Below are 57,671 nucleotides of genomic sequence, written 5' to 3' on the forward strand. Positions count from 1 at the left end.
CGTATGGGTGTGATCCGTTAAGGCAAGGATAGCCGCCATCGCTCCAGGCACTGAGCCCAACATCGCTTCTTGTTTTGTCCACCCGACCTTGCGATGAAACCAAAAAAAACTAAATGAAAACTGCACGGCTAAACAAACCACCAGCATCAATAACAGTAGCAATAAGTTATCTGCATCCTTCAGCGACACTTGATTAAACATCAGACCTACAGAGGTTCCGAGCGTCACTTGAACAAAAGTAATAGTGTGTTTAGGAGTGGGAAATGAGAAACCAAAACGATGGAAAATAATAATGGCGATAATCGGACCGAACATCAACGCTAAGGGAATACCGATATAAGTGAGTGAGCCTCCAACAATGGCACAAAGAATGATCCCAACACTCATTTTTATCAGCTTTATCATCGGACAGTAACCATTGATATAATTAATAATGAGATTAAGTTATATCACAATCATTCAAGCTCATGAGGCTAAGAATGCTGAAATGAGCGTCATGCCTGTTTTTCGTGAAGGTTTAACCGATAATCCTACGAAGTGCATAAAATCCCCCTATAGACAGGAGGATATTAGGCGAATTTGAGAGGGGGAAATGTCTATGGTTTTTCAATCTTCAGCTTATCCGCAGTAGCTTGATTAATAATCGCTTTTGCCATCCATTGGGCAATTTCAGTTACCTGGTCATTATCCAATTTCCAGATATCTTTTAATACCAAGAAAATTTCCGATCCGTAGATCACGGAAAATGCTTTAATCACTTTATCAATCACTTCATCCGGAAACTCAGATTTCATCGGTGATGTCACCATCGCCAAAATATCTTTACGATTCCCACGCTCTAATCGTTTCTCTGCGGGTTCCGGTGAAGGTGATGAACGCCCTAGCGCCCACTGTTGAAGTGATGTTTGTAACGCCGCACGCAAAACGCCTTCGTGAGCAAACATACGCGGGAACGCATAGCGTAACAGCTCATCGATCCGCTCTTCTGTTTTCTCGCTGTGCGGTTTCCACGTCAAAATAGGGCCGAGGCTAACATTCACCGTCGCGGCAATCAGGTCACTTTGCGTTGGAAAATAACGATACGCCGTCGCACGCGAAACGCCCGCTTCCATCGCTAACTCAGATACTGACGGCATTGCCCCTTTTTCAAATAGATCAACTGCCGTTGACACGAGTAAGTTATAGGTACGTTTGCGCGTTCCTTTATAGTCTGGCATAAGATGGCTCAGTGGCATGTCTTTATCCTTAAAATCGCCTTTCTATGAGTGTAGACAATATCTTTCACAGTACATATTCGCCGATAAGTGTTCTCACTCATCTTGCAGGTATACAATGTGATCGCTTTCGAAATTACGCTATAAATACAGTACGGTAAATCATTATATTTAAATATTCAGGGACAAAAACCATTACTCAGATTTCACTATTTCATGATAACCACTCTATTTATAATGTTTTATCAACAAGATACAAACCATCTTCTCAATATCCAATTAGATAACGATAAATAATGAGACTACAGTCTCATTATTGACTTATCATAAATGATACTATAGTCTCATTGAGATGAAAAATTCAACATACCCTACACATATTAAGTAACCTAATAACGTTACATAAAAAACAAAGGATTTTTCTATGCCAAAGCATCAGGGTTTTATTTATGTTGCAAGTACCCTAGACACCAAAAGCGCTGAACTTTTTTATGTCAGTGACTTAATTAAAAATGCAGGGCTTGCTGTACGTACCGTTGACTTGAGTACTCAGCCATCATTATTAGAAAAAAATGCTGATGTCACCGCCGAAATGGTTGCCAGTTTCCACCCTCAAGGCGCTGGTGCCATTTTCTGCGGGGATCGCGGAAAAGCGATAGAAGCGATGGCACAAGCCTTCAGCCTCTATCTTGCTGCACAAACTGACGTCGCCGCAATACTTGGGCTAGGCGGCTCAGGGGGGACGGCACTGATTACACCAGCAATGCAAATTTTACCTGTCGGTGTGCCAAAACTCATGGTCTCCACCATGGCCTCGGGAGATATTTCCGGGTATATCGGCGCAAGTGATATCTCCATGATGTACTCCGTCACGGATGTTTCTGGACTCAATGTTATTTCACGTAAAGTCCTGAAAAATGCGGCCAACCAAATTGCCGGCGCCGTTTGGTTTGATAACGGTGAAGCCGATACCGCTGAAAATAAACCTGCTATTGCCTTAACCATGTTTGGTGTCACTACCCCTTGCGTCCAGCAATTGACGGCAAAATTAGAACACGACCATGACTGCCTGGTATTCCATGCAACGGGAAGTGGCGGCAAAGCCATGGAAAAATTGATTGATAGCCGCTTATTAGATTCTGTTTTGGATATCACCACCACTGAAGTGTGCGACTACCTGTTTGGTGGCGTATTGGCTTGCGATGAAGACCGCTTTGGTGCCATCGCGCGAACTCAAACACCTTGCGTATTATCTTGCGGTGCGTTGGATATGGTGAACTTTGGTCGCCCTTCCACCGTGCCAGAACAGTATAAAGATAGACAGTTTTATCACCATAATGCCCAAGTCACACTGATGAGAACCACCGTAGAAGAGAACCGTCAGATGGGACATTGGATTGCAGAAAAGCTGAATGCTTGTGAAGGCGAAATTCGCTTTATTATCCCAACAGCCGGTTTTTCCGCATTAGATATCGACGGAGCGCCATTTTGGGATCCGCAGGCAGATCAAGCCTTTATCGACGCATTAACACAGCACTTAGTCACGACAGAAAAACGACAATTAATATTAAGCCCGCATCACATTAATTCACCTGAATTCTGTGAGCAGGTAATTGAATTACACCAGAAAATAGTAAACAAGTAGAGGTTCATCAATGAAACATAACCGCGAAGACTTACTGAAAAATTTCAGAGAGATGATTGCTCGTGGAGAACCCATCATTGGCGGTGGCGCAGGTACTGGTCTGTCCGCTAAATGTGAAGAAGCCGGTGGCATCGACTTAATCGTTATTTATAATTCAGGTCGTTACCGTATGGCAGGACGCGGCTCTCTCGCCGGCCTGCTGGCTTATGGTAATGCCAACGAAATCGTGATGGATATGGCGAAAGAAGTTCTCCCAGTCGTGAAGCACACCCCTGTGCTTGCTGGAGTTAACGGTACAGACCCATTCTGTCAGTTCGATAAATTCCTTGATGATATCAAGGCGACTGGCTTTGCTGGGGTACAAAACTTCCCAACCGTCGGGCTGATTGACGGTAACTTCCGTGCCAATTTAGAAGAAACAGGCATGGGTTACGGTTTAGAAGTCGATATGATCCGCATGGCGCATGAAAAAGGGTTATTAACCACGCCATACGTCTTTAGCCGTGAAGATGCCATTGCAATGGCACAGGCAGGTGCGGATATTATTGTGCCACACATGGGTCTAACCACTGGTGGTAACATCGGTGCGGAAACCGCTGTCACACTGGCGGATTGCGTTGAACTTATCAATGATTGGGCGAAAGCCGCAAAATCTGTGCGTGATGATGTGATTATTCTGTGCCACGGTGGTCCTATCGCCACGCCGGAAGATGCAGAATATATTTTAGCGCACTGCCCTGATTGCCATGGCTTCTACGGTGCAAGTTCTATGGAACGCTTACCGACAGAAGTGGCATTGAAAGAGACCACACAGCAATTTAAATCAATAACTCGCTAATTTTCATTCTGTATTTTTTGTTTTACTTTATTTTTGCCAACACCAGGACGCCTACTTCGGTAGGCGTTTTTCTTTCTATCTACTATTCAACTTATTCGTTATCCACATCGGTCATTTGGTCTTTTTGCGTAAACTCAGTAGCCCAAATAATGCAGGCAAAACAACAGGTAACGAAAAATAGAGCACGCCAAACGCAAACGCCACATGCGGCTTTTCAGGGAACTCCCCGCCCGTACCAATAGAATCTAAATAATGAATGGATTCAAGATACTCTGGAGTAAGCCCACCATACGGCACCATCCACGATAATAACAGCGCAGTAAAGATACTGAACATAAAGTTCATTGCCATTAAGGCGGAATACCCCATGTTTTCTTGGCGTTCTTGGTCGGTTCGACTGGTTAATCCAAACAGCATCCGGTTGACCACCGTCGCACTGTAGAGATATAAAATGACGGGAGAATCTCCCAGCACTGACATATTAATGGCTAGCGCAAAAAGACCATAAACCAAGGCAAATCCTAAAATTACAAAGAAATTCTTAAATACCGACATAAATACGCCGGAGTGCACCAGAATAAACTCGAATATAAGGATCAGCGTGAGGTTATAAATAATCTCGACACTGTAATTTTCAGGAAAAAACCAAACTGAAATAATAAAACCCACATAGAATATTGAAAATCCATAATTTATCATTTTCGAAAAAGCACGAATGACACTAAATGAATTGTGGGTCTCTTTGACGCTTTTTACCCCTTTATTTTTAGGGAAAAAGCTTGCCGCTGAGGATTGGCGCCCTTTATTTTTATTCGTAACCGGTTTCTTTTCCTTTGGTGTTTCCATTCCATTTCTCCGCTGACACTCTTATATGCTTATGTCGTACCAATCCTAAATAATGGCGTTATTCTGAAGGGGAATAAAATAAAAAGCGAGGAGAGAAAATGGTACGCGGTCACAATGCTATTTATTATGCTGCGCACCATTAATCAGTGATTAAAGCGATTTAAAAATTAAACCAGCTTAGCGATTAAGCTATCTAAATCACCTTGCAGGAAATTCACTGGTGGGATTTCAATGACGGTATAAGCTCCCGCTGGCTGTTTCATGGTTGCACGTGCGGCAGATACCATAAACTGCGATGTTAATGCAGGGTTATTGATGCGCATTGAATATTCGAACAACTGATTGTGCGTCGCACCGGAAACCCCTTTATGGGTCATTTGGACTCCGTGCCCCACATCTTTTAATGCATCAATGCTATCTACTTGGCGAATATGGGTTTCATCGGAAGAGAAATAACTATCTTGCTTGATCCCACGCACCACATCATCAAAACTTGCACCCGCTTCCAGCTCAACATACACCATACGGCGATGGACACCAGTGCCTAGAGGAATAGTGACTGAAAGCGCATCTTTCACGCCATCAACCGCTTTCGCAGCTACACTGTGCCCCATGCTCATGCCTGGTCCAAAGTTCGTGTAAGTCACCCCTTTTGGTGCCATTGCCAGCATCAAGGTACGCATGATGGAGTCAGAACCCGGATCCCAGCCTGCCGATACAATTGACACACTGTTATGTTTCTTCGCGACGCTATCAAGCTGGTGTTTTAATGCCACGATATCCGAATGCACATCGAAGCTATCTACAGTATTAATCCCTAGGCTTAATATTTTCTCTGCTAAAGTTCCGATAGCGCGTGTAGGGGAACAAAGTAACGCAACATCCACACCATCTAATTTTTCGATGTCATCAACCACTTTATATCCGGCTAATTCCGCTGGAATATCTTGGGTATTACGGCGTACAATTCCGACTAATTCGAAATCATCAGCGGCTTGAACAGCTTCTAGTGCATAACGACCTATATTGCCGTAACCCACTATTGCTGTTTTAATTTTTGTCATTGTGACTCCTCGGTCATTCTGATGTCATATTTCAAATACAAGACACATATCAATAACAAATTTATATAGATTAAACAAAGCCTAATTATCTAAAAAGTTCCGACTTTTATTACTAGGTTACTTTATCAATTAGAGGTAGAATCCGAGCAAATCTCGTTCTTTTCTCTAATTTCAACGAATACAAAGGTTCTTAATGCATCAGCCCGATGTCACTGAGAGGTCACTCTATTCCCTCAGTTGGCCAATCTTTATTGATATTTTCCTCCATTTGGCCACCTTATTAATTAATACCTACATGGTGAGCCATGTATCGACTGCCTACCTCGCTGCAATGGGGGTCGGGAACCAAGTCTTTGACCTATTTATTACTATCTTTAACTTTATTAGCGTAGGGTGTAGCGTCGTTATCGCTCAATATTTGGGTGCAGGTCGCCGTGATAAAGCTAGCCAAGCTATTCATATTTCCATCGCCTTTAACTTTATATTAGGTTTCTCCAGCGCCTTAATTGCACTCTTTTTTGGCTACAAAATTCTGACTATTATGAATACCCCATCCCACTTAATGGATGATGGGTACGCGTATTTGCACATTTTGGGTATCTGTTTAATTCCAGAGGCGATCTCCATCATTCTCGCGGCTTGTTTACGCGTTTATGGTAAAGCTCAGCCGGCGATGTGGGTCACGTTGATTGCCAACATCATTACCGTGATTGGTAATATGATTGTGCTGTATGGCTTCTTTGGTTTACCACAATACGGTCTGGAAGGCGTTGCATGGTCAACGGTGGTTGGGCGCGTTGTAGCGGTCATTTTACTGTTCTGCCTACTGTTCTATGGTTTAAGGATCAAGTTTACCCCGATGATGCTGATCCGCTGGTCCAGCAAAATGCTCAGTAAAATCCTGCATATTGGTTTACCAGCAGCAGGCGAAAACTTGGTGTGGATCCTGCACTTTATGACCGCATCCGCCTTTATTGGCTTAATGGGTGAAACTGCCCTTGCAGCGCAAACCCTCTACTTCCAGCTTTCGCTCTTTATTATGCTGTTTGGAATTTCCATCAGTATTGGTAATGAGATTATGGTTGGGCATTTAGTGGGCGCTAAGCGTTTTGAAGATGCCTATCGCCGTGCGTTTAAAAGTTTGAAATGGGGCTTTTACGTCACTATCGGCGTGGTGTTTGTGTTCTGGTTATTCCGTGCGCCAATCCTCGATAGCTTAACAGACGATCAAAGCATCATTCAGTTATTACTGCCAATTTTCTTATTATCCGTGTTCTTAGAGCCGGGGCGTACTATCAACATCGTCATGGTAAACGCCCTTCGTGCCTCTGGTGATGCGAAGTTCCCATTATTGACCGCCGTGCTCTTTATGTGGGGGATCGCCATTCCATTGGGCTACTTCCTTGGCATAAAAATGGAGATGGGGTTAATCGGTATCTGGATTGGATTCTTTGTCGATGAGTGGGTTCGCGGGCTCACCAATGCGTGGCGCTGGCGTTCACGTAAATGGCAAAGCAAACGCCTGGATTTAGAAAGCTAAGCTTACGGTATCCTACCTATGAAAATAGGTAGGATTTTTGTGATCGGCATCATATTTGAAAATATTTACCCCTACTAAACCATATTAGAGATAAATTTTCTCTCTTATCCCCATTTATCCATAAACATTGTGAAGTTTTTCTCCGTCCTCTTCATTAAAATAATTCCATCACCACATGACTTTTAGGGATATAACCATGGCAACGCAAACTGAAGAACTTCTCTGGCAATATTTTATCAATGCCGTAAAACAAGACGTTAAACCTGCACTGGGCTGTACTGAACCCATTTCCCTTGCTTATGCAGCGGCAAAAGCAGCGTCTTATTTGTCATCGCCAGTGATCCGCGTTGCCGCATTTGTTTCCCCAAATCTCATGAAAAATGGTATGGGTGTCACCGTTCCGGGAACAGGAATGGTGGGATTACCGATTGCTGCGGCGCTAGGTGCTGTGGGTGGTGATGCTGATGCTGGGTTAGAAGTGTTAAAGTCAGCGTCACCAGAAGCGATTGCTCGCAGTAAAGCGATGCTCGCAGACGGTTCCATCACCGTTGATATTAAATCCCCTTGTGATGATGTTATCTATTCAGAAGCAACAGCCTACAGCGAAAATGATTCTGCCACGGTGATCATCGCTGGCTCTCACACTCATATTGTCAAAATTATCCACGGTGATCAGGTTCTATTCGATATTACTGAGAATAAAACAGAAACTCGGGATCCCGTTGATTGTGGTACCGATGTCAGCTTACCGAAAGTCACCGCTAAGGCGGTTTATGAGTTCGCAACTCAAGCACCATTAGACGATATTCGTTTTATTCTTGAAGCCGCACACTTAAATGATGCGTTATCTCAAGAAGGTTTGCGCAATAGCTATGGTCTGCATATTGGTAAAACGTTGCAGGCTCAACGTGACCGCGGTTTATTGTCCAAAGATTTATTATCCGAAATTATGATCCGCACAACGGCAGCCTCCGATGCACGTATGGGCGGTGCGGTATTACCCGCCATGAGTAATTCCGGTTCCGGTAACCAAGGTATTGCAGCCACCATGCCAGTTGTTGTCACCGCAGATTACCTGCAATCTACCGAAGAACAGTTAGCTCGCGCACTGATGCTCTCCCATTTAATGGCAATTTATATTCATAACCAACTGCCTGCGCTTTCTGCATTATGTGCGGCAACTACCGCTGCAATGGGTGCTGCCGCTGGGATTGCATGGTTATTAGAAGCTCGCTATGACGTGGTCGCAATGGCAATCTCAAGCATGATCGGCGACGTCAGTGGCATGATCTGTGATGGCGCATCAAACAGCTGTGCAATGAAAGTCTCCACCAGCGCAAGTGCGGCATACAAAGCCGTATTGATGGCGTTAGATAATAGCTGTGTAAGAGGCTCGGACGGAATTGTGTCGGATGATGTGGATCAATCGATTGCGAACTTGTGTTCGTTGGCGGCAGGTTCTATGCGGCATACAGACATTCAAATAATCGAAATAATGTCCTCCAAAGCTCGCTAATTCTTCGCTCTTCGAGCTGTCGCTGTGTTGGCTGCACTCGTTAAGGCTAGTCACATACTTATGTATGCTCCTAGCCCTTAACTCGATTACCGCCTTGCGACAACTCGAATATCTTTGAATTAGAATCTTCTGTTAGCTTCTTCTTTGTTTTTATTGAGTTTCTAGTGCGGCGAATTTTTCGCGGATTTCGGTTTCGGGGAGATCGATACCGATGAAAACGAGGACGCTGCTGCGCGTTTCATCTTCGCCCCAATCTCTGTCCCAATCGGCGCTATAAAGGCGCTGGACACCTTGGAATAATAGGCGCTTTGGCTCGTCGACGATGGATAAAATTCCCTTATAGCGTAATAAATTATCCGCAAAACCGAGTAGTAAATCTTCCATCACTTGGGAGACGGCCATCAGCTCAACCGGATAATCAAACTCCAGCACAATCGACCCCACCTCGTTTTGCTGCTTAGGGGCAAAACGGAACGTCGGTTGCTTAACATTGAGCTTTGAATCCAGCAAAAAGCCTTCAATATCTAACAGCAAATCTAAATTAATATCCCCATGAACCACTGGATAAATTGGTGCTCGGGCATTAATACGCTGCAAACGCTCAATCAGCGCATCGGTATTTGGCTCAATGTCGGTTTTGGTAAGAAGAATTCTGTCAGCATAGCCAATTTGCGCTTGAGCAATGGCGAAATCATTAAGTTGCTTATCGGCGTGAACCGCATCCACCAAGGTAATAATGCCATCCAATAAATAACGCTCGCACAGTACTTCATGGGAGAAAAATGTTTGTGTAATCGGACCTGGATCTGCCATTCCCGTGCACTCAATCACTAAACGCTCAAAATCGAGTTTGCCGCTGTCTAAACCGTCCAATAAATCCAACAACGCATTCTCTAACTCATTAGAACGGCTGCAACAAATACAACCATTACTTAAGGTGGTGATTTGTGTGGCACGATCGCCAATCAACGCATTATCGATAGGAACTTCGCCGAACTCATTTTCGATCACGGCAATTTTATGACCATGATCCGCGTTGAGAATGTGGCTCAATAGCGTGGTTTTTCCTGCACCCAAAAAGCCCGTTAAAATCGTTACATTGATTGGTTTCATTATTGCCCTCATCATGCCGTTCATTTATAAGAAAATTCGTTAACAACAGCGAAATCCGCCTTTACCACTGCCGCCGTAGCGAGCATCTTGTCGTTCACGGAAAAATTCTTTATAGGTCATCACAGGTTTATCGGGGTGATTATCTTTCATATGCTGCACATAGGTATCGTAATCGGGGATCCCCACCAGCATACGCGCCGCCTGCCCTAAATATTTACCGGTTTTACCCAAGTTTCCAAACATAGTCCTCTCCAAAGGCAAAATGCCCGACATTGTTTTTTCGTACAATGTCGGGCTTCCCTTACTGTTTCGAGTGAAACTCAACTCGACGCATTATTCTGCTCTTAGTGTGAAGATGACACTTTCACACCCTCTTTAGGAACAGGAACATAAGGGGTTTCTTTATCTGTACGATTTGGGTTTTTATGGGCTTTCATTCCCACACGAATACCGTAGAAGATAATACCGTAAACCACCACTAAGAACAGAATACTCAGACCCGCGTTAGTGTAGTTATTAATAATAATGTGATTCATATTAGTAATTTCTTGTGCCGTTAACTCAGCACCACCCGCGGCGATTTTCTCTTTGTAAGATTTCGCTAAGTATAAGAAACCTTCCAGTTGAGGATTATCACTGAATAATTTCAGTCCTAGTGCCCATGTAGTACAGATTAATAACCATACCGCTGGCAACACAGTCACTAAGATGTATTTACTGCGTTTCATCTTAATTAATACAACCGTACTCAGGACTAACGCTACCGCTGCCAGCATCTGGTTGGAGATACCGAACAGTGGCCACAAGCTCTTAACGCCGCCCAGTGGGTCAACAACGCCTTGATACAGTAAGTAACCCCACAAACCTACACATCCTGCTGTACCAATGATCCCTGCAAACAGAGAATCGGTTTTCTTCAGGAATGGTACGAAGTTACCCAGTAAATCTTGCAGCATAAAGCGACCAGAACGGGTACCCGCATCCAGAGCCGTTAAAATAAATAGAGCTTCAAACAGAATACCGAAGTGATACCAGAAGCCCATGTTGGCAGCTGGCATAATTTCGTGGAATACAAACGCAATACCGACAGCTAAGGTTGGCGCACCACCTGCACGGTTTAGAATCGAAGGCTCACCAATGTCTTTTGCTGTTTGCATGATTTGTTCTGGAGAAATGACAAAGCCCCATGAACTGACCGTTGCAGCCGCATGAACAGACACATCTTTCAGTTGCGCCATAATTGCAGCACCATCTGGACCACCCAGCTCATGCAGGTTAGGCATAGTAATACCTAATGCTGATGGTGGGGTGTTCATTGCAAAGTACAGACCAGGCTCGATGATAGAAGCTGCGACTAACGCCATGATAGCGACGAAAGATTCCATTAACATCGCACCGTAGCCGATGTAACGCGCGTCTTTTTCGTTCGCTAACAGTTTTGGCGTCGTACCTGAAGAAATTAAGGCGTGGAAACCGGATACCGCACCACACGCAATGGTGATGAACAAGAATGGGAACAGTGTACCTTTCCAAACTGGACCAGAACCATCAACAAACTGTGTCACCGCTGGCATTTTCAGCTCAGGGTTCAGGATAACAATACCTACAGCCAAACCAACGATAACCCCAATTTTCAGGAATGTCGCTAAGTAGTCGCGAGGCGCCAAAATCAACCATACTGGCAGTAACGCGGAAACAAACGCATAACCGACTAAGGCATAAGTAATCGTCGTATCTTTAAAGGTCAGTGCTGGACCCCAGTAAGGGTCATGAGCAATCACACCACCAAACCAAATAGAAGCGACTAACAGTGCAATACCGATAACGGCAATTTCACCCACACGCCCTGGTCGGATATAGCGCATATATATCCCCATAAAGAGCGCAATCGGCACAGTGGAGCAAACTGTGAACACACCCCATGGGCTTTCTGCCAGTGCCTTAACCACGATCAGCGCCAATACTGCGAGGATGATGATCATAATTAAGAAGCAGCCAAACAATGCTAGCGTACCTGGGATTGGACCCAATTCTTCTTTAACTATCTCACCAAGAGATGCACCGTTACGGCGTGAGGAGATAAACAGCACCATAAAGTCCTGTACCGCCCCCGCAAGGACAACCCCTGCCAATAGCCACAATGTTCCCGGTAAGTAACCCACCTGAGCCGCTAATACTGGCCCAACTAATGGGCCCGCCCCTGCGATAGCCGCAAAGTGGTGACCAAACAGAACGTTTTTATTGGTTGGAACATAGTTTAAGCCGTCATTATTAATGACCGCCGGTGTAGCACGCGTTTCGTCCAACTTCATCACTTTTTTAGCGATATATAAGCTGTAGTAACGATAAGCAATCAAGTACACCGCCACAGATGCGACGACGATCCACAATGCACTAATGTGCTCGCCGCGTCTTAGTGCGACAACCCCTAAACAGATTGCACCGATGATCCCGAGGATCATCCATGGAATGTGTTTTAAAATACCATTTTTGTTCATAGAACACCCTTCTGAGGTAGAACGAACATGCCATTAATACGTAATTACCGTTTATTAAACTGCGAAAACGTTGTTTTTAATCGTTTTCGATGAATAACAAATGATTTTTTAATAGGCAGTGGTTGAATGATTTTGAATGTAAAAAATTGAGTTCTGCCATAGTGGGTATGGTAAAAAATTACTATCAGGAAAAGCGAAAAGTTACCTTGAGTGGTGGCATACAGAATTAAGCGGTTAGTTTTTTGCGGTGAATGGTTTTCAAGAGTCACTAAACCCTCAAAAAATGTGATCTGAGTATCAAATATTTTTTATTTCAACAAGTTAAGTAACTTTTAAAATCATGTTTTGATTGTGACTTTTGTTAAATCCTTGAGATTAATACATGAATAAAACGCTAATTTTTCCTACTCAGTGGATTAACAATTTCTTGCCATTCACCCCCAACCCACCAGCTATGTTCTCCGTCAGTTTGTCGCTCACACTTCTTGCCTACCTTGGCTTTACCGTTTTCGAATGGATATGCACAATCATAAATCGGCTCAATCACAATCTCTCCGGTTTGGGCGTTGGCATAACCTATTTTTTCCCCCTGACAAATTCGGTATAGCCCGTCACTCGCAGGGTCGAGACCATTATCAAAATAGTAAAATTGATACACTTCATTACCCTGCTTATCTACGAGCCTGATACCACCTTTTTTGTATACGCTTCCTTTAAGGCAATACAGGAAAGGTGAAGAAGGTTCAAAGCAGCGGATTTTTTCGCTTTCATCTTCCGCCATTAACTGAAACTGTTCTTCAAGCGGCATGGCTGACGCCATCGCCGTCATAAACACAGAAATAGACAATCCCATCAGCAGGCTTTTTATTGGTATGGTTTTCATTAATATTGCTTTCATTCGTAAAGGCACCTCTTATTTTATTAGGCGTTCAGCATCCCTTAAAGCATTCCCAATGAGTATCAGATAATCACGCAATTTTTTTTATGCATCTTTTTCGTTCGCACTATTTTTCACTAAGAATAAACCAATTAATAAAGCATTAACTTATTAATGAAATTAAAAATAAGACTAAAAAGTTATGAGATTAATATTTTCCTTTTAAATAACAATAATTAGAGAAAATTAAAAAATAGTTACATAGGAAATTATTTTTGAAGTGAATCACACTAACAGAACATTATTTATACATTAATAACCTAAAGGCGTTATTGTTAAATAAATGATGATTGAATGTTAATTTCAACGGGGAAATAAAATGAGCACACAAAAATATGACTATATTATTGTCGGTGCAGGCTCCGCAGGTTGTGTTCTCGCCGCACGCCTGATCCAAGAAACCCAAGCTCGCGTGCTGCTTATTGAAGCTGGCGGTAGCGATAACCATATGTTTATCCGTATGCCTGCTGGCGTCGCTAAAATTATTGCCCAAAAAAGTTGGCCATATGAAACCGAACCTGAACCTCATGCCAACAACCGCAAAATGCAAATTGCTCAAGGTCGCGTACTGGGGGGCAGTAGTTCAGTCAATGGCATGATCTACATTCGCGGGCAAAAACAAGATTATGATAACTGGGCACAAAAGTACGGATGCGAAGGCTGGGGTTACCAAGACGTTCTACCGTGGTTTAAAAAAGCCGAGCGCAATGAAAGCTTAACCGGGGAATACCACGGCACGGAAGGACCTCTTCCCGTCAGTGAAAACCGTTATCGCCATCCACTTTCTATGGCATTCATTCAAGCGGCTCAAGAACATGGTTTACCATACGTTAATGACCTTAATGGAGAGAGCCAGCAAGGAACCAGTTTCTATCAAACCACAACTCACCACGGGGAAAGAGCCAGTACATCCAAAACCTATTTGAAATCAGTAGCAAATAGCGACCGTTTAACGCTCAAACTTAATACCCAAGTTAACCGCATTATTATTCGCGATGGGCAAGCGGTTGGCATAGCTTACCAAGGTAAAAATGGTCACGAAGTCGAGGCCTTGGCGCGTGAAGAAGTGTTGGTTTGCTCCGGCGCAATGGGATCAGCGAAGTTATTGATGCTCTCTGGTATCGGACCTGAAGAACACCTTTCCTCTTTAGGGATCAAAACCGTGGCTAATTTACCAGTGGGCAAAAACTTTCACGATCACTTGCATATGTCCATCAACGTCACCACCAAAGAGCCAATTAGCTTATTTGGTGCCGACCAAGGCTTTGCTGCTATCAAACATGGTTTTGAGTGGATGGCATTTCGCAGTGGGCTACTCGCTTCTAACGTTTTAGAAGGCGCCGCCTTTAAAGACAGTTGCAACCAAGGTCGCCCTGATGTGCAAATTCACTTTTTACCTATTTTAGATAGCTGGGATGATGTGCCGGGGGAGCCACTACCTGCCACTCACGGTTTTTCACTGAAAGTCGGTTACTTACAGCCTAAGTCTCGCGGGGAAATTTTACTGCGTAGCCAAAACCCGCAAGACCCGTTAAAAATTCACGCCAATTACTTGGCTGAACCAGAAGATATGGAAGGTTGTAAACGTGCGGTGAAATTCGGTTTAGAGGTATTAAGCCAACCATCCTTGCAAGCTGTCAGTAAAAATACATTGATGCCGCCAGCCCAAATTCAGCATGATGAGGGGCAATTAGAAGAGTTTGTGCGTAATTTCTGTAAAACAGTTTATCACCCCGTTGGCACCTGCCGTATGGGTACCGATACCGCAAATTCCGTCACTGATTTACGTCTTCGCGTTCATGGGATCAACAAACTACGAGTGGTGGATTGTTCGGTGATGCCAGAAATTCCAAGTGGCAATACCAATGCGCCAACCATCATGATTGCGGAGCGTGCAGCCGCGATGATTATTGAAGATAAACAATAATCCCCCTAAAAAGCCCCCCGCCAGAACCTAACAGGCGGGGGATAATCACTATCCTGTTACTTTTACTTGAGCCGCCGCTGTTTTTGCCATCTCTAGGGCTTGCTCAATCGAATCTCCGACCGCAAGCGCCACACCTAAACGGCGAGTTCCCGCAATTTCCGGTTTGCCAAATAAACGCAATTGAATATCAGAACCTAGAGCCTCGTGAATGCCCGAAAAAACCACATTCCGGCTATGCAGCTCAGGTAAAATCACGGCAGATGCACTCGCACCATACTGGCGAATAGTGCCAATCGGTAAGCCTAAGAAAGCGCGAACATGTAATGCGAACTCAGACAGGTTTTGAGAAATCAACGTCACCATACCTGTATCATGAGGGCGAGGAGAGACTTCGTTGAAAATGATCTCATCGCCACAGACAAACAGCTCCACGCCGAATAAGCCGTATCCACCTAAAGCGGTGACAATTTTCTTCGCTACGTCCTGTGCTTTTTGCAAAGCAGCATCACTCATCGCTTGCGGCTGCCAAGATTCGCGATAATCACCTTTTTCTTGGCGATGCCCCACTGGCGCACAGAAATGTACACCGTCTACCGCGCTAATGGTTAGTAATGTAATTTCAAAATCGAAATTCACCATTTTTTCAACAATCACACGCCCTTGACCTGTACGCCCGCCTTCTTGGGAATAACTCCACGCACTATCAAGCTGCTCCGCTGAGCGAATGATGCTCTGCCCTTTCCCCGATGAGCTCATAACTGGTTTTACAATGCAAGGAAAGCCAATTTCATGGGCTGCGGCTTCAAAATCCGCTTTTGTTTCCACGAAGCGGTATTCCGACGTCGGCAGTTGTAGCTCTTCGGCAGCTAAACGACGGATCCCTTCACGGTTCATGGTTAGGTAAACCGCATTGGCAGATGGCACGACTTTTTGACCTTGCTTTTCGAGTTCCACCAACGTTTTGGTGGCAATCGCTTCAATCTCAGGAACGATAAAATCCGGTTTCTCACTTTCAACAAGTTGGCGTAGTGCTTCACCATCCAACATATTGATGGTGTAGCTGCGATGAGCAACATGCATCGCAGGTGCATTGTCATAGCGATCCACCGCAATCACTTCAATACCCAAACGCTGGCACTCAATCGCCACTTCTTTACCTAACTCCCCCGAACCGAGAAGCATAACTTTTGTCGCGCTAGAACAAAGTGCAGTACCTAATTGGCTCATGATAATGACCTTATATCCCCAGAGATAAATGCAGCTACATAAAAGATAATGTCTAAAAAGATGGCAGGATTATATACGCAATCGTTTGCCTTGACTATGATAGAAGCATAACCCGTTAACAGTATTATCTGTAAAACGGGCTAACCCATTAAAATTAAAAGTTAAATTTTGGGAGATTCATCCCGCCCAGTCACATACGGTTGGTGACGGGCACCTTTGCCATAGCGTTTATGGAGTAGCGCTAATACACAAAACAGTAAGCCAATCCAAATCAAGGTAAAACTGACACCTTTGACCCAATCGAAAATTTCATTAAACAGGAAAACCGCTAACAAGAATTGAATTGTTGGCTCGATATATTGCGCTAAACCAATCACCGTTAATGTGGTACGTTTAATGGCTGCCGTGAAAAAGAGTAATGGAATGATAGTCACAGGCGCCGCCAACATGTACAGCATTTTGGTTTGCCAATCACCATTATCTACCGCACTCATTCCATGCGCGGATAACCACCATGTAATACCTACCGCCAAGGGTAATAACCAGAGCGCCTCTAAAAACAGCGAGGTGATAACATCAAAGCGAATAAATTTACGGATCAAACCATAAACTGCAAAAGCGCTCCCCATCACTAACGCTAAAACGGGCAATTCCCCATATTGAATGATTTGGTAGGCAACACCTGAAAAAATAAATACAACCGCCAGTTTTTCAGCGAAGACTAAACGCTCTCGCAAGAAAATCACACCAAGCAAGATTGAAAACAACGGGTTAATAAAATAACCCAAGCTCGCGGCCAGTACTTGCCCATGAGTTAACGCATAGGTGAAGGTTGTCCACGATACCGCCATAATCGAGGAGCTAAAAAAACATAACACAATTGAACGTTTATCCGCCCACACTTGCTTCCACAGGGATTTATTCTTGATAAGCAGCCGAATAAAAAATAAGAACGGAAGAGACCAAATCAATCGTTGCGCCAGTAACTCCATAGCTTGAGCATCAGGAAGTAACCGATAAAACAGCGGGGTTATCCCCCAAAGAATATAAGAAAAGATAGCTAATGCTACCCCAGAACGCAGCAACATAATTTATCCGTATGAAAGTGTGGTTGATTTTTCTTCTCTATAATACGCCAATAACGGAAAGATAATAGGTTGAAGTGCAAACTATCACTAAGGTTATCGACCAATTTATTCACACTAAACACTTTTATTAATGATACGAAAACCTATAGTGCAATACCTTTTAAGGAAATCATTACGTGTATTCACTCACTTTTTTAGAGTACTTTGCAATTTTACTGAGATAATTTTAATGACTTCACCACAAAACTTAAAAACAGATAAAAATTATCAAGGAGGATGATTAATTAAATTTCATAAAATTGCTAATAGTGCTTTTTATGACTACCATTTTGCGATATTATTACTTAGCTAAATAACATTATTTTCATGTTATCTAGAAAACATAATAATCGTAAGACAAGCTTAAAACTCTATCTTGTTACAAAACATTAAACAGATGTTACGTTTTGACACATACTTTAACCTTTGTTTCTTTTTTATATTAAAATTAGGCAAGTACTTTTTTTAATATCATTTACGTTCAGCAATAATCTATAAAAAAGAATAGTTGAAAATATATTACCATTTCTATCGGTGAATTATTCTCATTCTATTAAACTACGTTAATTTGAATGTCAAATCCGTTTAACAGGAGTTTGGTGATGAATAGCACCATTCATGTAATCGTTGAAAACGATAATGTCTTTAAGAATAAACTGAAATCAAAGATGGAATCTTTTGATTTTATATTTAAATTCTATAATGACGAAGAGGTATTTATTAGTACTTATACTTACCCTAAAGAAGAGAATGCAAAGGATTGTGTTTTATTATTCGTAGGCAATAACTCCAGTCATATTAATAAATTAAAAAACCTTACTCAATCTTTAGCCGTTGTCCCTGTTATCGTCATCGTAGAAGAACCTTCTGCTGCACTATGCAGAGACTGTTTCAAGGCTGGAGCCTTTGATTTCTACGCATTTCCATTTGATGACAGAGTGTTTCTAAGCGCTATTCAGGGAGCTAATGAACACTTCGATAAACAAAATGAAAATCATAAAAAATATATCTATTTAACCAATAAATTCGAACGTCTCTCAGCTAGAGAGCGTGAAATTATGGACATGATTTTAGACGGAAACACCAGCCGAGAAACGGCCGAAAAACTGTCATTATCACCAAGAACCGTAGAAGTGCATCGTTCAAATATTTATACAAAACTAGGAATAAAATCACTACCTCAATTAATCCAAGAGTATGAATATATTAATACTTATTCTGCAAACGCTTAATTCTCTTTATTCACCAGACACCCCTTCTGCCTAATGGTTTATCAAAAAGCCATTAGGCATTTTCCGTTCGCAAAATTACCCAGAAAAATATAATTAAATTTAGATTTTTATTTAGATAACTATTTAATTTAATCATTTAACTTAACTATTCACTTAACTATTCGGTTAACTATTTTTCACTATCAAACTTAGCATAATGATTATGCTTTCTATTCCCCTTTATTAATCTATCATCCTAAAATAACTATTTTTTAAGCAATAGTGGAAAATTAAATAAATTGCACTATCATTTTTATACAGAGAAACTGTTACTCTAGTTAGTAATGATAAAAATCGCATTTATGGCTAAATATAAAATTAATATATTTAGTTTAAAATAAAATATAAACCTATATATATCCCCACAACCATTTACTCTAACTGTGAGTACGCGAGTTCACTGAAATAAAAATCTATAACATCAAATTAAAACCAATTCCTAAAAAAAAGCGTACTGAGATCAACATACTTAACAACAAGATAGGTTGATAATCTTAGCTCTTTTTCATTTCTTCTCTTTCGTTTCGCTGCAAGGCGTGACTGAGCCCGCAATCAATATGCATTGATATGTTGGGCTTAGTGATTACCGTAAGGCTGTGTGATTTGAATGCTTCGAACGTTTTCAGCATTGCTGCAGAAAATCAGTAGAAGCTTTTTTTATTGGCAGGGCTGTTTTTATTGACCCGACTATTTTCATTAACCGGACTATAGCTTGTATTCGCGAATATCAATCTGATATTGCTTCAGCTTGCGCCACAGTGTAGTACGCCCCATGTTTAATGCTTGATGCATCTCCTGAATTTTTCCACCGTACGCCAGCGCGGCTTCGATGATTAGCGCTTTTTCCACTTCATGAATGTTCAAGTCGTGGAACAGATTATGTCCGTGTGTTTTCTCTGAAAGTTTTTGCCAGTAAAAGTGACACTTCAGCTTTTCACTAATTTCTCGCCCTAGGGTAAGAGTGAGAGCTAACAGTATATTACTGCTGGTTGACTCCCCACGTAACACCAACGTGGCTAACAAGCGCGTTTCATCATAAATAGGGGCGAAATAGTAAGTATGTCCTTGTGAGTTAATCGGCTGGTCATCTAGAGAAGTGACCTGTATTTGAGAGAATATCCAAGATGGCAACATGGCGCTGCTGTCTGATTTACGGTTAGACCATAAGGTTTGACCGTATTTATCCAACAACATTCCTTCAATATCGAAATCATGGATAGGTGATAAACCACTTGTGATGGCTTCACTTGCCAGTTGTATCAATAACTCCGGATCAATGGAGCATGATGATTTTTCTGTAAGCTGTGCGAGTTTGGGAATTGTAAAATCAATAGTCATAATCAGCCTTATTCTTCGATAAGTATTCACCCTGATTATGTCAAGTTATCAGTTAAGTTTTATATCCTAGATCAAGTTATGATTTGATAGATTTTGGCGGGATGATATAGATCAAGTATTTGAAATATAGAAAAAACCCAAAATAGTGGGTTATATCGAAAAAAGCCTGCAAACATGATTCGCAGGCTAAATTTCGAGCTAGATGATAGCCTATTTTTTATTCGCTAACAACGGAGCCCCACAGGTCATATTCATCAGCATGCTCAATCAGCACTTTAACGATATCCCCTGCTTTCACATCAAACTCGCCATTGAGGTACACCATACCATCAATTTCTGGCGCATCGGCCATACTGCGACCCACTGCACCTTCGTCATCAACTTCATCGATAATAACTAAAAGCTCACGACCTACTTTCTCTTGTAAGCGCTGAGTGGAGATCTCTTGCTGAAGCTGCATAAAGCGATGATAACGCTCTTCTTTAATCTCTTCAGGTACTTGGTCAGCCAGTTCATTCGCTTTTGCGCCTTCAACTGGACTGTATTTAAAGCAGCCAACTCTATCTAATCGCGCTTCTTGTAAGAAATCCAACAGCATTTGGAAATCTTCTTCTGTTTCACCAGGGAAACCAACAATAAACGTCGAACGTAATGTCAGCTCAGGGCAAATTTCACGCCAGCGCTTAATACGCTCTAACGTTCTTTCTACCGCTCCTGGGCGTTTCATCAGTTTTAAAATTTTCGGACTGGCGTGCTGTAATGGAATATCCAAGTAAGGTAACACTTTACCTTCTGCCATTAATGGGATCACATCATCAACATGTGGGTATGGGTAAACGTAATGCAGACGAACCCAAACACCCATAGAAGCTAGCTGCTCACATAATCCAACCATGCTGGTTTTCACCGGCTGACCATCCCAGAACCCCGTACGGTGTTTAACATCCACACCATAAGCAGACGTATCTTGAGAAATCACCAGTAACTCTTTAACGCCTGATTCCACTAAACGCTTAGCTTCATTTAATACATCACCAATAGCACGGCTATCTAAGTCACCACGCATTGAAGGGATGATGCAAAAAGTGCAACGGTGGTTACAACCTTCGGATATTTTTAAGTAAGCATAATGTTTTGGCGTTAATTTTACGCCTTGCTCTGGGACTAAACTAAAGAATGGATCATGCTCTGGTTTTGGCACATAGTGGTGAACGTGATTTAACACTTGTTCATAACTATGTGGACCCGTAATTTCTAATACCTTCGGGTGAACTTCACGGATTTGGTTCTCTTTTGCGCCCAGGCATCCTGTCACAATCACTTTACCATTTTCGTTCAACGCTTCGCCGATAGCTTCTAACGACTCTTGAACGGCACTATCAATAAAGCCACAAGTATTCACGATAACCAAATCGGCATCGTCATAGCTAGGAACGACTTGGTAACCATCAGTACGCAGCTCCGTTAAGATACGCTCTGAATCAACGAGATTTTTTGGACAGCCAAGCGAAACAAAGCCAATCTTTGGCACTGAATTCGTATTTTGCGACATAGCTCACTTCTTTATTGTGTTATAGATATTTTTTAAAAAATGGGCTGGATTTTACCTGAAGTATAGCGGGAATTGTATATTTTTTTAGCGATGAAAATGATATTTCGAGAGAAATCCCCGCGCCATTTCTAGCGCAGGGATTTCACTCAGAAAAACAGCAAAAATTAGCGGTTAATCGAGCGGGCGATACGGGAATAAGTGTGTCTAACACCGCGGATCACAATACTGTAATTCAAGATATTCTCCGGTAAGGCAATGCCGTTATAACCTGAGTCACCAATATGATGTAAATCTGTTCCTGCCATTTTGCACATTAACGCAATCTGGCGGATGGTTTGTAGGTCAGCCCCTTCTTGGGATGTGCCAATCGCGGTCATGGTCATCACTCGCTGAGAATGGCAATAACTCACCATTCTTTGCACAAATTCCGAGGATATACCCGGAACGGTACCCGGTGCTGGCAATAAAATAATATCCGCACCACTCTTAATAAAGGAATGAATATCCTCTTCGGTAATTAACTGCTCAGCAGACGCATTGAGGACTCCCGCCGCATGCATTTTTCCCGTAATAAGAACAATCTCTTCCCCCACCACCGCTTTGAGTTCTTTGAGGCTTTGGTTGATTTCTTGATTAGTGACACCATTGCCCGGATTCCCAGTCAGGACAATAATATCTGCCCCCATCTGCTTTAATTTCAGGGCATTTTTGACAGTGGCCAAGCGCCCTTCAGAAATTTTCCACTGTTTATCTTGATGGGGATTATTAAACCCTGCTGGCACTGGTTCCAAATTCACGCCAATCGCGCGTCCTGTTAAGTGCTTTAAGGTACGGATAATATCATCGGGTGCAATACCTTCTGGTAAACCTTGCATCACAGGATTATTCACATCAAAAACATTCAATAGCAAAATATCTGCGCCTTGGCTTGCTGCCAGTTCCGCATTAGTGACGTTCATCAAGACCGGCTGAATAGTCCCGATAGTTTCACTCACCAGTAATCGCCCTTCGCTGGCTTTAATCGCTTCCAGTAAGCTTTTCTTATTCATTTTCGCAATTTCAGAAGCGGAACAATCCAAATAACGTTTTTGCATCTCCAGTACCTCGACTTTATACCTAATAAATACCGTTCAACGTTTCGACTATAGCATGTGAAACCGACTACAGTGTCTGAAGCAAATCACCTTTCTAATACTTATTTTTTATCACTAAAAAAGAAAGCATTAACACTTTGATTAATATTAAATTTAAATATATTCATAGTAAGGATTGGATATAAGCCTAAAACATTCTGCTTGTTTTTGATTAATAGTAATGATTATCATTATGCTTCTAACTTCATTCAGGTAAGGATGTCACAATGAAATTCGCTTATCAGGCAGCCGTTTCGGGCTTAGCCTTATTCTCTCTATCCGCCTTTGCTCAAGAGTATCCTCTCGGTCACCCAGTAATTAAAAACGGCATGGAAATCCAAGGTGTTTATTTACAGCCTATCACCATGGACACCGAAGAAGGTCACCACAAGATGGCTCACCTGCCAGCGGATAAAGCCGACGTTCACTTAGAAGCCGACATCCACGCAGTAGAAGATAACCCGAACGGCTTTGCAGAAGGTGATTGGATGCCTTACTTAACCGTCGAATATACCGTCACCAAACTAGGCGATAAGCCACAGACTCAATCAGGCACCTTTATGCCGATGGTAGCAAGCGATGGCCCTCACTACGGTGAAAATATTAAACTGGACGGCAATGGTAAATATCGCGTTACCTACAAAATTTACCCACCTTCACACAATCAACAAGCCGCTTTCGGTCGTCACATTGATAAAGAAACTGGGGTTGCCCCTTGGTTTGAACCGTTTGAAGTCTCTTGGGACTTTGACTATGCCGGCATAGGTCGCAAAGGCAGTTACTAATTTTTCAATGATGCGCTGAGGGCTTTCGCGGGGGTAATATTCCGCGCAAGCCCTTTTTCGCTAGTAAGGAACTCTCAATTTTCAATAAGTTTGAGCCAACAATGAAAACATTACTCAGCTTTTTACTGGTTTTTATTTGCGCATTACTTCCGCAATCAGCCTTAAGCGCCGAAAAATATACCGTTGAATTAGAAATGAAAAATGGGGATTTAATCCCACGCGTTCTGGAAGTGCCAGCAAAAACCATTATTCGAATCAAAATTACCAATACTGGCACTGAACCCGCAGAGTTTGAAAGTTTGCAACTACGCAAAGAAAAAGTATTAGCCCCCGGCGCCAGTTCCGTAGTGGTTATTGCGCCTTTAAAACCAGGTAGTTACACATTTTTCGACGATTTCCATCTGTCACATCCAAAAGGCGAGATCATCGCTAAAGAGTAGGACTCAACATGGGACAAGTTCTCTTTGTAGTTTGGCGCGAAAGTTTTGAAGCGCTGTTAGTTATCGGCATCATTTATGCGTGGATCAAACGCCACCCTGACGCTCGCAATGGAATGAAATACCTGTGGGGCGGTGTTGGGCTGGGTATCGCCATGTCCATCTTACTCGCTCTACTGATTTATGGCGTATTCAATGTCCTTGATGACACAGGGCAATCTATTTTCATGATAGTCATGGAGATCCTCGCCTGTATCTTGATTGTTCAAATGGTCTATTGGATGAACAAAAGTGGCGGCTCGATGAAAAAAGAGCTGGAATCAGGTATCAATCGTAATGCGGAACACCATAGTTGGTGGGGCGCAACCTTGATTATCGCTATCGCGATCGCCCGTGAAGGCAGCGAAATTGTCGTTTTCCTTTCCAGTTTTATCATGTCGTTAACCGCTGAAAATGCTAACGAATTTATCTTTGAAGTTGCAGCGGGTGTCGTTATTGCGGGTATGACTCTATATGCCTTCTTATTAACTAACCGAATTATTTCATGGAAAATTTTCTTTAAAGTCACTGGCGTGATTTTACTGTTCCTTGCCCTCTCCTTGCTGCTTCGTGGCGTTGAAGAAATTTCAAACTTAATGATTGAGTTTGACTATCCAATTCCTGAATTTTTAATCTACCCAGCATGGGATACCAGCGCATTACTGGATGACTCTGGTGTGGTTGGCAACTTTATTTCATCATTCTTTGCATATCGTTCACAGCCAATTTGGCTCAGTGTTATCACCTTTGTTGTCTATTGGATTGTGATCCTCGCACTGTTTGTTTGGAGCAAAAAACATGCCGCTAAACGGAACTTACAAAATGCGTAAAATCACCCACTTAGCCATTAGCGTAATCGTTGCTTCACTCGTGGCATCTACCGCCTATGGAAAAGCCCTACGCTCCCCTGTGCAAACAGGGGACAACATCATTATTGCTAAGGGGGATATTCCCACCCCTGAAAAATATCAGCCTGCCATTCAAGAATACTTATCCTTCGTCAACAAGGAGTTAAGTGAAATGGTGGAGCAATTAGAAAAACTCAATCAAAGTGTGCAAAAAGGTCAATTAGCGCAGGCGAAAGCGGCCTATATTCAAGCCCACCAGCACTATGAAACCGTGCGTCCGATCATTGTTTTGTTTGGTAATACCGACCGAACCATCAACCCTCGTGCGGATTATTTTCTGGATAAAGAAAAAGACTACCGCTTCGTGGGATTTCACTTGGTTGAATACCTTTTATTTGCCAAGCAAGATCTCAAAGCAGCGCTGCCAGCGTCTGATGAGCTGTTATTAAAAGGGAAAGATTTACAAAAACGTGTCTTGACCGAAACCATTGAAATTCCGAAATTGGTGCAAGCCTCCGCAGATTTTATGGAGATGATCCTAGAAACAAAACTGTCGGGGCAAGAGAATATTTATAGTCTCTCTGACCTATCAGATATGGCGGCAAATGCCAAAGGTTCTCAAGCCATCATCGAGGTGATCAGTCCGTTTATTGAATCCAAGACTCTCGATCAGATAAAAGAAAATGATCAGAAAATTAATAAAATAGTGCAGTCATATCAATTAGCTAAAGGCCAATACAAGCCTTACAGCCAACTAAAACAACAAGACAAAATGGCGCTCTATTCCCTGTTAACGCAACAAGCCGAACTGCTTGCGACATTGCGCGCTCAGTTAGATGTTGATGTTTACTATAAATATTAAGGCATAAATTTATGCAAGCTAAACTAAAAAGCGAGTCACAACCTTTGGGGTTTTCTCAATCTAAAGTATCTCGCCGCCATGCGCTAAAAACCTTAGTCATGGGAGGCGCAATCCTCGCCGCCCCCGCCCTCAGTGCGAAAGCATCCATTGCGGATTGCGAACTAACTTATGATAAAAGCATCAATTATTTAGGTTCACACCAAGCGGGTGTGTTAACCCCAGAACAGAAAAATGCCTCGTTTATCGCTTTTCGAATCACGTCAACGACCCTTGATGAGCTGCAAGCGCTGTTCTCGGTATTAACTCAACGCATTGCTTTTTTGACCCAAGTACAAAAATCCACGCCAAATCAGAATGATAAAATGCCTCCCGCTGAGTCTGGGATTTTAGGCACGCTCATTCAGCCTAACGCCCTGAGTGTCACGGTTTCCTTGGGAGATAGCTTATTTGATTCACGCTTTGGATTAGAAAAGCTTAAACCGAGTCAATTGGTGGAAATGACCAGCTTCCCGAACGACCGTTTAGAAGACAAATGGTGTGGTGGTGATGTGGTGCTGCAAATTTGTGCCAATAGCCAAGAAAGCGTGATTTATGCGCTGCGCGATATTCTCCGCCACACTTCACCTTATTGGTTCCCGCTATGGAAAATCGATGGGTTCTTACCATCACGGGATATCGATAGACGCTCTACCCCAATTAATTTATTTGGCTTTAAAGATGGCACTGGTAATGCACCAGCCGACGACAGCAAATTAATGGATGAGCTGATTTGGGTGACTGAGGATAGCAAAGAGCCAGCATGGTGTGTCGGCGGTACCTACCAAGCGGTTCGCCTAATTCGTTTTAATCTCGAATTTTGGGATAGAACACCGCTGGAAGACCAAGAAAATGACTTTGGGCGCCATAAAGCAACAGGTGCCCCCATGGGGATGAAGCACGAAATGGATGACCCCGCGTTCGACAAAGATCCACATGGTGACCGCGTCTTATTTGACTCCCATATGCGCCGTGCCGAACCAAGAAACCCAACTCGCCACACCGCCAAGTTACGTCGCCGTAGTTACAGCTACTCTCTTGGCTTAACTGATAACGGCGCTCTGGATATGGGACTGATTTTCGTTTCATATCAAAAGAACTTAAAAACCGGCTTTATTGATACTCAAAAACGGTTAAATGGCGAGCCACTGGAGCGCTATATTAAGCCGTTTGGTGGGGGTTACTATTTCGTTTTACCCGGCATTCAATCAGAGCAAGACCAACTTGCTAAAGGGTTATTTGCCGCGCTGAAAGACACTAAATAGCACCATAAAAAAGCCCCGAATATTATTTCGGGGCTTCTAGCTCGTTCATTTACAGACTGATTTTATTATCTTCTTATTTTTTGCGATCCTTCGCGTCTTGCTCAACTTCCTGTTTCCATTCCTCTGATATTGGTGCAGCATTCTGTTTGGCTTCTACGGCTTTATTGACTGCTTTATATGCCTTATCGTAACCCGTGCCATCTTGAACATAACCTGTAGCATTCGAACTCTTAATACCGATATTATCCGCAGCCGTAATGGCATCAATATTGGCACCTAAGAAAATAAAGTCCCACTTATCTTCAACTTCTGCAGATTTAATCATAGATTTAATCTTAGCCTGACTATATTTGGTGCTACTGTTCTCTTCACCGTCAGTAATAATCACAAACAAAACATTATTGTTCTTGGTGATTTTTCTATTCTCACGCATTTTCACCATGGTATCGCCAATGGCATCTAATAATGCGGTGTTTCCACCGACAGAATAATCATCTAGCGTGAGGTTTTTCACTTTATCAATAGGTTCTCTGTTGTGTAATAAACTGGTTTTATTATTAAACAACACCGTGGTAATAAAGGTTTTACCCGCTTTATTTCTATTTTCTGTCAGCACGCTGTTATATCCACCAACAGTGTCAGATTCAAATCCTGACATTGAACCGCTTTTATCCAAGATAAACACCAAATCTAATACTTCAGAATCTTTAGCGGGTTCAACAATGGATTTAGCGCCAGAAACGCTAGAAAAAAAGAGTAGGAATGCAGCAGATATTGCAGTAAAAAATGAAGTCTTAAATAAATTCATCACTGAGCCTCTTTATAATATTATCCTGACGAAACTACCTTTAGTTTCCGTGTTTCAGCGGGATATCACATAAGATTACTCTGCTTAATTTATAAGCAAATTCTTAATTATAAAGACGCTCAGATAAACTTAATGGAATATACTTATCTTACCCACACACCATAATTTCTGAGTTTGTTAATTTCTTTAATAAACCCATTAAGTTTTATATATTCCTCAGCCACATTGCTGGAAGGACTTTCAGTATACGTTTCCACTAACTGAACAGTTAATTGATGATATTGTTTATTTAAGTCTTGATGAATATCGACTTTGTTCGCATTTTTCAGCGTTTCTGTTAACGCTATAATCTCATTCGCCACCGATTGAACCTGTGGATCACGAAAAGCCGCTTGAGGGACTTGATAACTTAAGTGCTGGCTAATTGAATTATTTTCTTCATTTTGCGGTGAATTAGGTACTAAATTTTGATCGTGTTCGTTCGCAAAATATTCAATTAACTCAGATTGATCAAAACATTTTGATTTAATATCTTCTTGCTTGTACTGCTTATTCTCTGCCCCCGGCAACGCTTTGCCAATTGGGTAAGTACAACGGAATAAATTGCCATCAATCACCACGGCATCACTGCTTTTGATAGGTAAGCTTAATTCATGCCCATAAATAGTGACATTTCGCGGCGCGGGTTGATACCCCTTTTTATCTTGCTCGGTATACACTTCCGAGAATGTGTAATACACCCCATGATTAGGGTTTAGGATCCCACCGGAATTATGTTCAAACACCATAAATTTGGTGACATTACCTGTATTATCTTCAAGTGTATGTTCACCGCTGTCTAATGATACTGATCCATACTGACCAGGCTCGACCAGATAATCTTTACCATCCACTTTAAAGGAAATCGTGTTTTCTGTTGGATTGCTATAATAGAACTTTCCTTTATTTCCCATAATATCGAGATCACCACAGGCAGTAATCAATAGCATTACTGTTGTGAGCAGGCTGACTTTCAATATAGCTTTCATGTATATCCTCAACATATTACACATCAAAAAAACAGACCAAAAAACAAACAGTCAAGGGTAGTAATCTTATTCATCCCAATAAAAATAGTTTTACGATTAGTGCTTAACACTTCTTACTTGTTGAAAATCAATCAATAATGACGAACTATAAAAAATAAGGTATAGAAAAGCGCTGTAAAATTAAGATTGATGAGTGGGCGTACGACGTAATGCTTTAAATAATAGCTGGAAAACAGATTCCATCGTCGGCGTTAGCGTTTGGTTATTACGCATTAAGGATATCGAACGTGTTAATGCAGGTTGTTGTAACTGTAAAACTTTTAGCTCAGGATCCCGCAAATGCACCGTATATAACTGAGGTAAAATACCAATCGCTAATTTCGACCTGACTAAACCATATAAGGTTTCAATATAATCGACTTGATAACGCGGATTAATATTAAAGCGATTACTTTCAATTGTAGCGCTCACTAATCGATTAATATTTCCTTTCGAAAACATGGCAATGTCACGGTTATTTAAGAACTTCCACGGTAGATGAAATGCATTATCTGAAATAAATTCATCACGGTGTATTACTGCAACAAATGGGTCATCTTGCAAAGGATATAAAGTTAACTCTTCAGGAACCGAGCTATCCAATACACCTACCCCAAAATCAATTTCGTTATTCACCAATTTATTCACTAATGCGTCATTGGTTTGGTCATAAAATTCCACATTCAGCTTAGGAAAATGTTGCTGTAATTGCTCAGGAATAATCGGGAATAATAACGAACTGACAGAAGGAACCAATCCAATGCGTAATGTGCCATCACCGCCCTCTTCGATAATTTTTTGAATATCGCTGAAGCCTCGGTGGGAGACACTTAAAATACGCTCTGCATGAGGTAAGATTGCGGCGCCTAGCTCCGTCAATGTTACTGACGCTGCCGTACGGTTAATCAACTTACCGCCAATTACGGTTTCAATCTGCCGTATCGCACTGCTCAATGCAGGCTGACTCACCGCTAAGCGATTTGCGGTTTCAGTAAAATGACGCAGATGTGCAAGAGTCACAAAATATTGCAACTGCTTTAGAGTTAATGCCGGAAGGCGCTGCCATGGCTCAGTCATTGTATTTCCTCGCAAATTGGATCGTCATTCTTATCATGATGCGCTTCATTATAACCTCTCTTTATGATTCGATAAATTTTATCATCTTGGCAAACGTTTGCCTTGCTCATAAAGTAGCGACATAAATCTTTGAGATGGTGTTTTATGAAGCTAACAAATCAAACTCGACGTCGTGCTGTACAAGCCGCAAAAGGTGAAGTACCTTTTGACCTTTTACTAACCAATGCCAATATTATTGATATGGTCACTGGGGAAATTCGACCTGCGGATATCGGTATCATTGAAGGGCTGATTGCCAGTGTACATCCAACAGGAAGTCGAACTGATAGCCATGAAACCCATAATTTATCAGGAAAATTTATTTCCCCAGGTTTTATTGATACCCACGTTCATTTAGAAAGCTCCCACCTTCCTCCTGCTCGTTATGCTGAAATTGTCCTCACACAAGGCACCACCGCCGTATTTTGGGATCCCCATGAACTTGCAAACGTATTGGGATTAGATGGCGTACGCTATGCCATTGATGCTAGCCGTAATTTGCCCCTTGATGTGATGGTTGCAGCCCCTTCTTCTGTGCCTTCAACACCAGGATTGGAAATGTCAGGTGCAGACTTCGCAGGACAAGAGATGTCCACGATGTTGAGCTGGCCGGAAGTACGTGGTGTGGCAGAAGTGATGGATATGTTCGGCGTGCTAAATGGCAGCGAACGCATGGAAGAGATCCTCGACGCCGGATTAAGCTCAGGAAAAATCATTGAAGGTCATGCCCGCGGATTAAAAGGTGCTGATTTACAAGCTTACCTCGCTGCTGGCGTTACCTCCGACCATGAACTCACTTCAGCAGAAGACGCCCTCGAAAAATTACGAGCGGGGCTAACACTGGAAATCCGTGGTTCTCATCCTTACTTGCTCCCTGAAATTGTGGCGGCATTGCAAACACTGCCGCATTTATCCTCACAAATCACGGTATGCACAGACGATGTTCCACCGGATATATTGATTGAAAAAGGCGGTGTAATTGCACTGCTGAATTTATTAATTGAGCACGGAATGAAAGCCACTGATGTGTTGCGTTTTGCGACACTCAATGGCGCAATTCGCTTACAGCGCAATGACTTAGGTTTAATAGCCGCAGGTCGTCGTGCCAACTTAGTGGTTCTTGATTCTCTCGATACCTTAAAAGCTCAGCAAGTTTATGTCGATGGCAAAAAAGTGGCAGAGAATGGGCAACTTGTTTCGCCGATTGCCACTGAAAATACGATTTTACCGCCACGCGATACCATGCACCTGACGCCAATCTCAGCCCAAGATTGCCAGCTTCAATTAGCTGACTTGCAAAATGGTACTGCGCGTTTACGTCATATTAGCGGCGCCCGCTTTACTCAGTGGGGAGAGGTCGATGTTCAAGTCGAAAATGGCATCGTACAACTGCCAGATGAATTTAGCTTGATCCGCGTGCAACATCGCCATGGACGCCATAACGCCAAACCACAAATTGCCTTACTAAAAGGATGGGGAGAATTACGCGGCGCCATTGCCACCAGCTACTCCCATGATTCCCATAACCTTGTAGTGCTCGGTCGTGATGCCAACGATATGGCAATGGCAGCTAACCTGCTGATTGAAAGCGGTGGCGGTATGGCGTTAGTTCAAGATGGTAAAATCCTTGCTCATGTGGCCATGCCTATAGCAGGTATGCTATCGGAATTACCTGCACCTGAGCTGGCAGAACAATTTCGCCAACTCAGAGAATTAAGCAGCCAAATTGCTGACTGGGAACCCCCATATCGTGTATTCAAAGCCATCGAAGGCACGTGTCTTGCCTGCAATGCTGGCCCACATTTAACCGATTTAGGACTGACTTGCGGTACCACTCGCCAGATAGTTGATGCCGTCTTAGAACGTGCTGAAAGTAATAGCGGTATTAAAAACACTCATCCAATAAAAAATAATGATAGGAGCGCCAATTAATGGCTAACGATTCTCTTCATCAGCCAACATCAGGGAGTTGGTTAGAAAGGCGTTTTGCGCTGCGTGAACGTGGCAGTTCAATCAGAACAGAATGTCTCGCCGGAGCCACTGGGTTCCTTGCAGCAGCCTATTTGCTGGTAGTTATTCCCGGACTGTTAGCCGCAGGCGGCATGGATAAAGGCGCAGCGACCACAGGCACTATTATCGTGTTTGTACTCGCTAGCCTATTAATGGCGTTCTACGCTAATTTGCCTTTTATTGTGGGTCCCGGTATTGGTGGCTCGGTATTAGTGGGGATCACCCTTGCAGGCAGTGAAGGAATTGATTGGCAAATCGGTTTAGGCATCGCCTGCTGGTCTGGAATTTTATTTTTCCTGCTCACCAAATTCGGTTTACGTGAGGTTGTGACTCGCTCCGTACCACAATCCATCAAATTAGGCTTAACAGCATCTATCGGTCTGTTTGTGGCAGTGTTGGGCTTTCGTAATGCAGGCTTAGTATTAGCCAATCCAAAAACCAACGCATTAATGCTGGGGGATTTTCTCTCTCCGGGTGCCTTAGTCGCTCTTGCGGGCTTCTTTGTGGCTATCGCATTGCAAGCTCGCCGCATTCCCGGTGGGATCTTATGGGCGATTTTGTTCGCCACCGTGTTAGGCATTCCGTTCGGCGTCACAAAGTTACCAGAAAGCTTTATTGGCATGCCGCATTCTATTGCGCCAGTTTTAGGTCAGGTGGATTTAATCGGCGCCTTAAATATCGCCTTCTTGCCTTTCTTATTTGTGTTCTTCGCCGCAGAGTTTTTCTCTACTATGGGAACCACATTAGCTGTCGGCGGTGAAGCCGGATTGCTGGATAAAGAAGGCAACATGCCAAATATCAACCGCCCGTTTATTGTCGACTCCATCGCCGCGGCGTTAGGTCCAATGGTCGGTATTCCAGCGGCAACCGCATTAATTGAATCTTCAGCAGCCGCTGAAGCAGGCGGTAAAACTGGCATGACAGCATTAGCGGCCGCATTCATGTTCCTGCTTATGCTACTGTTCACCCCAATCGCGTTAATGATCCCAGCACAAGCCACCGCGCCTGCGTTGATTTTAATTGGCTTAAATATGTTTAGCGGATTACGTAAGGTGGATTTAGCGAACTTTACCGATGGTCTGCCTGTATTAATGATGGTGATGATCACGTTAATCGCGAACAGTTTCGGTACAGGGATTGCAGGCGGGTTACTGTTTTATATCTTAATTAAAGCGGTGGCAGGCAAGTGGCGTGAAATTCCAATCAGCTTGTGGATCCTCGCGGTGCCATTAGTGTATTACTTCTCAACGTTAGTGAAGCACTAAGTCTGCTCCCCATTTTATTAAAATAGCCTCTATTTGAGGCTATTTTTCTATTTGCATCTTATTTAAATCTGCATATTAAATCAGTGGGGGAATTTGCGGCTGAATAGGCACTTCAATCACCGTTGGGCCTTGGCGCTTAAATGCCTCACGGCAAGCCGCTTTGACCTCATCTACCGTCGTGGCTTTTAACGCCGTGCAACCATAACCTTTACCCAGCGCCACAATATCTAAGTTTGGAATATCCAGCCCCGGAACTCCTGGCGTTTCTTCTAACACCGCGAAGGATTTTAAAATGGCGTACTCGCTATTTCGTGGGATCACAAACACAATCGGTAAATTATGTTGTGCCGCACTCCATAGCCCTTGAATCGAATATTGCATCGAGCCATCACCAATAATCGACATCACAGGGCGGTGTCGACCACTGTCTTTTTCCGCTAAAGCAATTCCCACGCTTGCGGGTAAGTTCCAACCTAATGATCCACTGGCAAAGGTATAGAACGAATCCGGTGCATCAATTGGCCATTCACGATGTAATTCGCCGAGGTTTGACGGCGATTCTTCCACCAAGATAGTCTCTTTCGGGGAGACTTCTCTCAGCGCTTTAAACAGCTGTGCTGCACTTAATACCGTTGAATTCCCCGTCACCTCTGGCGCGGCAGGGTGTGAAGCCATACCATGGGGCTGTTTTTCAACCTTATTTTTCGCTGCTGCTCTGGCTTTCACTAACGGAGTTAGCCCTTCAATCGCGAGTACCGCATCACTGAGTAAGCTATCACCAACCGGTGCTCTTCCTACCTCAATAGGGTCATCGGTAATGTGCAGTAAACGCATGCCATCTGGCAAATAACTCCCTGCTACATAAGGATAATAACGGAAAACAGGCGCCCCAATAATCAGCGCCAAATCATGTCCTTTTAGCTTGTCTGACAACGGGCCCATCGCGAAAGGCAATCCACCCGCATATAATGGATGCGTTTCAGGGAACGGCGGGCGTTCAGAGGCAGGCGCTGCCCAAACCGGAATATTCAATTTTTCAGCTAGCGTAATGCCAGCATCCCACCCTTCTCCTCGCGCAATGGCTGAACCATAAATCAGCACTGGATTTTTGGCAGAATTCAGCGCACTCGCAAATGCCTGTAAACGCACAGGGTCATAACCTATGCGCTGGGAAACTTCACGCACAACCGCCTCTTGGGCAACGGCAGGTTTGTCCCAATCATCAAGGGGGATTGATAAGAAAACGGGTCCCGCTGGTGGCTGAAGCGCCATGGCATATGCCCGCATAAAAGCAGCTGGGACATCTTCCGCACGCTCCGGCTGGTAACTCCATTTGACCCATGGTTTTGGTAGGGTTTCAGGCTCAATATTGGTTAGCCAAGGTTCCATCAGCAACATTTCACGGGTTTGGTTACCCGCCGTGATAATCAGTGGCGTACGGTTCATATAGGCGGTCAGAATATTACTCATCCCATTACTTAGCCCCGCGGAAGTATGCAAGTTGACCATTGCCACTTTGCGCATTCCCTGAGCGTAACCGTCAGCTGCTGCTACAGCAGAAGCTTCATGTAATGTTTGGATATAACGAAAATCACTCGGAAAATCTTTTAAGAATGTCTCTTCAGTTGAACCAGGGTTACCGAAAATGGTCGTAATATTCAATTGGCGTAGTAAATCAAAAGTCACTTGGCGAATGGTTTTCTTCATTTAAAATACCCTAATTAAGATATCTGAATTAATCCCCATCATAACTAATCCCCCCAATGAAAAACATTTTCCTCTCAGAGAATGGATCTTATTTGAAACCTGAAGATTGTTTTTTATTTTATTTAAATACAATCAGTTAAATAAACATCTTGTTTCGATGATAACAATCCAATGGGAATAAATACTGCACTCTAAGATTTAATCCATATAAAGCATGAAAGACGCTTAAGAATATTAGTCTTTATACTAATCTAGACCTCAATTTTAAGCGGAAAAAGCAGATTCATCGCCAACAAAACTGACTAAAACGTGAGTTACGTTGCAATTTTTTAACATTCATTAACAATATAGCGGCTTTTATGTCACCCATCACATTTCCAACAATTACCACGACTTAGCGCCAGCGCTAATACACCAAAAGAGATGATGAAATCACGTTATTTTCCCGCCAGATGAGAGAAATTAAAATACATAATAAAATCAATTTGTTATTTTGTTATTATTTATTTCTTTGATTAAATCCCACTCTAGTAATGACTTAAACCAATCAATGAAAGTACTTTTTTCATACGATTTACTTAACTAAAGGTTATATCAACCTCAACAAAACTCATTGTTAAACAAAAGTTAAGCAAAGTAACTTCATTTAACACTAATGTTAAATTGCAAAAGTGAATGCTCTGGTAAACAAATGTGAGGTAAAAATAATGACACTAGATGCCAGCTATACGCTATTGTTTGCATGCTTAGCGCTGCTTATTGGGATGATTGTGGTGAAAATCAGCCCTTTTCTACAGAAAAACCATATTCCTGATGCTGTTGTCGGTGGATTTATTGTTGCTATCGTTTTATTAATTGTTGATAAAGCGGCAGGCTATACTTTCTCGTTTGATACCTCATTACAAAGCACATTGATGATCGCGTTCTTCTCATCAATTGGTTTAAGTTCAGATTTTTCGCGATTAATAAAAGGCGGGAAGCCTCTCGTTATTTTAACACTCGCAGTTACCATTTTAATTGTGATCCAAAACGCTGTGGGCATGGGTATGGCTGTCATGCTAAATGAAAGTCCATTTATCGGTCTGATTGCAGGTTCAATCACATTAACAGGCGGTCACGGAAACGCTGGTGCTTGGGGTCCTATCCTTGCCGATAAATATGGTGTAACAGGGGCTGTTGAGCTGGCGATGGCGTGTGCGACTATGGGCCTGGTTCTTGGTGGGCTTGTCGGTGGGCCAGTCGCGCGCCACTTACTGAAAAAAGTGACCATCCCAAAAGCAACTGAGCAAGAAAAAGAGACCATCCTTGAAGCATTTGAGCAACCAACAGTAAAAAGAAAAATCAACGCCAATAACATCATTGAAACCATTTCAATGCTGATTATCTGTATCGTTGCGGGTAGCTATATCAGTGAGTTAGTAAAAGATACACCAATGCACTTACCAACTTTCGTTTGGTGTCTTTTTGTCGGTATCATCATCCGTAACGTCTTAACCCACGTGTTTAAACATGAAGTTTTCGAACCAACCGTTGACGTTTTAGGTAGCGTGGCACTCTCGTTATTCCTTGCTATTGCGCTAATGTCATTGAAGTTTGGTCAATTAGCTAGCATGGCGGGTCCAGTATTAATCATTATTGCAGTACAAACCGTTGTGATGGTGCTATTCGCCTGCTTTGTCACATTCAAAATGATGGGCAGTGACTATGATGCTGTCGTTATCAGTGCGGGTCACTGTGGATTCGGAATGGGGGCAACGCCAACGGCAATCGCCAACATGCAAACCATTACTCGTGCATTCAGCCCATCACACAAAGCCTTCTTAGTTGTACCAATGGTCGGTGCTTTCCTGGTGGATATCACCAACAGTATCATCATCAAGCTATATATTGAATTAGGCGCAGCCATCGCATAATCCTCAATAGCATATGCTGGCTCATAACCAAAAGTATATGAGCCGGCATTTTTCATTTCTGGTAAGTGACCCCGATATCGGATCCATGAGATCTTTTTCTGTAGAATAAGAAAAAATGCAAAGTATTACATAGTTCTAACCATGGACGACCAATAATGAAGTTAAGGCACCTTGATATCTTTTATGCTGTGATGACCTGCGGTTCACTCACTCGAGCAGCAGAAGTTCTGCATATTTCCCAGCCAGCGGCGAGTAAAGCACTCAAACATGCTGAACAGCAATTGGGACTCGTTTTATTCCAACGGATCCGAGGGAAATTACTGCCAACAGATGAAGCCAATTTATTATTTGAAGAGGCAAAAGAGGTTTATCAGAATTTAGATAGACTCAGAATTTTGGCACAGAATTTATCTAGAAACCCACAAGGTAAGTTGGCTATTGGGTGTTTACCTAGCCTAGGGCTTAACTTAGTGCCTGAAGTCACCGCACTGTTTATTAAAAAGCATCCAAATATCAAACTCACTATTGGTACCCATCACACTACAGATATTTTGCAATTATTAACTCAACAAGATCTCGATATTGGTATCGCATTTAATTTGGCCATTGAAGGTGGGATCACCGTATTGCCTGTTGCTGATATTCCTCTCGTCTATGTGGATAGTCAGGCTCCCGCGAAATCTCCCGTCTCACTGGTGGATATCGACCAAGACCGCTGGATCCACCCAGGCTCCGACTCCCTCTCTCAACTGCTACAGCAGAGGCATGAGTTCCAAGAATCCAATATTAGCGTGCACACTTACCACATGGCTGCGGAGTTTGTTCGTGCAGGCCTAGGTTGCAGTATTACTGACATTTTTTCTGCAGAACATACCTTGCCAGAATCGATGATCTACCCTCTTAAAGAAAATTTGCATTTAGCCGTATCCGTTTTCCATCGAGCAGATAGACCGCTCACAAAAGCCGCACAAAATTATGTAAACACCTTGTCGCTAATACTAAAAAAACGCAACGCAGTAGTTAACCAAAAGTTATACTCCGGTGATGAAAACTCAATTGTTTAGTCTGACTATTCGCCGTTAAATGATAACTCCTAAGTTATTATTGGTTGCGGAATATTATGACTAAACATGTGGTAGTGATCGGTGCTGGAGTGATTGGATTAAGTACCGCATATGCTTTAATTAAAGCGGGTCAAACCGTCACATTAATTGAATCTGATTCTGACGTTGGCATGGAAACTAGCTTTGCCAATGGTGGACAATTAAGTTATCGCTATGTTTCGCCACTTGCGGATGCAGGCGTTCCATTACAAGGCTTACGCTGGATGGGTAAAAATGATTCCCCATTAAATTTAAGAATCGATTTTACATTACAGCAGCTTTCTTGGATGGCGCAATTCACCTTAGCCTGTAACCGCACCACCAATAAAATTAATGGCGCTCATTTATTACGATTATCGCTACTCAGTCAAAATGTCATGAATACGTGGCGTACGAATGGTGATATTTCCGATTTTGCTTGGGAAAAATCAGGAAAATTAATTATCCATCGCGAACAATCTAGCTTTAAAAAAGCCAGTGAAACCGTGGATAAGGAATTTCAAAAGGTTTTGAATGCCGATGAAATCGTTGAGTTAGAGCCTGCATTAAAAAATATTCAATCACAGTTAGTAGGTGCGATTTACGCTCCCGATGATGAAACCGCTGATTGTTATTTATTCTGCAAAAATATTCTGGCTTATTTATCAACACAGCCGCAATTTACATTATGCCTTGAGCACTCCGTCAAATCCTTTATTAAACTTGGCAATACCATTACGGGTGTAGAAACAAATCAAGGCTCAATTCAAGCAGACGATGTGGTGATTTGCGCAGGTAATGGTAGCCGTGAGTTATTAAAACCCCTTGGCATTGATGTACCAATTCTCGGTTTAAAAGGTTACAGCCTTAGTGTGGAATATCCACAAATGGCACATATCGTTCCTAAACTTAGCGTGACCGACTATGGCAATAAAATTGTCTACGCCAAACTAAATGATCAATTACGCATCGCTGCTATGGTCGATATTGGTTATGACAAATTTGGATTACGAGAAAACAGAATTTCTGCATTAAAAAATATTATTAAAAAAACATTCCCGGATTTACCTAAAATTGATAAAGCTGAAACATGGTGCGGTTTACGTCCGTCAACACCAAAGGGACCCCCAATGTTAGGTAAAACTACACACAGCAACTTATGGCTCAATGTGGGTCACGGCAGTTTAGGTTTTACATTAGCAGCGGGTAGCGCAGAGATATTAACTCAGCTCATTACCCAGCAACGCTCCCCTATTTCATTAGAAGGATTAACGAGGTAATTAATGTCCATTAAACGTAATAACCCAAAACCACGCTTAGCAGACAGCGTTGAATATGCTGGATTAGTTTACTTATCTGGACAAGTGCCTACGGATTTAACCGGAGATATTACCGCTCAAACCCAAGATGTATTAAACAAAATTGACGCACTATTAGCCGCTAGCAATAGCGATAAAACCCGTATTTTATCAGCTCAAGTGTGGGTAAAAGACATGAAGCGTGATTTTTCTGACTTTAATACCGTTTGGGAAAATTGGATGCCCGCTGAATTTAGCCCTGCTCGTGCCGCTGTTGAAGCGAATATGGCTCGAGATCAAGTACTCGTTGAAGTCATGGTGACCGCAGCACAACGCTAGTTTTAATTTATTCTATGGCATTCAAAAGACTAAATTTATTCTCTTGAATGCCTTTTTTATGCATTTTGTCATCATTTTTGTCCAATTCCCCTCTTAATAACTCTTTTTATTATCACTTCTAATAAAAAAAATGCTCTCCTCTTGGTTATTCCATCTACTATTATCTATATATATATTGAAATAATTGTTTGAAAAATAAAAATAAAACCAATGATTATCGGTTAGTTTTATACCAACGTGGAGAAATTACATGATCCAAACCGTCATTGAGCATGTTTTATCCAGATTACAGTCTCTCGGCATTAATGATATTTTTGGTGTTGCAGGTGATTATGCCTTTCCTATTAATGATGCCGTCTGCGCCTCCCCAAATTTACGTTGGATAGGAAACTGTAATGAATTAAATGCCGCCTATGCCGCAGATGGCTATGCCCGTTTAAAAGGCGCCGCAGCGCTTGCCACTACTTTCGCAGTTGGAGAGCTCAGTGCATTAAATGGCATTGCAGGGGCTTATGCAGAAAGATTACCTATTTTTCATTTAGTCGGTATGCCTGCCAGCCATATCCAAGAAAATCAGGCTATTATGCACCACACTTTAGGCGATGGTGATTTCGAGGTATTTTACAAAGTCGCTCAATCCTTTTCGTGTGCTCACGCGATTTTGACACCAGAAAACTGTGTCAGTGAAATGACCCGTTTAATGACTCAAGCTTTTGCGCAAAGACGCCCAGTTTATATTGGCATTCCGGCTGATCTCGCCGTAAAACGCATCGTTGTACAGAACATCAAACCGCTCACACTGCCAAGTAGTCGTCCTGATAACTTAAAAAAAGTCATCAGTTTGATAGTCAATAAACTCAGCCACAGCGAATCTCCATGCGCCTTACTGGGTTCACTCATATCACGGTTTGATTTAGTCAAAGAAGCAGAAGCATTTATTAAAGTCACTCAATTACCTTATGCCACCATGTTTATGGATAAAGGCGTTTTAAATGAAACCCACTCACAATATATAGGCATGTACAGTGGGCATTTAATGAATCCTACCATTGCTGAGTTTATTGATAGCTGCGATTGTATTATAAATATTGGCGCAGTAATGAGTGATGTGAATACAGGGTTTTTCACCGCAGATCTTCACACCAATAATATGATCCATATAATGGATAATTATGTGGTTATAGATTCAACGGTCTATTCTGATGTCTATATCTATGAGCTACTTTCTGAGCTAAAAGATATCCTGACATTTATTCCGAGTAACTCAATAAAAGTTCACGGCTTAGGCGAACCAACCAGCAATGATAACGGAAAAATAACTAGTCATTACTTATACCCGCGATTTGAAAAATTCATTAAGCAAAATGACATCGTGATAGCGGATACTGGGACATTTTCCATGGGGCTAGGCTTTGCACTTCTTCCTAAAGAAGTTTCTTTTCAAACTCAATCCCTATGGGCGTCGATTGGTTGGGCAACCCCTGCGGCACTAGGAGCAGCACTTGCCGCACCTCACCGGCGAGTGATCTTGGCTACCGGCGAAGGTTCCCATCAATTGACAGCGCAAGAAATTAGTTTATTTGCCCGCTGGGGGCTGAAACCACTGATTTTTGTTCTCAATAATGATGGTTATTTAATTGAGCGCCTTTTCTGCCATGAACCCGAGACCTATTACAACGATGTCCACCCCTGGAACTATGCCCAGCTTCCCGCTGCTCTTGGATGCAAAAATTGGTATTGCCAGAAAGTTACCACTTGCGATGAACTCAACCGAGTTCTCAATACACTCGAAAGAATAGATACTGCGGCTTATATTGAAATCATCACGGATAGATATGAAGCCTCAGATTTACTGCGAGCAATGGGAAAAATGATCAAGGCTGAGATACCAAAACATCTAAAATAATGACACTTAGCCCCCTAGGCTACGGAGGCTCACAATCATAAACGGAGAGATCCTCAGCGTCGCCTCCTGCGGATCCACCAAACTCCAACAATCACCAATACAATAATAGCTAGCCAAGAGAAATGCGGGTGAAATGGGAGCGCAAAGATAAGAGAGCTAACAAAGTAACCGATAGAAACAATCAAGCATCCCCAAATGGCGCCGCCAAGGATATTTAATGCAAAAAATCTGAGTGGATTTACCTTGCTGGCACCAATAATAATCGGTCCAACAGTTCTCATTCCATACGCAAAGCGGATCCCAATAATAATCCAATTTTCATGGCGTTGTATTAACTGCTGAACCCGTACAATCTTACTCTGATGTTTTTGAAATTTAGGCAATACCCGAGCACCAGCATAACGCCCGACAAAAAAAAGCACATTGTCACTGACGACACCACCAAGCGCGGCAAATAACATCGTCAAAGGATAAGAGAGTAATTGATTATGTGCGGCCACTCCCGATAGAAAAGCAGCCGTTTCCCCTTCGAGCATCGCGCCAAGAAATACGGCCCAATAGCCATATTCCATTAACCACTGAGTTAATACTTCAGACATAAGACCGAGATCCCTTCCTGAACAACTAATAATGGATATCTTTAGCTAAAATCTTAACACAGATAAAATTAAATTTTTGTTTGTATTCTTGGTAATTCAATAAGGTGGGAGCCTTACGGCTAAAACGAATGGCACATAAAAAAACTGCACTTAACGACAACTTAAGTGCAGGGGATCACGACGCATAAAATATAAATATAGACTATTTATTGTATAAGCTAGCATTGATTGAAATATCATTACCTTCACCTTCAGAGTTCACTGAGGTAATAATAAAGTATTTTGCGCCCGCTTCATCCGCTTTTTGTGAAACCGCATTCACATAATCCGTTGTGGTCGCTGCATTCATTACGATATTAATGTTGCCAACTAATTTCATTTCCATGGACTGAACATAATTAATCTCAGTTGCACTCATCGCAAATGGACTTAAAAACATCAAAGAAACCAATGCAATTTTTAATTTATTCATCAACATCACCTTTTATTAAAATAACGCCTTCATTTAATTACATTCTTTTAGAGAGTTAAATTATGAGTATCGTTAAAAGAATATTAATTTCCTGATAATATAAGACTATATTTACCTATTAAAATAAAGAATGTAGCGATGAATATCAAATTTAATATCGTGTGAAACTTAGCATAAATTGCTTTTATTTATGCGATTTCTGACGTTTTAAATCAGTACTAAAAATATGTCCCAGTATGATGCTAAAACGAATATAACGATGCCACTGACTTACCTAATTTTTTGGCTAGATCAGAAGAGGCATACCTATCCATGACTATCTCAATATAGGCTGCTGAATCCGCGACTTCCGCTTGTTTAATGGCAGCATCTAACTCATCGCAAGTGGTGACTTTTTGACAATACCAATCAGTGCAACCTAATGCAGCTGGCAATTGTGCATAATTCCACTGCGGTAAGTCGTTATAGTAAGCTTCAGGCTCTTTACATAATAATCGCTCAATTAAATAACCATCATTATTGAGTACAAAAACAATCGGCTTTAATCCAAAACGTGCAAACTGACTAATTTCTTGCGCTGTTAATTGGTGTGAACCTTCCCCCGTCACTAAGATCACACGCTTATTGGGTGCTGCTATTGCTGCGCCAAATGCCGCTGGCGTTGCCCAACCAATTGACCCCCATAATGTTTGGTTATGAAACTGAGCATCTTTAGGCAGTAAAGCAAAACCTAAACCCATTGATGCAGTTCCTGTTTCGGCCATCACAATATCCTGTTCCTTGAACATTTTCTCTAAACGCGGATACAGATATTGTGCGGTAATTTGACCATTATCGCCTTGTCGAGGCTCACCCAATCCTTGAGCTGCAATACCTTGATGTTTTAACGAAGGTGCTAATGTTTGCAGTTTATCCAATACCTCTTTCATCATCACATTTGGGTAAACCGCAGAACCTACTTTCACCTGATCCGCTAAAATATTAATACGTTGCTCAGTAGAGATAGATGCCGTAAAACTACCGGAGTTAAAGTCAGTTAATACTGCACCAATGCCTAAAATACAGTCGCAACTTTCAACAAACTCCCCAACTTGAGCATTCATTAATTTACCATTATAGATTCCTATATACGTCGGGTTAGATTCACTCACAATGCTTTTATCCATAAACATCGTGGTATACGGAAGACCTGTCTTATCAATAATTGTCTGCACATCATCCGAATACCCTAAACGCGCAGTGAGGATCCCCGGAATAATGCAGGCTTTTTGACTGGCATTAAGTTTATCTAAAATGGCATTCACTGCTGCATTGAGTGACTGCGCATCACTTTTCTGTGACTCAATTTTTTTATGTTTTCCATTGTCAATGACAGGCATCACAGCGTAATCAGATGGGAATCCCATATAGACAGGACGACGCTCTTTTAGGGCTGCTGCAATTAATCGCTCGGTTTCATCAATACAATTTTCTGGGGTCAATATCGCATGGGCGCAGCTTAAATGCTGGCTCATTTGATAAAACACACCAAAATCACCGTTACCTAAAGTGTGGTGAACAAGACGATGGTTTTTCTGGACACCACTCGCTGGCATGCCCACCAAATGAAAGACAGGTAAATGCTCAGCATAAGACCCCGCAAGACCATTCAATGCGCTGAGTTCACCTACACCAAATGTTGTCGAAAGTGCAGCAACACCTTTGATTCTTGCATAACCATCCGCGGCATAAGCGGCATTTAACTCATTACAATTACCAATCCAACGCAATGAGTCACTTTCACAAACGGCATCTTCAATAGGAAAAGCGTAGTCCCCCGCAACCCCAAAAATTTCGTTGATACCCAGCGCTTGCAAGCGTTCCAGAACATATTCGATAACCGTTTTCATGATGTAATTCCTAATAATAATTTATGCTGATTATTCAGCTTTGTATTATTACTAGCCCTAATATTGCATTAACGGAAATTATTTATAATCATCATTGCTATAACAAAATGTAATAGAGGTCACGATGGATATTCGAGGATTACGCTATTTTGTCGAGGTGATACAACAAAATAACTTTAGCCGAGCAGCGGATAAATTATGCGTCACCCAGCCAGCAATCAGCCGCAGTATTCAAAAACTAGAGCAAGAACTTGAAGTGACCTTACTGCTCCGAGAAACCGATGGCGTGAAACTGACCGATGATGGTGAGATTTTATTCCATCATGCTCAGCAAATTTTGGCGCAGTTCGACACTCTTAATAACGCACTAAAAGACAAATCGGGTCCACTCACTGGAGTTTTGAAAGTTGGTTTACCACCTGTAATCGCCTCAACCTATTTTGCCGATATCATCATGGCATTTAGTCAGAAATATCCTCAGGTTGAGTTGCAGATCATCGAATTAAGTTCAAACCATATGATGAATGCCATGCTCAAAGGAGATGTAGAAACGGCAGCGGTAATGTCACCATTTGATGATCAACAATTTAATTTATACCACTTTGCTACCGACCGATTGATGCTATTAGTGAGCGATAAACATCCATTAGCCACCCAAAATAACGTTAAATTTGCAGAACTTCTGAATGAGCCATTTATCTTTTTTCAAGATAGCTTCCGAATTAATGAATTAGTTGTGAGTGCTTGTGGGATCTATGGCAAAAAACCGAATATTGCAGGACGTAGTGGGCATTTAGATCTCGTGATGGCGATGGTGCGCGCAGGTGTCGGTATCACCTTACTCCCTGAAAGTATGTGGAAAAAGAACCATATTGAGGGGCTTTCCATTATTCCAATCATAGAGCCTATTCTAGCTTATGAGCTAGCACTGGCAACATTAAAAGAGTCCCATCCAAGCCGCCGAGCAATAGCATGGAATGAGTTAGCGTTAGAAATGCTGAATATGCACTCATCATTATGAACTATTACAATGGGTTATAACTGATAGACACCTTTAAGTTAGACAAACTTGTTTTAGGAAGACATATTGAGAATAACGCGACATGCAGAAATTGAAAGAAAAATGCGAGATTTTATCGGTGCCGGTTAAATAACCGACACCAGAGAAATTAACACCAGCGTTCTGCCGCCCATTCGGCCTGCTGTTGCGCATCGTGGAATGTCCAGGCCACAAAGCGACTGATTTTTTGCCCTTGCGCCATTTCAATGGTGCGAACTTCGGCCGCACCCACTTGCTTCAACGCGTGATAAATCGAAGGCAAGGTCGCGCTTTTAGAAATCAACGAGGTGAACCACAGGCAGTTTTGCGCCAGGCTCATGCTCTCCTCTACCATTTTACGTACAAAGGCTTCTTCACCGCCTTCACACCATAGCTCTTTATTTTTTCCACCAAAGTTCTGTACTGGCGTGCCGGCCTCCTCGCCTTTACCCAGCTTTTGCAGTTTGCGGCGGGTACTGGCTTGCGCTTCCTGTTCAGAGCTATGGAACGGAGGATTACACATTGTGGCATCAAATTTCTCCGCCACGCCGATGATGCCGTTCAAAATAAATTCAGGTTGTTTTTGCAAACGCAGACGCACGCCGTTTCTCAGCGTCGGATTCATCTGCACGATCATTTTGGCCGCATTGAGTGATGCTGGTTCAACCTCCGAACCGGTAAAACGCCAGCCGTATTCACGCAGACCAATGATCGGATAAATACAGTTGGCGCCAACACCCACATCAAGGATAGCCACGCCTTTACCGCGTGGGATCTCACCGCCGTTGCTGGTCGCCAGCAAGTCAGCCAGATGGTGTAAATAATCGGCACGCCCGGGGATCGGTGGACACAGATAACCAGCGGGAATGTCCCAATGTTCGATGCCATAAAAATGTTGCAGCAACGCACGGTTAAGCATTTTAACCGCCGTAGGATCGGCAAAATCTACAGAGATGTCACCCCAAGCGTTCGGTTTGACGAACGGCTCCAGTGCCGGGCAACTGGCGATCAGTGCTGGGAAATCATAGCGCGAGCGATGACGGTTACGCGGGTGTAAGCCGCTTTTCTGCTGCGGGAAGGTTTTCTTTTTTTCCACCGTGACGGGCTCTCTTAAAGGTATTTCTGACGCGTACGATACCATATACCCTAGCGCTTTCAAGTTGCAGGTAGGCGACAAGCGAAGATAGGCGGGGAGCATAGATAAACTATGTGACTCGGCGAGCTGAGCGTATAGCTCAGTGACCAGGCATCGACCTAATTGGCGTAACTGTTTCAACTCATGTAACTCAACTTACCACGCAATAACATTTTGAGGTAAATTCCCCGTTATTAGCAGTACAAGTTTTCCCTTAACTGGGCTACTATGAGGGTCGCAAACGCCCTTTCAACTTTCCGCGAATTCACCCTAACAACAAGATAAAATAGCGTTTACGCCGAAAGTCAAAAGCCCATAAATACATCAAATATTCAACAAGTTAAAAACATGACAGAAAACCAAAGTTTCGAATCCCATACACCAATGATGCAGCAGTACTTAAAACTCAAAGCACAACATCCCGATATTTTGCTGTTTTATCGTATGGGGGATTTTTACGAACTGTTCTTTGATGATGCTAAAAAAGCCTCTCAGTTACTGGATATTTCTCTCACCAAACGTGGTCAATCTGCCGGTCAACCTATCCCGATGGCGGGTGTTCCTCACCATGCGGCCGAAAACTATTTAGCGCGATTGGTACAGATGGGAGAATCTGTCGCCATTTGCGAGCAAATTGGTGATCCTGCCACCAGCAAAGGTCCTGTTGAGCGCCAAGTGGTGCGCATTGTGACACCGGGTACCATCACCGATGAAGCCTTACTTAATGAACGCCAAGACAACTTACTGGCAGCCGTATGGCAAGAGTCTCAAGGGTATGGCTTTGCGACCTTAGATATCGCATCCGGTCGTTTTATCATCAGTGAAATTGATGATGAAGAGTCATTAAAAGCCGAGCTTCAGCGTACCCGTCCAGCGGAATTACTTTATCCTGAAGATTTCGCTAGCATGTCATTGATTGAACTTAATAAAGGCTTACGCCGCCGCCCATTATGGGAATATGAATTAGACACTGCAAAACAGCAATTAAACCTGCAATTTGGTACCAAAGACTTAATCGGATTTGGCGTTGAAAATGCGCACAAAGCCTTACGCGCTGCGGGTTGTTTGCTGCAATATGTGAAAGATACTCAGCGAACTGCACTGCCGCATATTCGTAGCATTATCATGGAAAAACAACAAGATAATGTAATTTTAGATGCGGCAACTCGCCGAAATTTAGAGCTAACCCAAAACCTTGCAGGGGGCACTGAAAATACCCTTGCCGCAATTCTAGACAAGTGTGTGACCCCAATGGGGAGCCGTATGCTAAAACGCTGGCTTCATACCCCATTGCGTAACCTCACTGTGCTGAACAACCGCCAGCAAGCCATTGGCGCACTGCAACAATACGGCTTTGAGTTACAGCCGTTCCTTCGCCAAATTGGTGATTTAGAACGTGTTCTCGCTCGCCTCGCATTACGCTCAGCGCGTCCTCGTGACTTAACGCGTATGCGCCACGCATTCCAGCAATATCATGATATTCACCAAATTCTGGCGCAATCAGATTGCAGCTACCTCGGTGCGTTAACGCAACGTATTGGTCAATTCGATGAGCTTCAAAGCTTGCTCGAAAAAGCAATTGTTGATGCCCCTCCGGTTTTAGTTCGTGATGGCGGTGTCATTGCCCCAGGTTACAACAGCGAACTCGATGAATGGCGAGCACTGGCAGACGGTGCAACAGATTACCTCGATCGTTTAGAAATTCGTGAGCGTGAAAAATTGGGTATCGATACCCTAAAAGTGGGCTATAACGCGGTACACGGTTACTACATTCAAGTGAGTCGTGGACAAAGCCACCTTACGCCAATTCATTATGTTCGTCGCCAAACGCTGAAAAACGCGGAGCGCTACATTATCCCTGAATTGAAAGAATATGAAGATAAAGTCCTGACATCAAAAGGCAAAGCGCTAGCTATCGAAAAAGCCTTGTATGATGAACTATTTGATATGCTGCTGCCACATTTAGCCGCGTTACAAACCAGTGCCGAAGCGCTGGCTGAGTTGGATGTCCTTTCCACCCTCGCAGAGCGTGCAGACACCCTTGGTTACGCCTGTCCTCAATTAACAGATAAGCCTGGCATTCAAATTACTGAAGGTCGTCATCCGGTTGTCGAGAAAGTACTTAGTGAACCTTTTATTTCTAACCCTCTGTCCCTTTCTCCGCAACGCCGATTACTGATCATTACTGGTCCCAATATGGGAGGTAAAAGTACCTATATGCGCCAAACTGCACTGATCACATTACTGGCTTATATCGGGAGTTTTGTGCCAGCCAGTAAAGCCGTCATTGGGCCAATTGACCGTATTTTTACACGAGTCGGAGCTTCTGATGACCTCGCATCTGGGCGTTCAACCTTCATGGTAGAGATGACCGAAACGGCGAATATTCTGCACAATGCCACTGAACACAGCTTAGTGTTGATGGATGAAATTGGTCGCGGTACATCTACCTATGATGGGCTTTCTTTAGCGTGGGCATGTGCTGAAAACTTAGTTAATCGCATCAAAGCGATGACCTTATTTGCAACTCACTATTTTGAATTAACCACCTTACCAGAAAAGCTGGAAGGTGCGGTCAATATTCACCTCGATGCGATTGAACACGGTGATACCATCGCCTTTATGCATAATGTGCAAGATGGCGCGGCAAGTAAGAGTTATGGTTTAGCCGTGGCTTCACTGGCTGGCGTTCCAAAAGAAGTGATCAAACGCGCGAAGCAAAAACTCAAAGAACTGGAAGTTATCTCCAATAATGCCAATGCGAGTCATGTAGATAGTGCTCAGCTGAGCTTCTTAGGGACTGTGGAAGAGGAACCATCTCCAGTATTAGCCGCTTTAGAGGAAATCGACCCTGACAAGCTAACGCCACGCCAAGCCCTTGATTGGCTATATCGTTTAAAGGAAATGGATAAGTAGCATGGATGAGTACGCTGAATTATTAGCGCCAATTAAGCAATTTTTGCAGTGTGAAACTCCCGATGCGTGGATCCATAAAGCCAGTCAGCCTGAAAATTTGCCAACAATTTTGAAGGATCATCTTCTGTGTGAATTAAAAGCAGCGCAAAGTGCCATGTTTTTAATTCGCAAATATGCAGTAGATAAAGAAAGTGCGGCAATTTTATTAGAGTGGTTCAAACCCTATGAAGCCTTTGCATATGATCGCATTGGTGATGTTCACACATTGAAGAATAAGAACCAAATTTCAAAACAGATCCTAGCGAAAAAACAGTCTCCGTATAGCCAAGATTTGATTGATAAAATGGTGTTGTTAATCAAAGAGGAATTGCACCATTTTTACCAAGTGCTAGAAATTATGCATCAGCGAGATATTGTGTATGATGGGATCACCGCAGGGCGTTACGCAAAAGGATTATTCAGCCATTTAGATCCTCATGATCCGAAAACCTTGGTGGATAAGCTTATTATTGGAGCTTACATTGAAGCGCGTTCTTGCGAGCGGTTTGCCAAATTAGCGCCACACTTGGATGAGCAACTTGCCAATTTTTATACCTCATTACTACGTTCAGAAGCGCGCCATTATCAGGATTACCTACAACTTGCCCAGTTGATTAGTAAAACAGATATTACTGAGCGTGTACGTTTTTATGGAGAAGTTGAATCGCAGTTGATTTCAACGCCAGATGATGATTTTAAATTCCATAGCGGCGTACCGATTGATTAACTCCACCGACTAAAAAGAAAAGCCTCTGTTATCAATGACAACAGAGGCTTCATGTGTTTTAACACGGCAGATTACATATTGAATAACGCTTCCAGCGTTAAATCTTCGCCTTGTAAAATATCTTTTAGACGTCTTAAACCTTCAACCTGAATTTGACGAACTCTTTCACGAGTGAGCCCAATTTCGCGCCCAACCTCTTCCAGAGTTTCCGCTTCATATCCCAACAAACCAAAACGACGCGCTAAGACTTCACGTTGCTTAGGATTGAGTTCATATAACCACTTAACGATATTCTCTTTTAAGTTGTTATCTTGGATAGTGTTTTCAGGCCCTGAATCATTATCATCCGATAATACTTCCAGCAATGACTTTTCAGAATCCCCTGCGATAGGCGTATCAACCGATGTAATGCGCTCATTTAAACGTAGCATTCGGCTAACATCTTCAACAGGTTTATCTAATTGTTCAGCTATCTCTTCAGGACTTGGCTCGTGATCGAGCTTTTGAGCAAGTTCACGGGCTGTACGAAGGTAAATATTGAGTTCTTTGACGATATGAATCGGTAGACGGATTGTTCGGGTTTGATTCATGATGGCACGTTCAATCGTTTGACGGATCCACCAAGTCGCATATGTTGAAAAACGGAAGCCTTTTTCAGGATCAAACTTTTCAACTGCACGAATCAACCCAAGATTTCCTTCTTCGATCAGATCGAGTAAGGCAAGACCTCGGTTGTTATAACGGCGAGATATTTTTACCACTAAGCGAAGGTTGCTTTCTATCATGCGCTGACGCGATGCCACATCCCCCCGAAGGGCTCTGCGGGCATAGAAAACTTCTTCCTCTGCGGTGAGGAGTGGAGAGAATCCAATTTCACTGAGATAAATTTGGGTTGCATCCAAAACACGTTGACTCGCGCTTTGGAGTAACTCCGTGTCTTCATCCAGTTCTGAAACTAGATCCTCTTCTTTGAATTGACTCTCATCAAATGCTTCATCCATCGCATTTTCATCGAGGTCATTATACAACTCGTTAACTTTCAGCGAACTTTGGCTCATCAGTGACTCCGACCCAAGATAATGAGGACGGAATGTGTCACTCCGCCCAGTTTATCGCTGCGGTAAATAACGCAACGGGTTTACTGATTTTCCCTTATAACGAATTTCAAAATGCAAACGAACAGAACTTGTTCCGGTGCTACCCATAGTGGCTATCTTCTGACCTTCAGCAACATCCTGTTGGTCACGCACAAGTAACGTATCGTTATGTGCGTAGGCACTTAAGTAGTCATCGTTATGTTTTATTATTATGAGATTTCCATATCCGCGCAGTGCATTGCCAGCATAGACGACTTTACCAGGAGCAGCTGCAATAACAGATTGACCGCGAGAACCAGCAATATCAACACCTTTGTTTCCACCTTGCGCATCAGAGAAGCCTTCAATCATCTTCCCATCAGCAGGCCAACGCCATTTAATTGACGAATTGTTGGTGCTACTTCCTGTTGTTGCTGTTGCAGTCGTAGTGGTTGGGCTCGCTGTTGTCGTTGAAACCGTTGAGGCTGGTTTCTTGTTATTCGGCAACATCTTACCTGAATTCTGCCCGCTACTATTTTCAGGATACCCATTAGTTGGTTGAATATCAACCGGGCGCTGTTGACTATTTGACGCCGTTTGTGTGATCGAGCTCACATTTGTATTACCAATATTTATCACCTGACCTACATCCAAGCTGTATGGTTCAGAAATATTGTTTTTCGATGCTAACTCACGGAAATCATTACCCGTTATATAGGCGATATAAAACAGAGTATCGCCGCGCTGAACGGTGTAGGTGTTGCCGTTATAACTGCCTTTAGAAATGCGGCCGTAGTCTCGATTATAAACAATACGTCCATCGCTGCTGGTTGAAACAGGTCTAGAGGTATTATTACCCATCGAACTATTAGACGACAAATTAGGTCTGTCTGAAGGCATCGCCGTACTCATTCCAGTATTGGACGGAGGATTCGGCACCGTTCTTGGTGCGGATTGTTGGCTAGATGAACCTCCATCATTCACACTCGAAATCGGTGCTGCGGGATGATAAGGCGTTGAGCATCCTGCTAATAAAGCACCGCTAAATGAAAAGATAACCGCCCATCGAATTCTGTTTATTGGGCTAACAATTTTCATATTTCTTCTCCCGTGAAGAAAAATCTGACCTGATACTAAAGGGTTAGAATGCAATTAATGCTTATTGAATATTAGTATCTTAAAATATTTCGCTTATTAAAGCAGAAATATAAAATAATGGACAAGTTAAATGTATCAAAAGTATAACAAATTGAGATTATCACTTAACAGTTTGAGCCAAATAACCCATTAATTCCAAATAACTTAAAGGGCTATTAGCTCAAATCACCGGCAACAAGAGGGACAAAACGTACTTTTTCAATCACATTGGTGTGATAGTCATTACCGCGACGGGTAATTAATTTCAGAGCCTGATCTTTGTCACCGACAGGGAGCACTAGGCGCCCTCCATCTTTTAACTGCTTAAGTAACAATGACGGAATTTCGCTAGGTGCGGCAGTGACAATGATCCCATCAAAAGGACCTTTTGATTGCCAGCCTTCCCAGCCATCACCGTGGCGAGTAGAAATATTGTGTAAATCTAATAACTTGAAGCGACGTTTTGCCGTCCACTGTAAGCTTTTGACTCTTTCGACTGAATACACATGCTCACAAAGATGAGCCAAAACCGCCGTCTGATACCCAGACCCCGTGCCAATTTCCAGCACATGATCCGTCGGTTTAACCGCCAATAAGGCGGTCATTTTTGCCACAATATACGGCTGTGAAATGGTCTGCCCATGACCAATTGGTAATGGGATATTATCGTAGGCTTGATGAGAGAGCGCTTCGTCAACAAACCGTTCGCGAGGAACTAGCGCGAGCGCGTCTAATAGGCGCTCATCGTGAATTCCCTGTTGGCGCAACTGTGCCAGCAGTTCTTTCATGAGCCCGATTTTCATTTTGCCTTCACTCCTGACTTATCTAGCCACTCTTCTAATACTGACTGAGTTTTATAAGACGTTAAATCCACTTGTAATGGCGTTATTGAAACATAGCCATTTTGTACGGCTTCAAAATCCGTGCCCGGACCTGCATCACGAATTTCCCCAACCGGCCCTAACCAATACAGCATATTACCGCGAGGATCTTCCAAATTATAAACTTCAGATGCCGCATGACGGCTGCCACAGCGGGTGACTTTAATCCCTTTTAGCTCACCATAAGGAATATCTGGCACATTGATATTCAAGATATTTCCCGCACGTAATGGATTTTTTTGCAGCATAGTGAGGATATCGCACGTTACCTTGGCCGCCGTTTCATAATGCACATCGCCATCCAATGAAACCGCAATAGAAGGCAAACCTAAGTGACGCCCTTCTGTCGCCGCTGCAACGGTACCAGAATAAATCACATCGTCCCCAAGATTTGGACCACAGTTAATTCCAGAGACCACAATATCAGGGCGAGGACGCACAACTTTATTCACCCCGATATACACACAATCCGTCGGTGTACCTTCTTGAACAGCAAGGTCACCATTACTTAATGTTTGGATTTTTAATGGTCTATCCAACGTTAGTGCGTTTGAAGCACCACTACGGTTGCGATCGGGTGCAATCACCTGCACATGATAATGTTGACGTAATGCCGCCGCCAAAGTTTGAATCCCCGGCGCAGTCACCCCATCATCGTTACTCAATAATATATTCAGCATCCACACAATCCTGATTAATAATTTCGCGTACTACACTCGTGGCAAAACTGCCTGAATTTAGGAAAAAGCACAGCTTCACGGTTGACGAGTCTAGCCACTGCCATTGCAGATTTTGCGGCTTAACCAGTACAGCTCGTCTCGCTGGAGACACTCGCTCACTTTTCATTAGTGCCATAAATGGCTGATAATCTTGTAGACAGTGAGTCTCGAAAGCAAGGGCATCATCTTGGGTGCCTAAATCACCATCCCCAGGAAGCGGCGCTGTCACACTTAGCTCAGCAGATTGTAAACGCGCTTGCAGAGAGTCTAACTCTTCTGCCGTCGCCACAAACCAGCTACCACGTCCGGTTAATTGCAGTGCATCCCCCAACATTGCGTGTTGCTGTGTCTGATTTGCAATTCGCGCACTGGCGATATCATTAAACATAGCACTTCGCGCGGCAGAGAGATAAAAACTGCGTTTATTTCGTTCACGTACTGTAATTTCTTGATTTGCCCAGCGGCGAGCTTGAACCAAGTTTTGTCCATCTCGACCAAAACGTTGTTCGCCAAAATAGTTCGGAACACCTAAATCAGCCACTTTTTGTAGGCGTTGTTCTACATCATCGGTGTCCGTAATATCCCGCAATGTCACTTCGAATTGATTCCCTTTTAGGGAACCAATACGTAATTTGCGTTTCTGGCGGGTGACCGCTAATACACGGCACCCTTCAAGCTGCCAAGCCGAAAAATCGGGCGTGTCTTTACCTGGCATTTGCAGACAGAACCACTGCTCCGTCACTGCATGTCTATCTTTTAATCCCGCATAACTGACTGCTCTGGCTGAGATTTTAGCAAATTTTGCCAGTTGCTCCGCAACAAATAATGTATTGCAGCCTGTTTTTTCGACGCGAACCATAACGTGCTCGCCTTCGCCATCAAGCTCAAAACCTAAATCTTCTTTCACCACGAAATCTTCAGGAATACTTTTTAGTGTCCCTGAAGAGAGGGGTTTACCATGCAGGTACTGAACATTCATAACTTTCATTACTATTATCTTTGATAAGTAAAACCACAGCGGCGCAAGCAATCCCTTCTTTTCGCCCCACAAAACCCAATTGTTCTGTGGTGGTTGCTTTCACATTGACGTCGTCCATGTGGCATTCGAGATCTTCGGCAATATTCACGCGCATTTGTGGGATATGCGGCAACATTTTGGGCGCTTGTGCCATGATAGTGACGTCGATATTGCCAATCAAATAACCTTTTTTACGTACTTGGCAAAAGGCTTCTCTGAGTAATACTCGGCTATCTGCGCCTTTATATGCCGGGTCGGTATCTGGGAATAATTTTCCGATATCCCCGAGTGCCGCAGCACCTAAAATGGCGTCTGTCAGCGCGTGTAAAACCACATCACCATCCGAATGTGCGATAAGACCTTGTTCGTAAGGAATGCGAACGCCACCAATAACGATAGGGCCTTCACCACCAAACTTATGCACATCAAAACCGTGTCCGATTCTCATTTTTTTTCCTTATGATTTCATTCTTGAAAGATAAAATTCCGCCAGCGCCAAGTCCTCTGGTCGCGTCACCTTAAGGTTATCAGCTCGCCCCGATACTAATATCGGTTGATAACCGCAATGCTCAAGTGCGGAAGCCTCATCCGTGATTACTGCATTTTCTTTCAATGCTTTATCTAAACAGTCACGTAGTAATACTAATGGGAAAAACTGCGGTGTTAAGGCATGCCAGAGCGCTTCTCGCTCAACAGTATGGGAAATACTTTGCGTTCCCTCCACGCCCCGTTTCATCGTATCCCGAACTGGAGCCGCCAGTATGCCCCCACAACAATCATTCTGAGTGGCTAACTGAACGATAGTATTTAAATCATCTAAATGCAGACACGGACGTGCCGCATCATGCACCAATACCCAAGCATCATCATACTCAGGTTGCGAAACCAGATAGTTTAATCCTGATAATACTGAATTTGCACGCTCTTTCCCCCCGATAACCGTGACAACGCGAGGATCTTTGGCAATATCGAGGTGATGGAAATAATCATCTTCAGCGCTTAATGCAACCACAATTTTTTGTACGTCTCCACTGCGCAATAAGGCATCAATGGTGTGTTCAATAATGGTTTTCCCTGCGATCGACAAATATTGCTTTGGGCAATCCGCATTCATACGGCTGCCCACTCCCGCAGCGGGGATCAGCGCAACAATCGGTGCTGCGCTGGATGTTCTTAGATTTATCATGATTCGAATCTTACATCAGAAATTATCAGGCTCTTGGGTGTGGTCGACCCTACACGATGATTATTGAGATGACGGTGGATTATTACGCTCTTTGACCATTCGATAGAATGATTCCCCAGGTTTTAACATACCTAGCTCGCTACGTGCGCGTTCTTCAATTGCATCCTGACCATCATTCAAGTCATTGATTTCTGCAAATAGCTGCTCATTACGCTGTTTTAAACGCGTATTCACAATTTCCTGCGCAGCAACATCATCCTTGACTTTGACATAGTCATGGATGCCATTTTTGCCTAACCATAAGGAATATTGTAACCAAGCTAATATCGCAATTAATAGTAGCGTTAATTTACCCATCTTGCCCCCTGAAATGATTTGCTAATCATCCCATAACTAAGCGCATGACGCTACTGCGATGCAAATATTGTCTAAAAAAGTCAGAATTGTTCGCGCTAGAAGAGATTAAATATCACCCAATTCCCTATAAATGTAGAAAAGGATGATATTTATGTAAAATCAATTTGCTATAGAAATGATATTTCGCTGTTGCAGCAGTTGAATCACCTGCGCTAAAGAGTCATGAATAGGACGCAGGCCATCAAGGTGCAGTTCTGGATTTTGTGGTGGTTGATAAGGCGAATCAATCCCCGTGAAATGAGATATTTTCCCTGCTCGCGCTTGCTGATATAACCCTTTGGGATCTCGCTTTTCACAAACCTCAATGGGCGTATCCACATACAACTCATAGAACTGATCAGGTTCAAACAATTCGCGAACTCGCTGTCTATCTTCTTGATAGGGAGAAATAAACGCCGTCGCCACAATCAGCCCCGCATCCACCATTAACTTTGCAACTTCGCCAATTCGTCGAATATTTTCCTGCCGATCCGCATCACTAAACCCAAGGTCACGACATAATCCATGGCGAACATTATCTCCATCTAGAAGATAGGTTTTGATCCCCAAATTCGCCAATTGTGTCTCTATCGCCCCCGCCAACGTGGACTTTCCTGACCCCGATAAGCCCGTCAACCACAGCACTGCGCCTTTGTGACCATTGCGCTGCTCTCGCCATTGCCGAGTCACATTATGGGAATGCCAAACAATATTCTCCGACAGACCATTTTCCAATGTATCCATAACGTTACTTCCCACCTAACACATCCCGGGCACCCCAGTGCGGGAAGTGGCGGCGGATCAGTTGGTTCAGTTCAATTTCGAATTGGCTAAACTCACCACGGTGTACCGTTTCTTCTGGCTGCGCTTCTC

At 42.9% G+C, this 57,671-nt stretch carries 52 protein-coding genes (2 of these 52 cut by a window edge); 21 read left to right on the plus strand and 31 right to left on the minus strand.

What is annotated here, in order from left to right; all coding sequences use genetic code 11:
* Positions 1–405, minus strand: partial view of an AbrB family transcriptional regulator gene (locus HFU86_RS15030; RefSeq protein ID WP_036955818.1) — the beginning only. Its footprint begins 636 nt before the window's first position; only the first 405 of its 1,041 coding nucleotides appear in the window; the start codon lies at positions 403–405; its stop codon lies off the left edge, out of view.
* Between the two features lie 191 nt (positions 406–596).
* The gene (locus HFU86_RS15035; RefSeq protein WP_187129587.1) at positions 597–1,235 is read right to left on the minus strand and encodes a TetR/AcrR family transcriptional regulator; all 639 of its coding nucleotides are present in this window, start codon (positions 1,233–1,235) and stop codon (positions 597–599) included.
* Positions 1,236–1,638: 403 nt separating this feature from the next.
* Between HFU86_RS15035 and HFU86_RS15040 the strand changes: the two genes are divergently transcribed.
* Both HFU86_RS15040 and HFU86_RS15045 read left to right on the plus strand, forming a co-directional pair.
* The gene (locus HFU86_RS15040; RefSeq protein ID WP_187129588.1) at positions 1,639–2,859 is read left to right on the plus strand and encodes a Tm-1-like ATP-binding domain-containing protein; all 1,221 of its coding nucleotides are present in this window, start codon (positions 1,639–1,641) and stop codon (positions 2,857–2,859) included.
* 10 nt (positions 2,860–2,869) lie between these two features.
* On the plus strand, positions 2,870–3,697 hold the full coding sequence (locus tag HFU86_RS15045) for a phosphoenolpyruvate hydrolase family protein (RefSeq protein WP_036955608.1): 828 nt from the start codon (positions 2,870–2,872) through the stop codon (positions 3,695–3,697).
* Between the two features lie 111 nt (positions 3,698–3,808).
* Here HFU86_RS15045 and HFU86_RS15050 read toward each other — a convergent pair whose 3' ends face one another.
* Together HFU86_RS15050 and HFU86_RS15055 are read right to left on the minus strand one after the other, a co-directional pair.
* Positions 3,809–4,543, minus strand: a complete 735-nt coding sequence (locus HFU86_RS15050) for a hypothetical protein (RefSeq protein WP_187129589.1) — start codon at positions 4,541–4,543, stop codon at positions 3,809–3,811.
* A gap of 167 nt (positions 4,544–4,710) precedes the next feature.
* Complete coding sequence (locus HFU86_RS15055; RefSeq protein ID WP_132496757.1) at positions 4,711–5,607, minus strand: diaminopimelate dehydrogenase; 897 nt, start codon at positions 5,605–5,607, stop codon at positions 4,711–4,713.
* Between the two features lie 193 nt (positions 5,608–5,800).
* On the opposite strand from HFU86_RS15055, the gene HFU86_RS15060 reads away from it, so the two are divergent.
* Entirely contained in the window at positions 5,801–7,147 is a 1,347-nt protein-coding gene (locus HFU86_RS15060) for an MATE family efflux transporter (RefSeq protein ID WP_187129590.1), read from the plus strand.
* 196 nt (positions 7,148–7,343) lie between these two features.
* Positions 7,344–8,663 carry an L-cysteine desulfidase family protein gene (locus tag HFU86_RS15065; protein ID WP_132496759.1) on the plus strand — a complete coding sequence of 440 codons (1,320 nt, stop codon included), beginning with the start codon at positions 7,344–7,346 and terminating at the stop codon, positions 8,661–8,663.
* A 150-nt stretch (positions 8,664–8,813) separates the two neighbouring features.
* On the opposite strand, the gene yjiA is transcribed toward HFU86_RS15065, so the two are convergent.
* The 4 genes from yjiA to HFU86_RS15085 all read right to left on the minus strand — a co-directional run bounded on the left by yjiA (position 8,814) and on the right by HFU86_RS15085 (position 13,172).
* A complete protein-coding gene (gene yjiA / locus HFU86_RS15070; protein ID WP_187129591.1) occupies positions 8,814–9,776 on the minus strand; it encodes a GTPase in 963 nt (320 codons plus the stop codon).
* Between the two features lie 39 nt (positions 9,777–9,815).
* A complete protein-coding gene (locus HFU86_RS15075) occupies positions 9,816–10,019 on the minus strand; it encodes a YbdD/YjiX family protein (protein ID WP_036955629.1) in 204 nt (67 codons plus the stop codon).
* Between the two features lie 101 nt (positions 10,020–10,120).
* On the minus strand, positions 10,121–12,274 hold the full coding sequence (locus HFU86_RS15080) for a carbon starvation CstA family protein (protein WP_036955633.1): 2,154 nt from the start codon (positions 12,272–12,274) through the stop codon (positions 10,121–10,123).
* A 394-nt stretch (positions 12,275–12,668) separates the two neighbouring features.
* A complete protein-coding gene (locus HFU86_RS15085) occupies positions 12,669–13,172 on the minus strand; it encodes a WG repeat-containing protein (protein ID WP_255425993.1) in 504 nt (167 codons plus the stop codon).
* Positions 13,173–13,530: 358 nt separating this feature from the next.
* Here HFU86_RS15085 and HFU86_RS15090 point away from each other — a divergent pair, with 358 nt between their 5' ends.
* A complete protein-coding gene (locus HFU86_RS15090; RefSeq protein WP_187129592.1) occupies positions 13,531–15,138 on the plus strand; it encodes a GMC family oxidoreductase in 1,608 nt (535 codons plus the stop codon).
* Positions 15,139–15,186: 48 nt separating this feature from the next.
* Here HFU86_RS15090 and purT read toward each other — a convergent pair whose 3' ends face one another.
* Both purT and rarD read right to left on the minus strand, forming a co-directional pair.
* Positions 15,187–16,365, minus strand: coding sequence for a formate-dependent phosphoribosylglycinamide formyltransferase (purT, locus tag HFU86_RS15095; protein ID WP_187129593.1), 1,179 nt, complete (start codon positions 16,363–16,365; stop codon positions 15,187–15,189).
* Between the two features lie 161 nt (positions 16,366–16,526).
* On the minus strand, positions 16,527–17,453 hold the full coding sequence (gene rarD, locus HFU86_RS15100) for an EamA family transporter RarD (protein ID WP_132496763.1): 927 nt from the start codon (positions 17,451–17,453) through the stop codon (positions 16,527–16,529).
* A 641-nt stretch (positions 17,454–18,094) separates the two neighbouring features.
* Here rarD and HFU86_RS15105 point away from each other — a divergent pair.
* A complete protein-coding gene (locus HFU86_RS15105; RefSeq protein ID WP_187129594.1) occupies positions 18,095–18,724 on the plus strand; it encodes a response regulator transcription factor in 630 nt (209 codons plus the stop codon).
* A 744-nt stretch (positions 18,725–19,468) separates the two neighbouring features.
* Here the strand turns inward: HFU86_RS15105 and HFU86_RS15110 are convergent.
* From HFU86_RS15110 to HFU86_RS15120, 3 genes are all read right to left on the minus strand, one after another.
* The gene (locus tag HFU86_RS15110) at positions 19,469–20,101 is read right to left on the minus strand and encodes a helix-turn-helix domain-containing protein (RefSeq protein WP_132496765.1); all 633 of its coding nucleotides are present in this window, start codon (positions 20,099–20,101) and stop codon (positions 19,469–19,471) included.
* 217 nt (positions 20,102–20,318) lie between these two features.
* Complete coding sequence (rimO, locus tag HFU86_RS15115) at positions 20,319–21,653, minus strand: 30S ribosomal protein S12 methylthiotransferase RimO (RefSeq protein WP_036955655.1); 1,335 nt, start codon at positions 21,651–21,653, stop codon at positions 20,319–20,321.
* Between the two features lie 164 nt (positions 21,654–21,817).
* Positions 21,818–22,747, minus strand: coding sequence for a DUF7916 family protein (locus tag HFU86_RS15120; RefSeq protein ID WP_132496766.1), 930 nt, complete (start codon positions 22,745–22,747; stop codon positions 21,818–21,820).
* A 266-nt stretch (positions 22,748–23,013) separates the two neighbouring features.
* Here HFU86_RS15120 and HFU86_RS15125 point away from each other — a divergent pair, with 266 nt between their 5' ends.
* The 5 genes from HFU86_RS15125 (at position 23,014) to efeB (ending at position 27,058) form a co-directional block, all read left to right on the plus strand.
* Complete coding sequence (locus tag HFU86_RS15125; RefSeq protein WP_036955660.1) at positions 23,014–23,571, plus strand: iron transporter; 558 nt, start codon at positions 23,014–23,016, stop codon at positions 23,569–23,571.
* Positions 23,572–23,672: 101 nt separating this feature from the next.
* A complete protein-coding gene (locus HFU86_RS15130; RefSeq protein WP_036955670.1) occupies positions 23,673–24,011 on the plus strand; it encodes a cupredoxin domain-containing protein in 339 nt (112 codons plus the stop codon).
* A gap of 8 nt (positions 24,012–24,019) precedes the next feature.
* Entirely contained in the window at positions 24,020–24,877 is an 858-nt protein-coding gene (locus HFU86_RS15135) for an FTR1 family iron permease (RefSeq protein WP_132496767.1), read from the plus strand.
* Positions 24,870–25,757, plus strand: coding sequence for an EfeM/EfeO family lipoprotein (locus tag HFU86_RS15140; RefSeq protein WP_132496768.1), 888 nt, complete (start codon positions 24,870–24,872; stop codon positions 25,755–25,757). Before HFU86_RS15135 ends, HFU86_RS15140 begins: the two co-directional genes overlap by 8 nt.
* 11 nt (positions 25,758–25,768) lie before the next feature.
* Positions 25,769–27,058, plus strand: a complete 1,290-nt coding sequence (gene efeB / locus HFU86_RS15145; protein ID WP_187129595.1) for an iron uptake transporter deferrochelatase/peroxidase subunit — start codon at positions 25,769–25,771, stop codon at positions 27,056–27,058.
* A 73-nt stretch (positions 27,059–27,131) separates the two neighbouring features.
* Here efeB and HFU86_RS15150 read toward each other — a convergent pair whose 3' ends face one another.
* The 3 genes from HFU86_RS15150 to HFU86_RS15160 all read right to left on the minus strand — a co-directional run bounded on the left by HFU86_RS15150 (position 27,132) and on the right by HFU86_RS15160 (position 30,010).
* Positions 27,132–27,866 carry a vWA domain-containing protein gene (locus HFU86_RS15150; RefSeq protein WP_132496770.1) on the minus strand — a complete coding sequence of 245 codons (735 nt, stop codon included), beginning with the start codon at positions 27,864–27,866 and terminating at the stop codon, positions 27,132–27,134.
* A gap of 143 nt (positions 27,867–28,009) precedes the next feature.
* On the minus strand, positions 28,010–28,894 hold the full coding sequence (locus HFU86_RS15155; protein WP_132496771.1) for a hypothetical protein: 885 nt from the start codon (positions 28,892–28,894) through the stop codon (positions 28,010–28,012).
* A 180-nt stretch (positions 28,895–29,074) separates the two neighbouring features.
* On the minus strand, positions 29,075–30,010 hold the full coding sequence (locus tag HFU86_RS15160; protein WP_132496772.1) for a LysR family transcriptional regulator: 936 nt from the start codon (positions 30,008–30,010) through the stop codon (positions 29,075–29,077).
* A 144-nt stretch (positions 30,011–30,154) separates the two neighbouring features.
* Between HFU86_RS15160 and HFU86_RS15165 the strand changes: the two genes are divergently transcribed.
* Complete coding sequence (locus tag HFU86_RS15165; RefSeq protein ID WP_187129596.1) at positions 30,155–31,981, plus strand: adenine deaminase; 1,827 nt, start codon at positions 30,155–30,157, stop codon at positions 31,979–31,981.
* A complete protein-coding gene (locus tag HFU86_RS15170; protein WP_036955694.1) occupies positions 31,981–33,324 on the plus strand; it encodes an NCS2 family permease in 1,344 nt (447 codons plus the stop codon). The genes HFU86_RS15165 and HFU86_RS15170 overlap by 1 nt, the downstream gene beginning before the upstream one ends.
* Before the next feature lie 75 nt (positions 33,325–33,399).
* On the opposite strand, the gene mdlC is transcribed toward HFU86_RS15170, so the two are convergent.
* Positions 33,400–35,031: a benzoylformate decarboxylase gene (mdlC, locus tag HFU86_RS15175; protein ID WP_132496776.1), complete on the minus strand. Its 1,632-nt coding sequence runs from the start codon at positions 35,029–35,031 to the stop codon at positions 33,400–33,402.
* A gap of 707 nt (positions 35,032–35,738) precedes the next feature.
* Between mdlC and gltS the strand changes: the two genes are divergently transcribed.
* The 5 genes from gltS to HFU86_RS15200 all read left to right on the plus strand — a co-directional run bounded on the left by gltS (position 35,739) and on the right by HFU86_RS15200 (position 41,569).
* The gene (gene gltS, locus HFU86_RS15180) at positions 35,739–36,944 is read left to right on the plus strand and encodes a sodium/glutamate symporter (RefSeq protein ID WP_036955698.1); all 1,206 of its coding nucleotides are present in this window, start codon (positions 35,739–35,741) and stop codon (positions 36,942–36,944) included.
* Positions 36,945–37,099: 155 nt separating this feature from the next.
* On the plus strand, positions 37,100–38,008 hold the full coding sequence (locus HFU86_RS15185) for a LysR family transcriptional regulator (RefSeq protein ID WP_036955699.1): 909 nt from the start codon (positions 37,100–37,102) through the stop codon (positions 38,006–38,008).
* 56 nt (positions 38,009–38,064) lie between these two features.
* Positions 38,065–39,306: a D-amino acid dehydrogenase gene (locus HFU86_RS15190; RefSeq protein WP_187129597.1), complete on the plus strand. Its 1,242-nt coding sequence runs from the start codon at positions 38,065–38,067 to the stop codon at positions 39,304–39,306.
* Between the two features lie 3 nt (positions 39,307–39,309).
* A complete protein-coding gene (locus HFU86_RS15195; RefSeq protein ID WP_187129598.1) occupies positions 39,310–39,663 on the plus strand; it encodes a RidA family protein in 354 nt (117 codons plus the stop codon).
* A gap of 250 nt (positions 39,664–39,913) precedes the next feature.
* Positions 39,914–41,569, plus strand: coding sequence for an alpha-keto acid decarboxylase family protein (locus HFU86_RS15200; RefSeq protein WP_187129599.1), 1,656 nt, complete (start codon positions 39,914–39,916; stop codon positions 41,567–41,569).
* 53 nt (positions 41,570–41,622) lie between these two features.
* Here HFU86_RS15200 and HFU86_RS15205 read toward each other — a convergent pair whose 3' ends face one another.
* The 3 genes from HFU86_RS15205 to HFU86_RS15215 all read right to left on the minus strand — a co-directional run bounded on the left by HFU86_RS15205 (position 41,623) and on the right by HFU86_RS15215 (position 44,529).
* Positions 41,623–42,168, minus strand: a complete 546-nt coding sequence (locus tag HFU86_RS15205; protein ID WP_036955717.1) for a DedA family protein — start codon at positions 42,166–42,168, stop codon at positions 41,623–41,625.
* A gap of 202 nt (positions 42,169–42,370) precedes the next feature.
* On the minus strand, positions 42,371–42,640 hold the full coding sequence (locus tag HFU86_RS15210; RefSeq protein WP_108478370.1) for a DUF1471 domain-containing protein: 270 nt from the start codon (positions 42,638–42,640) through the stop codon (positions 42,371–42,373).
* Positions 42,641–42,882: 242 nt separating this feature from the next.
* On the minus strand, positions 42,883–44,529 hold the full coding sequence (locus HFU86_RS15215; RefSeq protein ID WP_187129600.1) for an alpha-keto acid decarboxylase family protein: 1,647 nt from the start codon (positions 44,527–44,529) through the stop codon (positions 42,883–42,885).
* A gap of 124 nt (positions 44,530–44,653) precedes the next feature.
* Here HFU86_RS15215 and HFU86_RS15220 point away from each other — a divergent pair, with 124 nt between their 5' ends.
* Complete coding sequence (locus tag HFU86_RS15220) at positions 44,654–45,550, plus strand: LysR family transcriptional regulator (RefSeq protein WP_187129601.1); 897 nt, start codon at positions 44,654–44,656, stop codon at positions 45,548–45,550.
* Positions 45,551–45,698: 148 nt separating this feature from the next.
* Here HFU86_RS15220 and rlmF read toward each other — a convergent pair whose 3' ends face one another.
* Positions 45,699–46,664, minus strand: a complete 966-nt coding sequence (gene rlmF / locus HFU86_RS15225) for a 23S rRNA (adenine(1618)-N(6))-methyltransferase RlmF (protein WP_187129602.1) — start codon at positions 46,662–46,664, stop codon at positions 45,699–45,701.
* Between the two features lie 387 nt (positions 46,665–47,051).
* Between rlmF and mutS the strand changes: the two genes are divergently transcribed.
* Complete coding sequence (mutS, locus tag HFU86_RS15230; RefSeq protein WP_187129603.1) at positions 47,052–49,619, plus strand: DNA mismatch repair protein MutS; 2,568 nt, start codon at positions 47,052–47,054, stop codon at positions 49,617–49,619.
* 1 nt (position 49,620) lies between these two features.
* On the plus strand, positions 49,621–50,385 hold the full coding sequence (gene miaE, locus HFU86_RS15235; RefSeq protein ID WP_132496787.1) for a tRNA isopentenyl-2-thiomethyl-A-37 hydroxylase MiaE: 765 nt from the start codon (positions 49,621–49,623) through the stop codon (positions 50,383–50,385).
* Between the two features lie 71 nt (positions 50,386–50,456).
* Here miaE and rpoS read toward each other — a convergent pair whose 3' ends face one another.
* The 10 genes from rpoS to cysN form a co-directional block, all read right to left on the minus strand.
* Complete coding sequence (rpoS, locus tag HFU86_RS15240; protein ID WP_108478377.1) at positions 50,457–51,443, minus strand: RNA polymerase sigma factor RpoS; 987 nt, start codon at positions 51,441–51,443, stop codon at positions 50,457–50,459.
* A gap of 51 nt (positions 51,444–51,494) precedes the next feature.
* Entirely contained in the window at positions 51,495–52,559 is a 1,065-nt protein-coding gene (gene nlpD, locus HFU86_RS15245; protein ID WP_108478378.1) for a murein hydrolase activator NlpD, read from the minus strand.
* A gap of 215 nt (positions 52,560–52,774) precedes the next feature.
* Entirely contained in the window at positions 52,775–53,401 is a 627-nt protein-coding gene (locus HFU86_RS15250; protein WP_036955749.1) for a protein-L-isoaspartate(D-aspartate) O-methyltransferase, read from the minus strand.
* A complete protein-coding gene (surE, locus tag HFU86_RS15255) occupies positions 53,398–54,159 on the minus strand; it encodes a 5'/3'-nucleotidase SurE (protein WP_132496788.1) in 762 nt (253 codons plus the stop codon). Before surE ends, HFU86_RS15250 begins: the two co-directional genes overlap by 4 nt.
* Positions 54,137–55,186, minus strand: coding sequence for a tRNA pseudouridine(13) synthase TruD (gene truD, locus HFU86_RS15260; RefSeq protein ID WP_132496789.1), 1,050 nt, complete (start codon positions 55,184–55,186; stop codon positions 54,137–54,139). The genes surE and truD overlap by 23 nt, the downstream gene beginning before the upstream one ends.
* Positions 55,152–55,664: a 2-C-methyl-D-erythritol 2,4-cyclodiphosphate synthase gene (gene ispF, locus HFU86_RS15265; RefSeq protein ID WP_108478380.1), complete on the minus strand. Its 513-nt coding sequence runs from the start codon at positions 55,662–55,664 to the stop codon at positions 55,152–55,154. The genes truD and ispF overlap by 35 nt, the downstream gene beginning before the upstream one ends.
* 9 nt (positions 55,665–55,673) lie before the next feature.
* On the minus strand, positions 55,674–56,402 hold the full coding sequence (gene ispD / locus HFU86_RS15270; RefSeq protein ID WP_187129604.1) for a 2-C-methyl-D-erythritol 4-phosphate cytidylyltransferase: 729 nt from the start codon (positions 56,400–56,402) through the stop codon (positions 55,674–55,676).
* Between the two features lie 60 nt (positions 56,403–56,462).
* Positions 56,463–56,759 carry a cell division protein FtsB gene (gene ftsB / locus HFU86_RS15275; RefSeq protein WP_036955764.1) on the minus strand — a complete coding sequence of 99 codons (297 nt, stop codon included), beginning with the start codon at positions 56,757–56,759 and terminating at the stop codon, positions 56,463–56,465.
* A gap of 159 nt (positions 56,760–56,918) precedes the next feature.
* Positions 56,919–57,542, minus strand: coding sequence for an adenylyl-sulfate kinase (gene cysC / locus HFU86_RS15280; protein ID WP_132496791.1), 624 nt, complete (start codon positions 57,540–57,542; stop codon positions 56,919–56,921).
* Between the two features lie 4 nt (positions 57,543–57,546).
* Positions 57,547–57,671 carry the end of a sulfate adenylyltransferase subunit CysN gene (cysN, locus tag HFU86_RS15285; protein WP_187129605.1) on the minus strand. It continues 1,318 nt past the right edge of the window, so 125 of the gene's 1,443 nt are visible here — the last part of the coding sequence; its start codon lies beyond the right edge, outside the window; the stop codon is at positions 57,547–57,549.

Origin of the sequence: Providencia sp. JUb39 (assembly GCF_012272845.1) — a bacterium.
Taxonomy (GTDB): Bacteria; Pseudomonadota; Gammaproteobacteria; order Enterobacterales; family Enterobacteriaceae; genus Providencia; species Providencia lanzhouensis.

Bases quoted from the DNA above. Each gene is read 5' to 3' on its own strand.
- truD (WP_132496789.1), bottom strand. From the start codon at position 55,186: ATGAAAGTTATGAATGTTCAGTACCTGCATGGTAAACCCCTCTCTTCA.
- HFU86_RS15185 (WP_036955699.1), top strand. From the start codon at position 37,100: ATGAAGTTAAGGCACCTTGATATCTTTTATGCTGTGATGACCTGCGGT.
- HFU86_RS15035 (WP_187129587.1), bottom strand. From the start codon at position 1,235: ATGCCACTGAGCCATCTTATGCCAGACTATAAAGGAACGCGCAAACGT.
- efeB (WP_187129595.1), top strand. From the start codon at position 25,769: ATGCAAGCTAAACTAAAAAGCGAGTCACAACCTTTGGGGTTTTCTCAA.
- HFU86_RS15055 (WP_132496757.1), bottom strand. From the start codon at position 5,607: ATGACAAAAATTAAAACAGCAATAGTGGGTTACGGCAATATAGGTCGT.
- ispD (WP_187129604.1), bottom strand. From the start codon at position 56,402: ATGATAAATCTAAGAACATCCAGCGCAGCACCGATTGTTGCGCTGATC.
- nlpD (WP_108478378.1), bottom strand. From the start codon at position 52,559: ATGAAAATTGTTAGCCCAATAAACAGAATTCGATGGGCGGTTATCTTT.
- mdlC (WP_132496776.1), bottom strand. From the start codon at position 35,031: ATGAAGAAAACCATTCGCCAAGTGACTTTTGATTTACTACGCCAATTG.
- mutS (WP_187129603.1), top strand. From the start codon at position 47,052: ATGACAGAAAACCAAAGTTTCGAATCCCATACACCAATGATGCAGCAG.
- HFU86_RS15125 (WP_036955660.1), top strand. From the start codon at position 23,014: ATGAAATTCGCTTATCAGGCAGCCGTTTCGGGCTTAGCCTTATTCTCT.
- HFU86_RS15195 (WP_187129598.1), top strand. From the start codon at position 39,310: ATGTCCATTAAACGTAATAACCCAAAACCACGCTTAGCAGACAGCGTT.
- HFU86_RS15165 (WP_187129596.1), top strand. From the start codon at position 30,155: ATGAAGCTAACAAATCAAACTCGACGTCGTGCTGTACAAGCCGCAAAA.
- HFU86_RS15110 (WP_132496765.1), bottom strand. From the start codon at position 20,101: ATGACTATTGATTTTACAATTCCCAAACTCGCACAGCTTACAGAAAAA.
- HFU86_RS15170 (WP_036955694.1), top strand. From the start codon at position 31,981: ATGGCTAACGATTCTCTTCATCAGCCAACATCAGGGAGTTGGTTAGAA.
- HFU86_RS15060 (WP_187129590.1), top strand. From the start codon at position 5,801: ATGCATCAGCCCGATGTCACTGAGAGGTCACTCTATTCCCTCAGTTGG.
- HFU86_RS15040 (WP_187129588.1), top strand. From the start codon at position 1,639: ATGCCAAAGCATCAGGGTTTTATTTATGTTGCAAGTACCCTAGACACC.
- miaE (WP_132496787.1), top strand. From the start codon at position 49,621: ATGGATGAGTACGCTGAATTATTAGCGCCAATTAAGCAATTTTTGCAG.
- HFU86_RS15210 (WP_108478370.1), bottom strand. From the start codon at position 42,640: ATGAATAAATTAAAAATTGCATTGGTTTCTTTGATGTTTTTAAGTCCA.
- HFU86_RS15190 (WP_187129597.1), top strand. From the start codon at position 38,065: ATGACTAAACATGTGGTAGTGATCGGTGCTGGAGTGATTGGATTAAGT.
- HFU86_RS15105 (WP_187129594.1), top strand. From the start codon at position 18,095: ATGAATAGCACCATTCATGTAATCGTTGAAAACGATAATGTCTTTAAG.
- HFU86_RS15120 (WP_132496766.1), bottom strand. From the start codon at position 22,747: ATGCAAAAACGTTATTTGGATTGTTCCGCTTCTGAAATTGCGAAAATG.
- ftsB (WP_036955764.1), bottom strand. From the start codon at position 56,759: ATGGGTAAATTAACGCTACTATTAATTGCGATATTAGCTTGGTTACAA.
- rpoS (WP_108478377.1), bottom strand. From the start codon at position 51,443: ATGAGCCAAAGTTCGCTGAAAGTTAACGAGTTGTATAATGACCTCGAT.
- HFU86_RS15200 (WP_187129599.1), top strand. From the start codon at position 39,914: ATGATCCAAACCGTCATTGAGCATGTTTTATCCAGATTACAGTCTCTC.
- HFU86_RS15065 (WP_132496759.1), top strand. From the start codon at position 7,344: ATGGCAACGCAAACTGAAGAACTTCTCTGGCAATATTTTATCAATGCC.
- rimO (WP_036955655.1), bottom strand. From the start codon at position 21,653: ATGTCGCAAAATACGAATTCAGTGCCAAAGATTGGCTTTGTTTCGCTT.
- HFU86_RS15085 (WP_255425993.1), bottom strand. From the start codon at position 13,172: ATGAAAGCAATATTAATGAAAACCATACCAATAAAAAGCCTGCTGATG.
- yjiA (WP_187129591.1), bottom strand. From the start codon at position 9,776: ATGAAACCAATCAATGTAACGATTTTAACGGGCTTTTTGGGTGCAGGA.
- purT (WP_187129593.1), bottom strand. From the start codon at position 16,365: ATGAGCCAATTAGGTACTGCACTTTGTTCTAGCGCGACAAAAGTTATG.
- HFU86_RS15155 (WP_132496771.1), bottom strand. From the start codon at position 28,894: ATGAAAGCTATATTGAAAGTCAGCCTGCTCACAACAGTAATGCTATTG.
- rarD (WP_132496763.1), bottom strand. From the start codon at position 17,453: ATGTTGCTGCGTTCTGGGGTAGCATTAGCTATCTTTTCTTATATTCTT.
- HFU86_RS15090 (WP_187129592.1), top strand. From the start codon at position 13,531: ATGAGCACACAAAAATATGACTATATTATTGTCGGTGCAGGCTCCGCA.
- HFU86_RS15220 (WP_187129601.1), top strand. From the start codon at position 44,654: ATGGATATTCGAGGATTACGCTATTTTGTCGAGGTGATACAACAAAAT.
- ispF (WP_108478380.1), bottom strand. From the start codon at position 55,664: ATGAGAATCGGACACGGTTTTGATGTGCATAAGTTTGGTGGTGAAGGC.
- HFU86_RS15250 (WP_036955749.1), bottom strand. From the start codon at position 53,401: ATGAAAATCGGGCTCATGAAAGAACTGCTGGCACAGTTGCGCCAACAG.
- HFU86_RS15160 (WP_132496772.1), bottom strand. From the start codon at position 30,010: ATGACTGAGCCATGGCAGCGCCTTCCGGCATTAACTCTAAAGCAGTTG.
- HFU86_RS15050 (WP_187129589.1), bottom strand. From the start codon at position 4,543: ATGGAAACACCAAAGGAAAAGAAACCGGTTACGAATAAAAATAAAGGG.
- HFU86_RS15215 (WP_187129600.1), bottom strand. From the start codon at position 44,529: ATGAAAACGGTTATCGAATATGTTCTGGAACGCTTGCAAGCGCTGGGT.
- HFU86_RS15205 (WP_036955717.1), bottom strand. From the start codon at position 42,168: ATGTCTGAAGTATTAACTCAGTGGTTAATGGAATATGGCTATTGGGCC.
- HFU86_RS15130 (WP_036955670.1), top strand. From the start codon at position 23,673: ATGAAAACATTACTCAGCTTTTTACTGGTTTTTATTTGCGCATTACTT.
- HFU86_RS15140 (WP_132496768.1), top strand. From the start codon at position 24,870: ATGCGTAAAATCACCCACTTAGCCATTAGCGTAATCGTTGCTTCACTC.
- HFU86_RS15075 (WP_036955629.1), bottom strand. From the start codon at position 10,019: ATGTTTGGAAACTTGGGTAAAACCGGTAAATATTTAGGGCAGGCGGCG.
- cysC (WP_132496791.1), bottom strand. From the start codon at position 57,542: ATGGATACATTGGAAAATGGTCTGTCGGAGAATATTGTTTGGCATTCC.
- gltS (WP_036955698.1), top strand. From the start codon at position 35,739: ATGACACTAGATGCCAGCTATACGCTATTGTTTGCATGCTTAGCGCTG.
- HFU86_RS15135 (WP_132496767.1), top strand. From the start codon at position 24,020: ATGGGACAAGTTCTCTTTGTAGTTTGGCGCGAAAGTTTTGAAGCGCTG.
- surE (WP_132496788.1), bottom strand. From the start codon at position 54,159: ATGCTGAATATATTATTGAGTAACGATGATGGGGTGACTGCGCCGGGG.
- HFU86_RS15150 (WP_132496770.1), bottom strand. From the start codon at position 27,866: ATGAATTTATTTAAGACTTCATTTTTTACTGCAATATCTGCTGCATTC.
- HFU86_RS15045 (WP_036955608.1), top strand. From the start codon at position 2,870: ATGAAACATAACCGCGAAGACTTACTGAAAAATTTCAGAGAGATGATT.
- HFU86_RS15080 (WP_036955633.1), bottom strand. From the start codon at position 12,274: ATGAACAAAAATGGTATTTTAAAACACATTCCATGGATGATCCTCGGG.